Raw genomic sequence first — 57,671 nt, 5'->3', positions numbered from 1 at the left:
GGGATTTTTCGTGCGGAAAAACCCGCTATCGTCGGCGAACCGGAAATGCCGGCAACCATCGCGGATGTCGCGCAGGAGACCGGCGCGCTGTTGCGGCGTCGCGGCGTTGACTGGCGTTATGAGGTGACAGCGACCCAGTGGGCGTTTACCGATGGCGACGGCACGCTTGCCGGACTGCCGTTGCCGCAGGTTCCCCAGCCGAATGCCGCCACCGCTCTGGCCGCGCTGCGCGCCAGCAGGTTGAACATTGACGAGCAGGCGATTCGCGACGGTATTGCGCAGGCTACCTTGCCGGGACGTTTTCAAATCGTGAGTGAGTCGCCGCGCGTTATCTTTGATGTCGCCCATAATCCCCACGCGGCGGAATACCTGACGGGTCGTCTGAAAATGTTGCCGAAACGCGGGCGCGTGCTTGCGGTGATTGGTATGCTGCATGATAAAGATATCGCCGGCACGTTAGCCTGGTTGAAAAGCGTGGTTGACGACTGGTATTGTGCTCCGTTAGAGGGGCCGCGCGGCGCGACGGCGGAACAACTTCTGGAACATCTGGGGAAAGGGAATGTCTATGATAGCGTCGCGCAGGCATGGCAGGCCGCTATCGACGCGGCGCAGCCAGAAGATACCGTGCTGGTGTGCGGATCGTTCCACACCGTCGCACATGTTATGGAAGTGATAGACGCGGGGAGAATCGGTGGCGAGTAAGTTTCAGAATCGTTTAGTCGGCACGATTGTGTTAGTCGCGCTGGGGGTTATTGTGCTTCCCGGTCTGCTGGACGGACAGAAAAAGCATTATCAGGATGAATTTGCTGCGATTCCACTGGTACCGAAGCCTGGCGACCGCGATGAGCCGGATATGATGCCTGCCGCAACGCAGGCGCTGCCGACACAGCCGCCGGAAGGGGCGGCTGAAGAGGTGCGGGCGGGAGATGCGGCAGCGCCATCTCTGGACCCGTCGCGCATGGCGTCTAACAATGTCGAGCTTGATCCGATACCGGCGGAGACGCCTAAACCGAAGCCGGTTGAAAAGCCGAAGCCGCAGCCTAAACCGCAACAGCCGGTTGTCGCCGCTTCCACGCCGACGCCCGCGCCGCAACCAGTCGCCGACGATAAACCTGCGCCGACCGGCAAAGCCTATGTCGTACAGTTGGGCGCGCTGAAAAACGCGGATAAAGTCAACGAGATAGTCGGCAAGCTTCGTTCCGCCGGGTTCCGGGTTTATACTTCCCCCTCAACGCCGGTACAGGGTAAAATAACCCGTATTCTCGTCGGGCCGGATGCGTCGAAAGATAAGATGAAAGGATCGCTTGGCGAGCTCAAGCAGATTTCCGGGTTAAGCGGCGTGGTGATGGGATATAGCCCGAACTAAGGCGCGTTTTGCCTGAGCGCGCAGCGTTAAGGCCTACGGTGTTCACCTGGTAATAGCCGAAGTTCTGTAGGCTGGATAAGGCGTTTACGCCGTCATCCGGCAGAAGGAATAAACCTGGTATCCTGCGCTTATCAGGCCGATGGCAGCTCTTCTGGTCGTGCCCGAAGAGATAAAAAGTGTGATGGCGTTGAATATTTTTTCAGCGCCATTTTTATTTACGCGTGGGAAGGAAATCCCTACGCAAACGTTTTCTTTTTCTGTTAGAATGCGCCCCGAACAGGACGACAGGGCGTAAAATCGTGGGACATCTATGGTCTGGATTGATTACGCCATTATCGCGGTGATTGCTTTTTCCTGTCTGGTTAGCCTGATCCGCGGCTTTGTTCGTGAAGCGTTATCGCTGGTGACGTGGGGTTGTGCTTTCTTTGTCGCCAGTCACTACTACACTTACCTGTCTGTCTGGTTTACGGGCTTTGAAGACGAACTGGTTCGTAATGGGATTGCTATCGCGGTACTGTTTATCGCGACGCTTATCGTCGGCGCTATCGTGAATTTTGTGATAGGTCAGCTAGTAGAAAAGACCGGCCTGTCGGGAACTGACCGGGTGTTGGGGATCTGTTTCGGCGCACTGCGAGGCGCGCTGATTGTCGCCGCCATTCTGTTCTTCCTTGATACCTTTACCGGCTTGTCGAAAAGCGAAGACTGGAGCAAATCGCAGCTCATCCCGCAGTTCAGCTTCATCATCAGATGGTTCTTTGACTATCTGCAAAGCTCGTCGAGTTTCTTGCCCAGGACGTAACAGGTTCTGAGATGTGGCTTAACGAGGAAAATGACGTATGTGCGGTATTGTCGGTATCGCCGGTGTTATGCCGGTCAACCAGTCGATTTATGACGCGTTAACAGTGCTCCAGCATCGTGGTCAGGATGCTGCCGGTATCATCACCATTGATGCTAATAACTGCTTCCGCTTGCGTAAGGCAAACGGGCTGGTGAACGATATTTTTGAAGCTCGCCACATGCAGCGTTTGCAGGGCAACATGGGGATCGGCCATGTGCGCTACCCTACCGCAGGCAGCTCCAGCGCTTCCGAAGCGCAACCTTTTTACGTTAACTCGCCGTATGGCATCACGTTGGCCCATAATGGCAACCTGACTAACGCGCACGAGCTACGTAAAAAGCTGTTTGAAGAAAAGCGCCGTCATATCAACACCACCTCCGATTCCGAAATCCTGCTCAATATTTTCGCCAGCGAGCTCGACAACTTCCGTCACTATCCGCTGGAAGCCGACAATATTTTTGCCGCGATTGCCGCGACTAACCGTCAAATCCGCGGCGCCTATGCCTGCGTGGCGATGATTATCGGTCACGGTATGGTGGCTTTTCGCGATCCGCACGGCATTCGCCCGTTAGTGCTGGGCAAGCGTGACGTTGGCGATGGTCGTACGGAGTATATGGTCGCTTCTGAAAGCGTGGCGCTGGATACGCTGGGCTTTGAATTCCTGCGCGATGTCGCGCCGGGCGAAGCTATCTATATTACCGAAAAGGGGCAACTGTTCACGCGCCAGTGCGCGGATAACCCGGTCAGTAACCCCTGTCTGTTTGAGTACGTTTATTTTGCTCGCCCGGACTCCTTTATCGACAAGATCTCCGTCTACAGCGCTCGTGTGAATATGGGCACCAAACTTGGCGAAAAAATCGCTCGTGAATGGGAAGATCTGGACATCGACGTCGTGATCCCTATCCCGGAAACCTCCTGCGATATCGCACTGGAAATTGCCCGTATTCTCGGCAAGCCGTACCGCCAGGGATTTGTCAAAAATCGTTACGTGGGACGTACCTTTATCATGCCGGGCCAACAGCTACGCCGTAAATCCGTGCGCCGTAAGCTCAATGCTAATCGCGCAGAATTCCGCGATAAGAACGTCCTGCTGGTGGATGATTCCATCGTGCGTGGCACCACATCAGAGCAGATCATCGAGATGGCCAGGGAAGCCGGCGCGAAGAAGGTTTATCTGGCGTCCGCCGCGCCGGAAATTCGTTTCCCCAACGTCTATGGCATTGATATGCCGACCGCCAATGAACTGATCGCGCATGGTCGCGAGGTGGATGAGATTCGTCAGATCATCGGCGCAGACGGGCTTATCTTCCAGGATCTGAACGATCTGATCGAAGCCGTGCGCGCGGAAAACCCGGATATCCAGCAGTTTGAATGTTCGGTATTTAACGGGGTATATGTCACCAAAGACGTAGACCAGCAATACCTCGACTTCCTGGATTCATTACGTAATGACGACGCCAAAGCGGTGCTGTTCCAGAACGAAATGGAAAACCTGGAAATGCATAACGAAGGCTAATGGCTTTGCCAGCGGCGCGATGCCGCTGGCCGATGTCAATTACGCACCACGCCGAAGCGAATAGCGTATTTTTGTACTTTGTACTGTAACGTGGTGCGGGATACGTTAAGGCTGCGGGCCGCGGCGGCAATATTCCCCTGATGCGTATCCAGCGCGGTTTCTATTAAATGCCTTTCGTAGTTGGCAACCCGTACCTCCAGCGACCCTTCATACTGCGGATCGGGTGACGAGGGAAGGGGATTTTCCGGCGCGGTTTCCGGTACGCCTAAATTTAACTCGTCCTGTTCAAAAATGATGTGTTTGAGCAGCCCATCTTTTTCCTGCATGATCATGCTGCGTACAATCGCGTTTTCCAGCATCCTGACATTACCCGGCCAGGCGTGATTGAGCAGATCAGCACGCGCCGTCTCGCTTAATCCGTGAATGTCCTGCGGCACGTCATTACGGTATTTATCAATAAAATAATTCGCCAGTAAGGGAATATCTTCCGGGCGGGCGCGCAGCGGCGGTAACGTCAACATTCCGACGCTCAACCGATAAAAAAGATCTGCCCGCAGACGTTCTTGTTGAATTAATTTGACGGGCGCTTCGTTCATGGCGGCAACGATCCTGACATCAGAGTGGAGTTGCTGTTGTCCGCCGAGCCGCCAGAAGGTTTTATCCTGCAAGAATCGCAGCAGCTTACTTTGCATCTCTATCGGCATGGCGTTCAGCTCATCAAGAAAGAGCGTTCCCCCGTTTGCCAGTTCCAGATAGCCCTGGCTATTTTCCGCGCCGGTATAGGCGCCGCGCACGGTGCCGAAAAGCGTACTTTCGATAAGCGTAGGCGGTAGAGCGCCGCAGTTCAGGGCAATGAAGGGTTTATTCGCCCGCTTGCTGCATTGATGTATCAGGCGGGAAAATAGCTCCTTACCCGTTCCCGTCTCCCCGACAATCGTCACCGGAATATTACTGGCGGCCAGCCGTTTGGCTTTGGCGATATTACTGAGCATTTCCGGGTTTTCGGTAATAATGGCATGGTGCTTCTCATGGTGATCGGCATACAGCAGTTGGTTCAGTTCTACCACCTGCTCCTGGAGCCGCCTGACGCCAGACATATTCCTGCCGATTTCGATAACGCCGACCATGCCGCCATCGCTTGCATAGAGCGGCGCGGTGGTGTGCTGATAGTCAACGGCCTGGCCTCGCGCATTGTAATAAATTTGATAATGGCCAATGTATTCCACGCCTTTTTTTAACGATGAAAGCATCGTACTTTGGGTCTCTTTCATGCCCGGATAGACATCCAGCATATGTTTTCCCATTGCCCGTTCAATACTGTAGCCGTCCAGATCCGCGCTTTCCTGATTGTAGTAAACATATTCACCACGCTCATTAATGACGGCCAACGGCTGATGAATCAAATCGAAAAAGCGGGAAAACATCCTGAGCGCCGAGGCCAGTTCCTGATTGGTGGATGCCATACATGCATTCCTCATATCTATTGTTCATGTTGCCATTATAAAAGTGACGAATTTTCGTCGTTGTGATGAATAGCAAACTCAATGACGAAAATGAGAAACAGCTTATTTTTATAAGTAATTGATTATTATGATAAAAAAAATAGTGGCATGCCTTTTGCTTTATCCATGTAAAGAATGCGGATTTTTACCATAAACATTAAGCAGAGGGCGTTATGACTGACTCGATTATGCAGAATTACAACCAGCTACGTGAGCAGGTAATCAACGGCGATCGCCGTTTCCAGCACAAAGACGGTCATTTGTGTTTTGAAGGGGTCGATCTGGACGCTCTGGCGCGCCAGTACCCCACGCCGTTCTATGTGTTTTCTGAGCCGGAGATTATTCGTAACATTCATGAAATCCAGCAGGCATTTGCGGCGCATAAAAATACCAAAACCTTCTTTGCGTCAAAAACCTGCTCGGTCATGGGGGTGTTGAAAGCCATTCGTGACGCCGGAATTTGCGCGGAGGCAAACTCACAATATGAGGTTCGCAAGTGTCTGGAGATAGGCTTTCGCGGCGATCAGATCGTCTTCAACGGCGTGGTGAAAAAGCCTGCCGATCTGGAGTATGCCATCGCCAACGATCTGTATCTTATTAATGTTGATAGCCTGTATGAGCTGGAACATATTGATGCCATCTCTCGCAAGCTGAAGAAAGTCGCCAATGTTTGCGTCCGCGTAGAGCCGAATGTTCCCTCGGCGACGCATGCGGAACTGGTTACCGCTTTCCATGCGAAGTCGGGTCTCGACCTGGAACAGGCGGAAGAAACCTGCCGCCGCATTCTGGCGATGCCTTATGTGCATTTGCGCGGCTTGCATATGCATGTGGGCGATCAGGTGCCGGAGTCAGAGCCTTTCGCAAAAGCGACTAAAGTGCTGGTGGATGAATCCCGTCGCCTGGAAGAGGTGCTCGGTATTAAATTTGATTTGATCAACGTGGGCGGCGGAATTCCGGTTCCCTATAAATATGACGACGAGAATGGCGACCCGTTAAAAGATAATATGTATGCCGGTATTACCGCCCAGGATTTTGCCGATGCGGTCATTCGCGAAGTGCATAAATGGCGTACCGATGTGGAAATATGTATTGAACCGGGACGTAAAGTGACCGGGTCGGCGGCGGTTTTACTGACGGAAGTCTCCTGCGAAAAACGTAAAACAAATTACGATCTTAACGGCAATGTGGAATGCCACGTTGAATGGAAATTTGTCGACGCCGGTTACAGCGTACTTTCTGACAGCCAGCATTTTGACTGGTTCTTTTATGTCTATAACGCCTCTCGCATGACGGCAGCGCACGACGCCTGGATAAAATTAGCCGGGCCGCTGTGTGATGGCGGAGATTATTTCCACATGGGAGTGAAAGGCGAAGAGTTTTTACTGCCGAAGGAGACTCATGTTGGCGATATTGTCGCATTTCTTGATGCCGGGGCATACACCATTGAAAGTCAAACCGTTTATAACAACCGTCCGCGCACGGGCGTGGTGATGATCGATAAAAATGGTGAAACGCGTCTGATTCGTCGGGAAGACAGTTACGAAGATATGGTCAAGTACGACATTTATTAATACTGTTTTGGGCTTCAGTTTTATGCTGAAGCCCGTCGTCAGATGATAAGAAGAGGGCAGTGATGCCTGAATGCATAACAGGAGATGGCCATGAGTAACACGAATTCTGGCTTACTTGGCATCAAAGACATTGTCTTTATGAATGTCATCGCTATTCTGAGTTTGCGGCAAATCCCTAACGTGGCGCCTTACGGGGCATCGGCCATGTTGTTATGGGTGATAGCCGCATTCTGTTTGTTTTTTCCTTTAGCGATGGTATGCGGCGAGCTGTCAACCGGCTGGCCGAAAGATGGCGGGATATTTGTCTGGATTAAAGAGGCATTTGGTAAACGTATTGCATGGATTGTCGTGGTTTGTTTTCTATTTTCCTGCGTACTGTTTTTCCCATTAATGCTGCAATTCGGCTTTACCGCGTTGGGCTATATGATCGGCGGCGGCCTGGCGGAAAATAAAGCGTTTATCGGTATTGGTTCCGCGGTAATTTTCTGGCTATTAACGCTGATGAATATCCGCGGGATGGAATGGACAAAAATTATTAATAGCATCAGCGCCTGGTGCGGCGTATTTATTCCCTCCGCCATCCTCATTTTACTGGCGGTGGTATGGCTATGTACCGGACACCAGATGCAGACGGACTACACTACAGCGAAAAACTGGATTCCGGATCTCGGACACTGGGATACGATCGTTTTCTTATCCAGCATGATGTTTGCGTTTGCCGGACTGGAGGTCGCCCCGATGATTGCCGGGCGTACCCGTAATCCACAGCGTGATTTTCCGCGAGCGATGGCCGTCTCCGCCGCCGTTATCGTCGGGATCTATATGGTCGGCACCTGGGCGCTAAATACGCTTTTACCCGCCGGGAAAACCGACATCGTGGCAGGCGTCATGCAGGCTATGCATGCTGCTGCGGACACGCTGCATATGCCGTGGTTAATTCCTGTTATGGCCATCTGTATGTTTTTTGGCGCTCTCGGGCAGATTAACTCCTGGCTGGTGGGGCCGATTTATATGCTCCAGGAAGCCTCGCGTGAAGATAATCTGCTGGGGGACCGAATCGGCAAATTACATCCGGTGTGGAAAACGCCCGCCTTTGCCTTGACTGTACAGGCGATTATTGTCACGGTCCTGTGTTTTTCGACTTTTATTTCGCCAAGCGTTGCGGCGGCTTACTGGATGTTAACGGCGCTAACGACCATCACCTATTTTATTCCTTACCTGGTGATGTTCCCGGCGTTCTGGCGTTTACGTAAGACTCAGCCGGATACGCCAAGAAGTTTTAAAATTCCGGGCAAGGTTTTACCGGCTATTTTACCCGCGCTGGGCTTTCTTTCTATCGCCTTTGCCGTTGCGCTGTTATTTATTCCGCCTTCTCAAATTGATATGGGCGGATATTTCCAGTACGCCGGGAAAATTATTGGCGGAGCCGTGCTGGCGGTTGTCGTCGCGGAGTACATTTACCATCGGGCGCAGAAACGTAATGCCCGTATAAGCATGGCGGGAGGAAAATAAAATGTATATGCCAGTTCTGGAAATAAATCTACGCAAGCTGGAAGAAAACGCCCGCACGGAAAAAGCTCTGCTGGCAAGTAGCGGTATTGACGTGATGGCTGTCAATAAAGTTTTTGACGGCTGCGTGGAAACTGCGCAGGCGGTGTTCAATGGCGGAATTACCGTTATTGCTGAATCACGAACCTATAATTTGAAAAAAATACGCGAGACAGGATGTACAACCTGCCTGTTACGCAGCCCGTGTCTGAGTGAAATCGAAGATGTGGTGCGCTACGCGGATATTAGTTTAAATAGCGAGCCGGTGGTATTACGGGCATTATCGCAAGAAGCCCAACGCCAGGGGAAAACGCATCAGGTATTACTGATGGTGGATATGGGCGATTTACGCGAGGGTATCTGGTTTGGTGAATATCAACGCATTCTTGAGACCGTGACTCTGATTACTGGTCTGCCCGGTCTGGAATTATATGGACTGGGCACCAACTTTAATTGTTACGGCACCGTGTTGCCAACGGTAAAAAATGGCGAGGATTTTCTGGCGCTGGCCGCCCGGCTGGAAGCCGACAGCGGTATTCCTGTCCGGCGGCTTTCTGCGGGAAACTGCACCAGCTATCACCTGCTGGATAAAGGTATCTGGCCGCAGGGACTGAATCATCTGCGCATCGGCGGACTGCATGAATTCGGCATTGAATATGTGGACATGAAATACCTGAATGAATTTCACCACTCCGCAAAACCGGTCGATAAAGCCTGTTCCGATATGTATATCCTGGAAGCGGAAATCATCGAACTGAACAGTAAACCTACCGTCCCGGTCGGGGAGCTGGGCGTCGATGCCTTTTTGCAAAGTAAAACCTTTGTCGATCGTGGCATACGCCGACGCGCATTGCTGGCGTTTGGTCGCCAGGATGTGCCGTCGGATAACTGTGTGCCATGCGACGACGCTATCACTATCTTAGGGCAAACCAGCGATCATACGCTGGTGGATATTGAAGATTGTCGTCAGTCGCTAAAAGTAGGCGATGTGGTTCGCTTTGAGCTGGATTATACGGGCCTGTTAATGGCCTGCCAGACCAAAGGCGTCGCCTGGAGGTTTACGCGTTAACGCATAACCGCCGCGGCTATGTCGCGGCGGCATCTTTGACCTCACGAAAGACAGGGAGTAACGATGGATACCCTGCAACAATCACCGCCAGCAGAGCCTGAAGGCGGTCTGCGGCGTAACCTGAAGAAACGGCATCTGCTGATGATGTCGCTGGGCGGCACGATTGGCACCGGCTTATTTATCGGCATTGCCGAACCGTTAAGCAGCGTCGGGCCGGCGGGAACCTTACTGGCCTATCTGTTTGCCGGAACCATTATGCTGGCGACGATGATGTGTCTTGGCGAATTATCATGCGCCTTTCCTCACTCCGGTTCATTTCAACATTACGCGCTGATGTTTATGCCGTCACCTTGCTGGAGCTATACCATTGGCTGGCTTTACTGGTTTAGCTGGGTCTTTTCCCTGGCAGCCGACCTCACTGCCGCAGGGTTTATTGCTCACCAGTTTTTCCCCGCGGTTCCGGTATATATGTTCTGCCTGGCGATTCTGCTCATCCTGACGGCCATCAATCTCACCTCCGCAAAAAGTTTTGGCGAATGCGAATACTGGCTTTCGGCCATTAAGGTCTTCGCGATCGTGCTGTTTATCTGCGCGGGCGGGGTCATGATCTACTCGCTAATGGGCCATAGTGACTGGCACCCGACGTTAAAAACAGACGGAATGTGGTTTCCACACGGTTGGGAGCAAATTGTGGTCTGTATGACGATCGTGATTTACTCCTTCCAGGGGGTGGAACTGGTAGGAAATGCGGCAGGGGAGACCGAATCGCCGCACATTATTTTACCGAAAGTGATCCTGGGGATCGGTCTCAGAATCATTTTGTTTTACGGCCTGGCGATTGCGGTGCTGGCGCTGGTCTATCCGCATGCACTGACGCCAAATGGACAAAGTCCCTTTGTATGGGTATTCTCCCACGCGGGCATTCCCGGGGCGGATACGCTGATGACGCTGGTGATCTTTTCCGCCGCGGTTTCTGCCGCTAACTCGGCCATTTACGCCAGTTCGCGTATGCTGTGGTCTATGGCGGGCGATCGCTTTGCGCCAGCCTGCTTTGGTAAAACGAACGGCGGCGGCGTGCCGGTGTATGCTATTTTAATCACGGCCTTGCTGGCGTTGGTGTCGTTGCTGACCCGCTATATTCCCGCACAGCAATTTTATTTATATCTGATCGCCAGTACCGGGCAGGTGGGTTGCCTGGCATGGATAACCATCGGATGGTGCCAGTATCGTTTCCGACAATCGGTGCGTAATGGAACGTACGCCAGCGATTTGCTACGCTATCGATCGCCGCTTTTCCCCTGGACGGCCCGATTTGTCATTATCACCAATTTTGCCATTATGGTCGGCACCTGGTTTAGTGAGCAAGGGGTAGTGATAATGTTGGTTGAGCTGGCTTTTATGATAGGGATTCTTTTGTCATGGTATCTCTTCAGACCCACTTTGAGCCGATTACGTAACACAGTGGGATGAACGGCGCTCGTAAACGGTAAGAGAACATGAAACGACTCATTGTAGGAATTAGCGGCGCCAGCGGAGCGATTTATGGCGTGCGCTTATTACAAATTTTGCGCGATGTCGATAGCGTGGAAACGCATCTGGTGATGAGCCAGGCGGCCCGGCAAACGCTGGCGCTGGAGACCCATTTTTCGCTGCGCGAGGTGCAGGCGCTGGCCGATGTGACGCACGATGCGCGCGACATTGCCGCCAGCATTTCCTCGGGCTCTTACCCGACGGCGGGAATGGTTATCCTGCCCTGTTCGATTAAAACGCTGTCGGGGATTGTCCACAGTTATACTGACGGACTGCTTACCCGCGCGGCGGATGTGATATTAAAAGAGCGGCGACCTCTGGTGCTGTGTGTGCGCGAAACGCCGCTGCATATCGGGCATTTGCGTTTAATGACCCAGGCCGCTGAGATAGGCGCGGTGATTATGCCGCCGGTTCCGGCTTTTTATCATCTTCCTCAGACGTTAGATGATATTATAAATCAAACGGTTAACCGAGTTTTGGACCAGTTTGACATCCCCCTTCCGCACGATCTTTTTGTTCGCTGGCAGGGCGCATAGCGTTGTCTGTTTAGCGTGCATTATTGTCCCTGTTGCCCTGTTTCAGGGCAATTTTGTAACCGCGATCATATCCTCAACATTTAATTCGTTAAAAGCCGCCGAAACGCTGCGGTTCAACCGTCATACCTGCTATCTTCAACATCAGGACAATATTGCAACGTTTTATTAACAAATTTAACGTCGAATCGTTTTGCTGACGTGAAAATGGCATAAGACCTGCATGAAAAAGTCTGCAAACACACAACACCACGTAAAACATAAGAAAATGACGCCACTTGAGGGGTATGTATGAAGAAGACCGTTCTCGCTTTGTCTTTGCTGATAGGTCTGGGCGCGACGGCGGCCAGTTACGCCGCGCTCCCGCAAACGGTTCGTATTGGAACAGATACCACCTACGCGCCTTTCTCATCAAAAGATGCCAAAGGCGAGTTTATTGGCTTTGATATCGATCTCGGTAATGAAATGTGTAAGCGTATGCAGGTGAAATGTACCTGGGTCGCCAGCGACTTTGATGCGCTTATTCCCTCACTAAAAGCGAAAAAAATTGATGCCATTATTTCATCGCTCTCTATCACCGATAAACGCCAGCAAGAAATTGCGTTTTCCGACAAACTTTACGCGGCGGATTCACGCCTGATTGCGGCAAAAGGGTCTCCCATTCAGCCGACGCTGGAATCGCTGAAAGGCAAGCATGTCGGCGTGCTGCAAGGGTCCACGCAAGAGGCTTACGCCAATGATAACTGGCGCACAAAAGGTGTGGATGTGGTGGCTTATGCCAACCAGGATCTTATCTATTCCGATTTAACCGCCGGTCGTCTGGATGCCGCTTTACAGGATGAAGTCGCCGCCAGCGAAGGTTTCCTGAAGCAGCCAGCGGGCAAAGAGTATGCGTTTGCCGGTCCTTCCGTGAAGGATAAAAAATATTTTGGCGACGGGACGGGGGTTGGGCTGCGTAAAGACGATACCGAGCTAAAAGCCGCGTTTGATAAAGCGCTGACCGAACTGCGCCAGGACGGAACTTACGACAAAATGGCCAAAAAGTACTTCGATTTTAATGTCTACGGCGATTGAGGGAAGGGGATAACGCGCCGCGCTGGGGAACTATCACGGTGCAAAATAGATGTTTTGCACCTTTTTGGTGCATAAGCCGTTGCGGAACAGGCGCATAAATGCATACTTAATCGATTTTTATGCAAAATAAACCGGCTGACAAGGTAGAATGCTTTGCCTTGTCGGCCTGATTAATGGCACGATAGTCGCATCGGATCTGTAAAGATCTCCTGGAAAGACAGTCTGTTGAGGATAGTTATGAAAAAACTGGCGTTATCCCTTTCTCTGGTGCTGGCATTTTCCAGCGCTACCGCAGCATTTGCCGCTATTCCACAAAAGATTCGTATCGGTACCGATCCTACATACGCACCGTTTGAATCCAAAAATGCACAAGGTGAATTGGTCGGCTTTGATATCGATCTGGCCAAAGAGCTGTGCAAACGTATCAACACACAGTGTACGTTCGTGGAAAACCCGCTGGATGCGCTGATTCCGTCTTTAAAAGCGAAGAAAATTGATGCCATCATGTCCTCGCTGTCCATCACTGAAAAGCGCCAGCAGGAAATCGCGTTTACCGACAAGCTTTACGCCGCTGATTCCCGTCTGGTGGTGGCGAAGAACTCTGATATTCAGCCGACCGTCGCGTCGCTGAAAGGCAAGCGCGTCGGCGTGCTACAGGGGACGACGCAGGAGACCTTCGGCAATGAGCACTGGGCGCCGAAAGGGATTGAGATCGTCTCTTACCAGGGGCAGGACAACATTTATTCCGATCTGACGGCTGGCCGTATTGATGCGGCGTTCCAGGACGAGGTCGCGGCCAGCGAAGGTTTCCTTAAACAGCCCGTCGGAAAAGACTATAAATTCGGCGGCCCGGCGGTGAAAGATGAGAAGTTATTCGGCGTAGGAACCGGTATGGGGCTGCGCAAAGAGGATAACGAGCTGCGCGAAGCGCTGAATAAAGCCTTTGCTGAAATGCGTGCTGACGGTACTTACGAAAAGCTGGCGAAAAAGTACTTTGATTTTGATGTTTATGGCGGTTAATCACCGTCGGTGCAGATAAAGCCCAAAGAATGTTGACTGTCTGCATTGCCTGATGGCGCTGCGCTTGTCAGGCCTACGGGGAGCATCGTAGGTCGGGCAAGGCACAGCCGCCATCCGGCGTGATGTGAGGCAAAAATGCAAAAGAGGCTTCTTACTTCACCACACACAACAGGACAGGCTGCATGTTGTACGGGTTTTCAGGCGTAATTTTACAGGGCGCGATCGTCACGCTGGAACTGGCGCTCAGTTCCGTGGTGCTGGCCGTGCTTATCGGTCTTGTCGGCGCGGGGGCGAAGCTTTCGCAAAACCGGGTAACGGGGCTTATTTTTGAAGGATACACCACCCTGATTCGCGGGGTGCCGGATCTGGTCTTAATGCTGCTGATATTTTACGGATTGCAAATCGCGCTTAACGTGGTGACCGATTCGCTGGGTATCGACCAGATAGATATTGATCCGATGGTGGCCGGTATTATCACCCTTGGTTTCATCTACGGCGCCTATTTTACCGAAACCTTTCGCGGCGCGTTTATGGCGGTGCCGAAAGGCCATATCGAGGCGGCGACGGCTTTTGGTTTTACCCACGGGCAAACCTTCCGGCGGATTATGTTCCCGGCGATGATGCGTTACGCCCTGCCGGGGATCGGCAATAACTGGCAGGTGATACTCAAAGCGACGGCGCTGGTGTCGCTGCTGGGCCTGGAAGATGTCGTCAAAGCCACGCAGCTTGCCGGTAAAAGCACCTGGGAGCCTTTCTACTTTGCCGTGGTCTGTGGACTTATCTACCTGGTATTTACCACCGTTTCCAATGGTGTGCTGCTCTTACTTGAGCGTCGCTATTCCGTGGGCGTGAAGAGGGCCGATTTGTGATTGAGATCATTCAGGAGTACTGGAAATCCCTGCTGTGGACGGATGGCTATCGTTTTACCGGCGTGGCGATTACGCTGTGGCTGTTAATTTCATCGGTGGTGATGGGCGGTCTTCTGGCGGTGATTCTGGCGGTAGGTCGCGTTTCTAGTAATAAATTCATCCGTTTTCCCATCTGGCTGTTTACGTATATTTTTCGCGGCACGCCGCTGTACGTACAGCTATTGGTGTTCTATTCGGGGATGTATACGCTGGAGATAGTCAAAGGCACCGATCTTCTTAACGCGTTTTTCCGCAGCGGACTGAACTGTACCGTACTGGCGCTGACGCTGAATACCTGCGCGTACACCACGGAAATTTTCGCCGGGGCGATTCGCTCGGTGCCGCACGGTGAAATTGAAGCGGCACGGGCCTATGGCTTCTCGTCATTTAAAATGTATCGCTGCATTATTTTGCCGTCGGCATTACGCATCGCCTTGCCTGCCTACAGCAACGAAGTGATTTTAATGCTGCACTCTACGGCGCTGGCGTTTACCGCGACGGTGCCGGATTTGTTGAAAATCGCCCGCGATATTAACTCAGCGACTTACCAGCCGTTTACCGCGTTTGGCATTGCCGCCGTGTTGTATTTACTCATTTCGTATGTCCTGATAAGCCTGTTCCGTCGGGCGGAAAGACGCTGGTTGCAGCACGTGTCCTCTAAATAATTCGAGTAACATGATGTCAGAAAATAAATTACACGTTATCGATTTGCACAAACGCTACGGCGGTCATGAAGTGCTGAAAGGGGTATCGCTGCAGGCCCGCGCCGGAGATGTGATTAGCATCATCGGCTCGTCCGGCTCCGGTAAAAGCACTTTTTTGCGCTGTATTAACTTCCTCGAAAAACCGAGCGAAGGCGCGATTATCGTGAACGGTCAGAACATTAATCTGGTGCGCGACAAAGACGGGCAGCTCAAAGTGGCGGATAAAAATCAGCTACGCTTGTTGCGTACCCGCCTGACGATGGTGTTTCAGCACTTTAACCTCTGGAGCCACATGACGGTGCTGGAAAATGTGATGGAAGCGCCGATTCAGGTACTGGGATTAAGCAAGCACGACGCGCGCGAGCGGGCGTTGAAATATCTGGCGAAGGTGGGGATTGATGAGCGCGCTCAGGGCAAATATCCCGTTCATCTCTCCGGCGGCCAACAGCAGCGCGTTTCTATTGCGCGCGCGCTGGCGATGGAACCTGACGTTTTACTGTTCGATGAACCCACTTCGGCGCTCGATCCTGAACTGGTCGGCGAAGTGTTGCGCATCATGCAACAACTGGCGGAAGAAGGCAAAACGATGGTGGTGGTCACGCATGAAATGGGCTTCGCTCGCCATGTCTCTTCGCACGTTATTTTTCTGCATCAGGGGAAAATTGAAGAAGAGGGCGATCCGGAGCAGGTGTTCGGCAATCCGCAAAGCCCGCGTTTACAGCAATTCCTGAAAGGCTCGCTGAAATAAAAGAAGCCCGGCGGCGCATCGCTTACCGGGCAGGATACGGCGCTTTGGGAACTAGCGAATCACATCCGCCAGCGCCTCTTCTAAATCATACCAGCGAAATGCGAATCCGGCGGCTTCAAGCCGTTTTGGCAGCGCCCGCTGTCCGCCCAGCACCAGCACTGACGACTCTCCCATCAATAAGCGAATTGCCGTCGCCGGAATGCGAATAATCGCCGGGCGGCGCAGCGCGCGACCCAGCGCATGAGCAAAATGCTCATTATGGACGGGATACGGCGAGACCATATTGAAGGGACCGCGAAGATCGTTATCCAGCAGCCACAGGATGCCGTTGACCATATCGTCGATGTGAATCCAGGCCAGATATTGCCGACCATTACCCACCGGACCGCCGAGTCCGAGGCGAAACGGCGGAACCATTTTCCCCAAAATCCCGCCTTGCGGCGCCAGGACAACGCCGGTACGCAGCAGGCAGACGCGGGTCTGGTCGCTCTGCGCACGACAGGCAATCTGTTCCCAGCGGGCGCAAAGTTTATGCGTAAATTCGTTGTGCGGCGGTTCGTCTTCAGTGACGACAACGTCACCCAGATCGCCGTAATAGCCCGTGGCGGAGCCGGATATCAACACCGAGGGCGGCGTTGCGCTGGCATGAATTAAATCCACCAACTTTTGCGTGATAGCCCAGCGGCTTTGGCACAACCGTTCTTTTTGTTGCGACGTCCAGCGCTTGTCGGCAATCGGTTCGCCCGCCAGATTGATGATGGCATCAATCTCATTGAGGTGCTCACGTTCCGCCAGCCCTTTCCATAATGTCACTCTGGAATCGAGAATCTGACGCGCGTTATCGGGATTGCGCGTAACGACCGTCACCTGATGCCCCAGTGTTAACAGCCGGGGAATGAGATGACGCCCTATCAGGCCCGTACCGCCGGTAATCAGAATCTGCATATGACCTCCAGAGTAGGGAGGATTTCCTCTTCCCTAATGTCAGGTTTTTAATACGAATAAGGGTGCCGGACGCAGGTTTTTTCCGTGTATATACCTCTACATCATACATGATGTATGCTACCGCGTTACGCTTTCGTACTGTTACAGTGCAGTTGCGCTTGTAACAGTGCGCGCGCTGTCGCAGGACGCGTGCGAATGCGTTCAAACCAGTTATACACCGCCGGGTAGGTATCAAGATCGATTCGCTGACGCTGATGTGCGTTAACCCACGGCCAACTGGCGATATCCGCAATACTGTAATGGTCGCCGCCCAGCCACGGGGAGGTTTCCAGGCGTTTATTCAGGACGTTGTATAAGCGTTGCGTTTCAACCTGATAGCGTTCAATCGCATAGGGGATGGCCTGCGGCGCAAAATGGTTAAAGTGATGATTCTGGCCCAGCATCGGCCCTAACCCGCCGACCTGCCAGAACAGCCATTGCAGCGTGGTATGGCGTTCACGCAGCTCCCCGCTAAGCAGTTTGCCGCTTTTTTCCGCCAGGTAGAGAAGAATTTCACCGGATTCAAAAAGACTAAGCGGTTGACCGCCGTCTGCCGGGGCGTGATCGACGATGGCAGGAATTTTATTATTGGGAGAGATAGCCAAAAAATCAGGGCGAAACTGATTGCCCTTGCTGATATCTACTTTTAGCAAACGATACGCCAGCTCCGCCTCTTCCAGAAACAGCGTTATTTTATGCCCGTTGGGCGTGGGGGCGTAGTAAAGGTCAATCATTTTGGCTCCTGCATGTGCGTAAAGAGTCTGGGCTGAATTAAGTATAGAAAGCCTCCTGATGTGTGTGAGTTTTCATCAGGTGACAGCAGGCGAAAGACGCTATATTTTGGGAAGAAACTTAATACGCCCTCAAGAGGACATTATGAGTAAGCCTGTTATTGTGCTGTGGTCGGATGCGAACTTTTTCTCTCCCTACGTCTTGTCCGCCTGGGTGGCATTACAAGAAAAAGGGCTTTCCTTTACTCTGAAAACCCGCGATCTGGACCAGGGAGAACATCTGCAACCTGGCTGGCGGGGATATGCGCTGACGCAGCGCGTACCGGTGCTTGAGGCCGACAATTTTGAGTTGAGCGAGTCGTCCGCTATTGCGGAATACCTGGAGGAGCGTTTCGCGCCGCCGCAGTGGGAGCGTATCTACCCGCACGATTTACAAAAACGCGCCCGCGCGCGACAGATTCAGGCGTGGCTACGCAGCGATTTACTACCGCTTCGCGAAGAACGGCCTACCGACGTGGTGTTTGCCGGGGCGAAAAAAGCGCCGCTAAGCGAGGCTGGAAAAGCCAGCGCGGCAAAACTGTTTGCGACGGCTGAAGCGCTATTGGGGCAAGGGACGCAAAATTTATTTGGTGAATGGTGCATTGCCGATACCGATCTGGCATTGATGATCAATCGTCTGGCGCTGCATGGCGATGACGTGCCGACGTCGCTGGCGGCGTATGCGACATTCCAGTGGCAGCGTGCTTCCGTACAGCGTTTTATTGCGCTTTCCTCGAAGCGTTCAGGCTGAAAATCTATTCATATTCCAGTATCATAACGCCGTTTTTCACAACGAGGAGTGAGCGATGAAACTGATGTTCGCATCGGACATTCATGGTTCTTTACCCGCCACGGAACGCGTGCTTGAGCGGTTCGCGCAAAGCGGCGCGCGTTGGCTGGTGATATTAGGCGATGTCCTTAACCACGGGCCGCGAAATGCGCTGCCTGAAGGCTATGCGCCCGCCCAGGTCGCCGAACGCCTGAACGCGGTGGCGACGCAAATCATTGCCGTGCGCGGCAACTGCGATAGCGAAGTGGATCAGATGCTGCTGCATTTCCCGATAACTGCGCCGTGGCAGCAAATATTGACGCAAGAGAGGCGGCTATTTTTAACGCATGGGCACCTCTTCGGGCCGACGAATCCGCCCGCTCTGCATACTGGCGATGTGTTGGTTTATGGTCATACGCATCTGCCAGTGGCGCAACAGCAGGAAGGGCTGTATCACTTTAATCCTGGGTCAGTGAGCATTCCGAAAGGCGGGTATGCGGCAAGCTACGGTATTCTGGATGATAATGTGTTGAGCGTAATCGCACTCAATGATCAAAGTATCATTGCGCAGGTTGCAATTAACTCGTAATTTACCTCACAAACGTAAATGCGCCGTAAGAGCGCCAGAAATAAGAAGGTTTCCTGATGGTGGAACAGCGTCGTTTGGCAAGTACGGAATGGGTGGATATTGTGAATGAAGACAATGAAGTCATTGCACAGTCCAGCCGGGAACAGATGCGTGCGCAACGCTTACGGCATCGTGCGACGTATATCGTCGTTCATGATGGTATGGGTAAAATTCTGGTGCAGCGTCGTACCGAAACAAAAGATTTTTTGCCCGGTATGTTAGATGCTACCGCAGGCGGCGTGGTCCAGGCTGATGAGCAGCTACTGGAATCTGCCCGCCGCGAAGCGGAAGAAGAGTTGGGTATTGCAGGCGTGCCGTTTGCCGAACACGGTCTGTTTTACTTTGAAGACCAACATTGCCGGGTTTGGGGCGCGCTGTTTAGCTGCGTTTCCCACGGGCCTTTCGCGCTTCAGGAAGATGAAGTCAGCGAAGTGTGTTGGCTGACTCCGGAGGAGATCACCGCGCGCTGTGATGAGTTTACGCCGGACTCGCTCAAAGCGCTGGCGCTGTGGATGACCCGCAACGCCAAAAACGAAGCTGCGCTTCAGGAGAAACCGGAAGAGACGGAATAAGCGTTTTAGCAGCTTTCCCGCATACATAAACTGGAGGCGATGGATTTTCGATCGCTCCAGTTTCCCTGATTTAACCTTTCCAACAGCGCCCGTCCGGCTTCACTGCCAATCTTACGGTGCGGTACGGCCATGGTGGTTAACGGCGGCTGGCAGACCCGGCTGACATCGCTATCGCCAAACCCGACCACCGCTAAATCGTCCGGAACTTTGATCCGCCGTCGTTGGCACTCGTATAACGCGCCGCAGGCCAGCTCATCCGATACGCATACCAGCGCGTCCAGCTCCGGCCACGCCAGTAAAAACTCCGGCAGTTGCGACGCGCCGGTAGAAAAATTGGGCGGCAAGGCGGCATTAATCACCCGGTTTGGCGACATATGGTGGCGAAGCATCGCTTTGTACCAGCCGTGCAGATGTTGCTGAAAAATCCACTGCTCCTGATTGGCGCATAGCAGCCCGATATTCTGATAACCGCGCTGAATCAGCATTTCCGTCAGCTCATACATTGCTGCAACGTTATCAATACCGATATTCATATCAATAGGATCGCTGCGAATCGCGCCCATCTCCATCACCGGGATAGAGGCATTTTTCAGCCACTGGCGCACGGTAGTGCTATGTTCGACGCTAAGCAGAATCGCCGCGGCAATGTTGGAGGCCAGCAGCGTTTCGAGCAGCTTCTCCTCTTGTTCCACGCGATGCTGCGATTCCGCCAGCATAATCTGGTAGCCAGCGGGCTGTAAAATTTGTTGCAGCCCGGCGAACATTTCAGAACACCCCGCTTCCGCAAGGTTCGGTACGACCATTGCGATGGTGTGCGAGGAGGCAGACGCCAGCGCGCTGGCGGCGAGATTAGGCATATAGCCCAGCTCATGCACTGCCGCTTCGATTTTTTCCCGGAGTTTATCAGAGACCTGTTCCGGCGTGCGTAAGGCTCGTGATACGGTCATCGTGCCTACACCGGCAAGTTGGGCTACATCGGCGATAGTCACTTTACCGGTACTGCGCCGTTTACGGGGTATCGACATACAAATTCCTGCGTCATTACAACATGTTGAGATGCTTTTTTATTGTCGTTCTTTGCTTCGCATGACTGGCAGTATACGCCTTAAATCCGCTTTTTTGCTGTGATTTCACACCATGATTTTAATTTGATAGCGCTATCACAATTCTGAGTAATAGTCGCTGGTAGCGCTATCTTTGTGATAACGATCGCAGCTAATATCGAATGGCTTGAATAAAGTTTGTTCATAATTTCATACACCGTGGGGGCGAATAACATGCTGGGGACCTGGTTATCTGACGCAACCATCACGCTACAGGAGAGCGTGGAAACGTGGCCGCAGGCGCTGGAAATTTGCGGCAAACCCCTGCTGGACGCAGGTGTTATCGCACCGGAATACATTACGGCGATTGTTCAGCAGCACCAAAAGCTTGGGCCGTATTATGTATTAGCGCCAGGGTTAGCGATGCCGCATGCGAGGCCGGAAGAGGGGGCGAAAGGGTTAGGTTTATCGTTACTGAAACTACAGCGCGGCGTTTCATTTGGCGCAGACGAATTCGATCCGGTTGACATCATTATTATGCTGGCGGCGCCTGATAAGCACAGTCATATCGAAATGATATCGGCGCTGGCGGAATTATTTTCCAGTGATGTAGATATGGAAAAATTACATCAGGCAAAAAACCTGGAGGACATTAAAACGATTATTGACCGTTTCTGATTTTATTCCATTTTCTTGCGGTAAATAACATTACGCCCGTGCGTGATGCAGACCAACTCTACTTTTAAAAGGTGACAATAATGAAAATCATGGCAATTTGCGGTTCCGGCCTGGGTAGTAGTTTTATGGTAGAAATGAACATTAAAAAAGTATTAAAGAAACTCAATATTGACGCCGAGGTGGAACACTCCGATCTCTCATCGGCCACGCCCGGGGCTGCCGATCTTTTTGTAATGGCCAAAGATATCGCGGCCAGCGCCAGCGTACCGGAAAGCCAACTGGTGGTGATCAATAACATCATCGACATCAACGAACTGGAAACGCAGCTGCGCGCATGGTTCGCTAAACAATAATTATTGCTGGCGAGGTGGATATGTTTATCCTTGAAACGCTGAATTTTGTTGTTGATATTTTAAAAGTGCCCTCGGTGCTTGTAGGGTTAATTGCGCTGATTGGTCTGGTGGCGCAGAAAAAAGCGTTTTCCGATGTGGTGAAAGGCACGATTAAAACCATTTTAGGTTTTATTGTGCTTGGCGGTGGCGCAACCGTACTGGTGGGTTCATTAAATCCGCTAGGGGGTATGTTTGAACACGCTTTTAATATTCAGGGCATTATTCCTAATAATGAAGCGATAGTCTCAATCGCGCTGGAGAAATATGGCGCGTCCACGGCGTTAATTATGGCATTTGGTATGGTGGCCAATATTGTCGTGGCGCGCTTTACGCGTCTTAAATATATCTTTTTGACCGGGCATCACACCTTTTACATGGCCTGTATGATTGGCGTAATCCTGACCGTGGCGGGGTTTGAGGGCGTAGGGCTGGTCTTCACTGGATCGCTAATCCTGGGGCTGGTGATGGCCTTCTTCCCGGCGTTGGCCCAACGTTATATGAGGCGGATTACCGGTACCGATGACATTGCGTTTGGTCACTTCGGTACCCTGGGATATGTGCTTTCCGGCTGGATTGGCAGCCTGTGTGGTAAAGGCTCCCGCTCCACGGAAGAGATGAACCTGCCGAAAAACCTCAGTTTTTTACGCGACAGTTCTATCTCGATTTCGCTGACCATGATGATTATCTATCTGATCATGGCAGTCAGCGCAGGGCGTGAGTATGTCGAAGCGACGTTTAGCGGCGGGCAAAACTATCTGGTGTACGCCATCATCATGGCAATCACCTTCGCCGCTGGCGTATTCATCATTCTGCAAGGCGTCCGTCTGATTCTGGCGGAAATTGTTCCGGCCTTTACCGGATTTTCAGAAAAACTGGTACCAAACGCGCGTCCGGCGCTGGACTGCCCGGTGGTGTATCCCTATGCCCCTAACGCGGTACTGATTGGCTTCCTGTTCAGTTTTCTCGGCGGGCTGGTGGGGCTGTTCCTGCTGGGACAGATGAAGCTTGTGTTGATCCTGCCAGGCGTTGTGCCGCACTTCTTTACCGGCGCGACCGCAGGCGTCTTTGGCAATGCCACCGGCGGTCGCCGCGGGGCGATGATCGGCGCATTTGCTAATGGTCTATTAATCACTTTCCTGCCAGTGCTGTTACTGCCGGTTCTCGGCGCGATCGGCTTCGCCAATACCACGTTCTCGGATGCTGACTTTGGCGTAATCGGTATTTTGCTGGGCAACCTGGCGCGTTATCTGTCGCCGATGGCTATCACGGGGCTGGTGGTAGCGCTATTCGCGCTACTGGTGGCGTACAACGTGTTGGCCAAAAACAAAAAAGCGAATGCCGAAGTGCAGGAAAATAGCGGAGCGAAAGAATGAACGTAACCGAAATCACCCAACTGGCGCGCGACATTCGCGTCGCCACGCTCAAATCCTTAAACCATCTTGGCTTTGGTCACTATGGCGGCAGCATGTCGGTAGTGGAAACTCTGGCGGTTCTGTACGGCGCGGTGATGAAAATCGACCCTGCCGACCCGGACTGGCCGGAGCGCGATTACTTCGTGCTGTCGAAAGGCCATGCGGGCCCCGCGTTGTACAGTACCCTGGCGATTAAAGGCTATTTCCCGCTCGAAGAGCTGAATACGCTTAACCAGAACGGCACCCGTCTTCCCAGCCATCCGGATCGGCTAAAAACGCGCGGCGTGGACGCCACGACCGGCTCACTGGGACAGGGCATCTCTATTGCGGGCGGAATGGCGCTGTCGCATAAACTGGCGCGGCGACCCAACCGGGTATTTTGCATTGTCGGCGATGGCGAGCTCAATGAAGGGCAGTGCTGGGAGGCGTTTCAGTTTATTGCCCACCACCGCCTGAATAATCTGACCGTTTTCATTGACTGGAATAAACAGCAGCTTGACGGCGAACTGGAGGAGATTATCAATCCATTCGATCTGGAAGGGAAATTCCGCGCGTTTGGTTTCGATGTCGTCACCGTCAAAGGCGATGATATCGCCGGACTACTGGCGGTGGTTCAGCCTGTGCCGCCCGCCGATGCCCGGCCACGGGTAGTGATCCTTGACAGCATTAAAGGGCAGGGGGTGCCATGCCTGGAGCAGTTAACGAATTCTCACCACTTACGCCTGACGGATGGCATGAAGCAGACGCTCAATGAGGCCATTCATCAACTGGAGGTCATGCATGATTAAGCTTGCGCCCGCAGGGCTTAAAGACGATATCGAAATGCGCAAAGTTTACGCCGGTTTTGTCGCCGGGCAGATTGAGGCCGGAAGCCCAATTATTGCGCTTGAGGCTGATTTAATGAGCTCAATGGCGATGGACAGCGTGGCGCGTGACTACCCGCAGCATGTCATTAACTGCGGTATTATGGAGGCGAATGTGATTGGCACTGCGGCGGGGCTGGCGCTGACCGGTCGCAAACCGTTTGTGCATACCTTTACCGCTTTTGCCAGCCGTCGCTGTTTTGATCAGCTCTTTATGGCGCTGGATTATCAGCGTAACAACGTCAAAGTGATCGCCTCCGATGCCGGAGTGACAGCGTGCCATAACGGCGGCACCCATATGTCTTTTGAAGATATGGGGATTGTTCGCGGGCTGGCGCACTCCGTAGTACTGGAGGTGACGGATGCGGTGATGTTCGCGGATATTTTACGCCAGCTAATGGACCTGGACGGTTTTTACTGGCTGCGTACCATCCGTAAGCAGGCGACGAGTATCTATGCGCCAGGCTCTACCTTTACCATTGGCAAGGGCAACGTACTGCGTGAGGGCGATGATATTACGCTTATCGCCAACGGCATTATGGTGGCGGAGGCGCTGGAGGCGGCGCGCCAACTGGAGCAGGAAGGCGTGAGCGCCGCGGTCATTGATATGTTCACCTTAAAGCCTATCGATCGCATGTTGGTGAAAAACTACGCGGAAAAAACGCGGCGTATCGTCACGTGTGAAAACCACAGCATCCATAATGGACTGGGGTCAGCGGTGGCGGAAGTGCTGGTGGAAAACTGCCCGGTGCCGATGCGCCGTGTTGGCGTCAAAGAGCGTTATGGGCAGGTAGGAACGCAGGATTTCTTACAACAAGAGTACGGACTCACCGCCGAAGCGATTGTAGAAGCCGCGAAATCACTGCTTTAATCATGGAGATATTGCCGGATGGCGCTGGTGCTCATCCGGCATTTTGGATCAATGATATCCCATCATCTGCGCGCCAATGACGACCACGCTGGACATAATAAACAATAGTCCCAGCAGCGACGCCCCCACTTTCAGCCAGTTGCGAAAATCGACCCGGCACACGCCCAGCGTGGCCATCAGCGAGGCCGATGTCGGATAGATAATATGGCTGAAGCCATCGCCAAACTGGAAGGCCAGAACAGTCACCTGACGGTTAACGCCGACCAGATCGCCGAGCGGCGCCAGTAATGGCATGGTTAACGCCGCCTGGCCCGAACCGGACGTGACAAAGAAATTAAATACCGCCTGGAAGAGCAGCATAAACCAGGCGGCGATAGCATTATTAAGCCCGCTGATGCCATGCGCGATACTGTTAAGCAACGTATTGAGCACGCTGGGTTCCCCGGCTTCGCCGTTGCCGACCAGCAGCAGAATGCCTTTGGCAAAACCCACCAGCAAGGCGGGCGCGATCATCATCCTCGCCCCTTCGGTGAATGAGGACGCCATCACGTTGACCGTCATACCGTTGAGGCGGAAGATAACGCCGATGAGGCCGATCACCACGCCCATGGTGAAAAACTGGCTGGCGATCTCCGGAATAAACCAGGCGTGGACAATCACGCCCCAGACGACCCAAATCATTACGCCGGTCAGGACCAGTAGTACCAGCCAGTCACCAAAGGTGAAAGGGCGCTGGACGACTTCATCCTGCTGTTCGCGGAAATAGCGATCGGATTCGTGGACGCGGGAAAGCAGCGGATTCTTTTTCACGCGTGAGGCGTAGACCAGCGTAAAAACCAACCCAATCAGCGTGGCGACAACCCAGACCACAATACGCAGCCCGGAGCCGGAAAGTACCGGCACGCCGGCAATCCCCTGGGCGACGACTACGCAGAAAGGGTTCATCCACGAACTGGCAAAGCCAATTTGGGTGGCGATATAGGTCACCAGGACGGTGGTAATGCTGTCATAGCCCAGCCTGACCATCAGCGGGGCTATGATAATTGCAAAGGCGACCGCCTCTTCGCCCATGCCAAATACGGCGCCCCCTAACGAAAAGAGGACAAATAGCACCGGAATAAACAGGACTTCGTTGCCCCGCGTGTGGCGAATAAGCGCCAGAATGCCGTTATCCACGGTGCCGGTACGCATCACGATGCCGAATGCGCCGCCAATCACCAACATAAACATAATGATGCCGACGGCAGTGCCGAATTTCGATCCGGATGTTAACCCTTCAAACGGAAAATTCATCAGCCCTGGTCTTTCATCGCCGGTAGTGAAAAATTGTACGCGATGATACTGCGCTTCCCCGGCCTCATTGGTCACAATGCGAAAAGAGTGCGGGTCGACGACTTTGCGGGTTTTTGTCTGACCATCGACCTGATACTGCACTTCCTGGCTATCAAACATCCCAACGGGGACGACCCAGGTGGCGATACTGGTTAAAATGGCGACAAAAAAGATGATGACCAGCGTATCGGGCATTGCCCATTTTCTGGCTGTTTTTGATTCTGTAACGACAGACATGACAGACTATCCCTGTTGCAAAGCAAAGAGGCTAAGTATGAGAAGAAGGGAATAGTTATTCATTGATGCAGCGCAGTTAAGCAAAAAATTCCGCTTTGCAGGGTAAATAGCAGAATGCCGGATGGCGATGCTAACGCGTCTTATCCGGCCTACAACGGTATTTCACCTGTAGGCCGGACAAGGCGTTTACGCCGCCATCCGGCATTGGCTTTTACTGTTACTGCTGCTGCTGAGAAGCCTGAATTGCCGTCAGGGCGATGGTGTAGACGATATCGTCTACCAGCGCGCCACGGGACAGGTCGTTCACCGGCTTGCGCATACCCTGCAGCATCGGCCCGATGGAGATCAGGTCGGCAGAACGCTGTACCGCTTTGTAGGTGGTGTTACCGGTGTTCAGATCCGGGAAAATGAACACGGTAGCGCGACCCGCAACCGGCGAGTTCGGCGCTTTGGATTTCGCTACGTCAGCCATGACCGCGGCGTCGTACTGCAACGGACCGTCGATCATCAGGTCAGGACGTTTTTCCTGCGCCAGACGCGTCGCTTCACGTACTTTCTCTACGTCGCTGCCCGCGCCAGAGGTGCCGGTGGAGTAGGAGAGCATTGCCACACGCGGTTCGATGCCGAAGGCAATGGCGGAATCCGCAGACTGAATCGCGATTTCTGCCAGCTGCTCTGCAGTCGGGTCTGGGTTGATTGCGCAGTCGCCGTAAACGTAAACCTGCTCCGGCAGTAGCATAAAGAACACAGAAGAGACCAGGGAGCTACCCGGCGCCGTTTTAATAAGCTGCAGCGGCGGACGGATGGTGTTGGCGGTGGTATGAACCGCGCCGGAAACCAGGCCGTCGACTTCGTCTTGCTCCAGCATCAGCGTGCCGAGCACCACGTTGTCTTCCAGCTGTTCGCGGGCAACCGGTTCGGTCATGCCTTTGCTCTTACGCAGCTCGACCAGGCGAGCGACATAGCTTTCACGCACCACTTCCGGATCGACGATTTCAATACCTGCGCCCAGCTCAACGCCCTGAGATGCCGCGACGCGGTTGATTTCATCCGGGTTGCCCAGCAGAACGCAAGTGGCGATGCCGCGTTCAGCGCAGATTGCCGCCGCTTTGACGGTACGCGGTTCGTCGCCTTCCGGCAGCACTACGCGTTTACCGGCTTTACGCGCCAGCTCAGTCAGTTGGTAGCGGAACGCCGGCGGAGAGAGACGACGGCTACGCTCGGAAGTGGCGGTCAGCGACTCGATCCACTCAGCGTTAACGTAGTTCGCGACGTATTCCTGAACTTTCTCGATGCGCTCATGGTCATCAACCGGGACTTCCAGATTGAAGCTTTGCAGGCTCAGCGAAGTCTGCCAGGTGTTGGTGTTCACCATAAAGACCGGCAGACCGGTGGCGAATGCGCGTTCGCACAGTTTAGAAATGCGTGCGTCCATTTCATAGCCGCCGGTCAGCAACAGGGCGCCGATTTCTACGCCGTTCATCGCGGCCAGGCAAGCTGCGACCAGTACGTCCGGACGGTCAGCGGAGGTCACTAACAACGAGCCTGCGCGGAAATGTTCCAGCATATGCGGAATACTACGCGCGCAGAAAGTGACGGATTTAACTCGGCGGGTTTTGATATCGCCTTCGTTAATGATGGTGGCGTTCAGGTGACGCGCCATATCGATAGCGCGGGTCGCAATCAGGTCGAAGCTCCACGGCACCGCGCCCAGAACCGGCAGCGGGCTGGATTCCTGCAGTTTAGCAGGATCGATTTTGATCACCTGCGCTTTGGAAGAGTCGTCAAAAATCTCCGACAGATCCGGGCGAGTACGGCCTTGTTCATCAACCGGCGCATTCAGTTTGTTGATGATAACGCCGGTGATGTTGGTGTTTTTCGCGCCGCCGAAGCTGCTGCGCGTCAGTTCGATACGTTCGTTCAGCTGTTCTGGCGTGTCGGTCCCCTGAGACATGACAAAAACGATTTCCGCATTCAGCGTTTTCGCGATTTCATAGTTCAGAGACTGAGCGAACTGATGTTTACGGGTCGGAACCAGACCTTCAACCAGCACCACTTCCGCGTCTTTGGTATTCGCATGGTAGTTCGCGATGATCTCTTCCATCAGCACGTCTTTCTGGTTGCTGGAAAGCAGAGATTCAACGTGGCTCATCTTCAGCGGTTCAGCCGCCGGCAGGGTAGAGTTCGCGCGAACGATAGTGGTGGTCTGGTCAGGCGCATCGCCGCCAGCGCGAGGCTGGGCGATAGGCTTAAAGACGCTCAGACGAACGCCTTTGCGTTCCATAGCACGGATGACGCCGAGGCTGACGCTGGTCAGGCCGACGCTGGTTCCGGTAGGGATCAGCATAATAATACGGGACACGGTTTATCCTCTTTCGTTACCGTCTTTTGGGGACGGGTTACAAAACAGCACCGCCAGCGAGGCTGGCGGTGTGAAATCAGGCAGTCAGACGGCTCGCGTCCTGCGCGATAACCAGTTCTTCGTTGGTTGGGATCACCACCGCCGGACGGGTACCTTCTTTGTTGATGAAACCAGATTTGCCGAAGCGGGCCGCCAGGTTACGTTCGTGGTCGACTTCAAAGCCCAGTACGCCCAGTTTACCCAGAGACAGTTCGCGAACCATCGCGGCGTTTTCACCGATACCGCCGGTGAACACGACTGCATCCAGACGACCGTCCATCAGAGCGGTGTAAGAACCGATGTATTTCGCCAGGCGGTGGCAGTAAACGTCCATCGCACGTTTAGCGTCTTCTTTGGTGGCGTAGTTGTCTTCAACATAACGGCAGTCGCTGGTCACTTCAGTCAGACCCAGCAGACCGGACTCTTTGGTCAGCATTTTGTTGATCTGATCCACGCTCATGCCCAGAGTGTCGTGCAGGTGGAAGATAATCGCAGGGTCGATATCGCCGGAACGGGTACCCATGACCAGGCCTTCCAGCGGGGTCAGACCCATGGAGGTATCCACGCATTTACCGTTACGGATAGCGGAAACAGAACCGCCGTTGCCCAGGTGGCAGGTGATAATGTTCAGTTCTTCTACCGGCTTGTTCAGCATTTTTGCCGCTTCCTGAGTTACATAGAAGTGGCTGGTGCCGTGTGCGCCATAGCGACGAACGCCGTGTTCTTTATACAGGCTGTACGGCAGGGCATACAGGTAAGATTCTTCCGGCATGGTCTGATGGAAGGCGGTGTCGAATACTGCAACGTTTTTATCTTTCAGCTGCGGGAAAGATTTCAGCGCTTCGGCGATACCAATCAGGTGAGCCGGGTTATGCAGCGGTGCGAAAGAGGCGGAATCTTTGATGCCCTGAATGACGGACTCATCAATGACTACGGAGCTGGTATACTTCTCGCCGCCGTGTACGATACGGTGACCAATTGCAGTTAACTGCGCAGACAGTTCTGGTTTTTGTGCCAGAATAGTGTTAACGATAAAGTTCAGCGCTTCACTGTGAGCGGCGCCTGCACCTAAAGCCGCTTCTTGTTTACTGCCGTCCATTTTCCATTTGATGCGTGCTTCTGGCAGATGGAAACATTCGGCTAAACCAGAAAGGTATTCATCACCATTAACTGCATCAATAATTGCAAATTTCAGTGAAGAACTACCGCAGTTCAGAACCAGTACTAACTTACTCGACATGGAAGTACCTATTTATGATACGTGGCTAAAAAAACGTCAGTGAGCCATAGAGCGTAGCGCATGATAGCCCTGACATTTATGATTAACATCATGCGCAGGAGTTTTTTTGGGCATGATGGAAGAAATACCTTTGAGTCTATGCCATTTTGCGTATTTTTCAGCCAATGGCATACTATGTGTAATATTGACGACTCAATGATTTTAAACTACCGGCCTTTGACAGGCCGACACAGGATACCTGATAGTGGGTATCGAAGACAAAATGTTTTGAACGTTGTCCCTCGCAGTTGTTGTTTTGCACAAATTTTTTAAATTTTATATGTGAAGTTGAGGTAGGCCATGTCGACACCGGATAATCGCTCCGTAAATTTTTTTAGCTTATTTCGCCGGGGGCAGCACTACGCGAAGACGTGGCCGATGGAAAAACGGTTGGCGCCCGTTTTCGTCGAAAACCGCGTCATTCGTATGACGCGCTATGCCATACGATTTATGCCGCCTGTCGCCGTTTTTACATTATGCTGGCAGATAGCGCTGGGCGGTCAGTTAGGTCCGGCCGTGGCGACCGCCCTGTTCGCCCTGAGCTTGCCTATGCAGGGATTATGGTGGTTAGGGAAACGTTCTGTGACGCCATTGCCGCCTTCAATCCTTAACTGGTTTTACGAAGTTCGCGGTAAATTGCAGGAGGCTGGACAAGCGCTGGCGCCGGTAGAAGGAAAGCCGGATTACCAGGCATTAGCTGACACGCTTAAGCGCGCCTTCAAACAACTGGATAAAACTTTCCTGGATGATTTGTAATTGACCCCGGATTACGCATATAAAAGAAGGCATACCAATGCCTTCTTTTTTTCATCGCTATAGCGTGATACAGGAGTTCAAAATGGAAATGACCAACGCGCAACGTCTGATTTTGTCTAACCAGTACAAAATGATGACGATGCTCGATCCCACCAACGCCGAGCGTTACCGTCGCTTACAAACAATTATTGAACGCGGCTACGGCCTGCAGATGCGCGAGCTGGATCGCGAGTTTGGCGAGCTGACGGAAGAGACCTGTCGTACCATCATCGATATTATGGAGATGTACCATGCGCTGCACGTCTCCTGGACCAACCTCAAAGATACGCAAGCCATCGACGAACGTCGCGTCACCTTCCTGGGGTTTGACGCCGCGACGGAAGCGCGTTACCTCGGCTATGTCCGTTTTATGGTGAATATAGAAGGACGCTACACTCACTTTGACGCCGGGACGCACGGCTTTAATGCCCAGACGCCGATGTGGGAAAAATACCAGCGGATGTTGAATGTCTGGCATGCCTGCCCGCGTCAGTACCACCTGAGCGCGAATGAAATCAATCAAATCATTAATGCCTGAGGAGGCTCGCGTGCAGTGTAAAGGTTTTCTGTTTGATCTGGATGGAACGTTGGTTGACTCATTACCTGCCGTCGAACGCGCGTGGTGTAGCTGGGCCGATCGTTTTAACCTTGCTCATGATGAGGTGCTGGGCTTTATTCATGGCAAACAGGCGATCACCTCGTTGCGGCATTTTATGGCGGGTAAATCGGAGGCGGAAATTGCCGCTGAGTTTACGCGCCTGGAGCAAATAGAAGCCACTGAAACCGCAGGGATCACCGCGTTGCCGGGGACAGTCGATTTACTCAATCACCTGAATAAAGCGGGCATTCCGTGGGCTATCGTCACCTCCGGTTCAATGCCGGTCGCGCGTGCGCGCCATCAGGTCGCGGGCCTTCCAGCGCCAGAGGTGTTTGTCACCGCCGAACGAGTCAAACGCGGCAAACCGGAGCCGGATGCGTATTTGCTGGGCGCACAACTGCTTGGCCTGGCCCCTCAGGAGTGCGTCGTAGTAGAAGATGCCCCGGCTGGCGTGCTGTCCGGGCTGGCTGCGGGCTGCCACGTCATTGCGGTCAATGCGCCGGCCGACACGCCGCGTCTGGCGGATGTTGATTTTGCGTTGGATAGCCTGACGCAATTATCGGTCGCTAAACAACCAAACGGCGATGTGGTGGTGTTAAGAAAGACCTGATCATGATATCGCCCCGCTTTGGCGGGGCATATTTATGGCAGAATCGCGTTATCTTCTCATCTGACAAGGATATGTTGTGAACGGTGAATTGATTTGGGTTCTCTCTTTACTGGCGATTGCCGTCGTGTTGTTTGCGACGGGCAAAGTACGTATGGATGCGGTGGCTTTATTCGTCATTGTTGCTTTTGTCCTTAGCGGTACCTTGACCCTTCCGGAAGCCTTCTCCGGCTTTAGCGATCCGAATGTCATTCTTATCGCCGCCTTATTTATTATTGGCGACGGCCTCGTGCGCACCGGCGTTGCGACGGTGGTCGGTACCTGGCTGGTTAAAATGGCGGGCAGCAGTGAAATCAAAATGCTGGTTTTACTGATGATCACCGTCGCCGGACTTGGCGCTTTCATGAGTTCAACCGGCGTGGTGGCGATCTTTATCCCCGTTGTTCTTAGCGTTTCTATGCATATGCAAACCTCGCCTTCGCGCCTGATGATGCCGCTGAGTTTTGCCGGGCTTATCAGCGGAATGATGACGCTGGTGGCGACGCCGCCGAACCTGGTGGTTAACAGTGAACTGCTGCGTGAAGGCCTGCACGGGTTCAACTTTTTTAGCGTGACGCCGCTGGGGATAGTGGTGTTGGCGCTCGGCATTGTTTATATGCTGGTGATGCGCTTCATGCTAAAAGGCGATGCGCCCGGACAACAGGCCGGTAAGCGGCGCACTTTCCGCGATCTTATCCGCGAGTACCGTCTGACGGGGCGCGCTCGCCGTCTGGCGATTCGCCCCGGTTCGCCAATGGTGGGACAGCGGCTGGACGACCTTAAACTGCGCGAACGTTACGGCGCCAATGTCATCGGCGTTGAACGCTGGCGGCGCTTTCGGCGGGTTATCGTCAATGTGAACGGCGTATCGGAGTTTCGCGCTCGCGACGTTCTGCTGATTGATATGTCGGCGGCGGAGGTTGACCTCAGAGAGTTCTGCGCCGAGCAACTGCTGGAACCGATGGTATTGCGTGGAGAATATTTTTCCGATCAGGCGTTGGATGTCGGGATGGCGGAAATTTCGCTTATTCCGGAGTCTGAACTGATTGGCAAGTCGGTGCGTGAAATCGCTTTCCGTACACGTTACGGGCTGAATGTGGTCGGCCTGAAACGCGACGGCGTCGCGCTGGAAGGGTCGCTGGCCGATGAGCCGTTATTGATGGGCGATATCATTCTGGTCGTGGGGAACTGGAAGTTAATCAGCCTGCTGGGGCAAAAAGGCCGCGACTTTGTGGTGCTGAATATGCCGGTCGAGGTCAGCGAAGCCTCTCCTGCGCACAGCCAGGCGCCGCACGCCATTTTCTGCCTGGTATTGATGGTGGCGCTGATGTTGACCGATGAAATTCCCAACCCGATCGCGGCGATTATCGCCTGCCTGCTGATGGGAAAATTTCGCTGTATTGATGCTGAAAGCGCATATAAAGCGATCCACTGGCCGAGCATTATCTTGATTGTGGGTATGATGCCGTTTGCGCAGGCGTTGCAAAAAACCGGCGGCGTCTCTCTGGTCGTGCAAGGGTTAATGAATATCGGCGGCGGCTATGGGCCGTATATGATGCTGGGATGCCTGTTCGTGCTGTGCGCCGTCATAGGACTGTTCATTTCTAACACGGCAACGGCGGTGCTGATGGCGCCGATTGCGCTGGCGGCGGCGAAATCGATGGGGGTGTCGCCCTATCCGTTTGCGATGGCGGTGGCGATGGCGGCATCCGCCGCCTTTATGACGCCGGTTTCATCGCCGGTCAATACTCTGGTTCTGGGGCCGGGAAACTATAGCTTTAGCGATTTTGTGAAGCTTGGCGTGCCGTTCACGCTTATTGTGATGGCGGTTTGTATTGTGATGATTCCGATGTTGTTTCCGTTTTAACCCAGGCTGGAAAAGGCCTGATGGCGCTGCGCTTATCAGGCCTACGGATATCACGCTACGTCCAGGCCGGATAAGACGTTGACGTCGCCATCCGGCACAACCGTTTAAAGCGGTGAATCCTGGCTTATCTCGTCAAGAGAGAGATGGAAACTTGGTACGAACACCGCCATAAAATAGTCCATCTCCTGGCTGCGACGTAATTCCAGCGTTTTTTCCAGCCGCGTTTTTGCCAGGCCAAACTCATTGTTTCCCGCTGAGAGCTCCTCCAGGCATTTCAGGTAGGCGCAAAGCGCATCGGCCTGTTTTACGATTGCCTGTTCTTCTTCGCTCCAGGCATTCTCATCAATAAGCGGTGCGAAAATATCGCGTAATTCATCCGGCGCCATATCAACCAGCTTTTGCTGGGCGATTTTTTCGATCGCTTTATATTCCTGGGCTATCTGGGAATTAAAATATTTTACCGGCGTCGGCAGATCGCCGGTCAGTACTTCCGAGGCATCATGATACATCGCCAGAAGCGCGATGCGTTCAGCATTGAGCTGACCGCCAAATTTACGGTTTTTTATCGCCGCCAACGCATGGGCGACCATCGCCACCTGCAGACTATGTTCGGAGACGTTTTCTGTACGCACGTTACGCATCAGCGGCCAGCGGTTAATCAACTTCATGCGGGAGAGATGGGCGAAAAAATGGCTCTGCTTCATAGATTACCTTTTGTTTTCACTGCGGCAGACTTCATTGTGCGGGGAGGGGGATGAAGATGCAATTCAGGCTACCGAAGTAGCCTGAATTTAAGATTATTGATGGTAACCTGAGAGGAAACGCCCAAAGCGGTTGATGGCCATCTCCAGGTCATCTTCACGCGGTAGCGTCACAATGCGGAAGTGATCCGGCCACGGCCAGTTAAAGGCGGTACCTTGCACCAGCAGCACCTTTTCCTGTAGCAGGAAGTCCAGCACCATCTTCTGGTCGTCGTGAATATTAAAACGTTTAGCGTCGATCCTGGGGAACATGTACAACGCGCCGCGCGGTTTTACGCAGGAAACGCCGGGAATATCGTTAATCAACTCCCAGGCGCGGTTACGCTGTTCATACAGTCGACCGCCCGGCAGAATAAATTCGCTAATGCTTTGATAGCCGCCGAGCGCGGTCTGAATAGCATGTTGCGCCGGGACGTTGGCGCACAGGCGCATTGAGGCTAACATCTCCAGCCCTTCAATATAGCCCTTCGCATGTTTTTTCGGCCCGTTCAGCACCATCCAGCCCTGGCGGAAGCCGGCGACGCGATAGGTTTTAGACAACCCATTAAAGGTGATGGTCAGCAGATCAGGTGCCAGTGCGGCGATAGAGTGATGCTCGGCATCGTCATAGAGAATCTTGTCATAAATTTCATCGGCGAAGATGATGAGATTATGCTCGCGCGCAATGTTGACAATTTCCATCAACAATTCTTTAGAATAGACGGCGCCAGTAGGGTTGTTTGGATTAATAATGACAATACCACGCGTACGTGGGGTGATTTTGGCGCGGATATCGTCAAGGTCCGGGAACCAGTCGGAAGATTCATCGCAAAGATAATGTACCGCCTTGCCGCTGGAGAGCGATACCGCTGCTGTCCATAACGGATAATCGGGCGCGGGAACCAGCATTTCATCGCCACTGTTAAGCAACGCCTGCATCGCCTGAACGATCAGCTCGGAAACGCCGTTACCGATATAGATATCTTCCACGGTTACATCGCGCATTCCACGGGCCTGATAATGCTGCATAATCGCTTTACGGGCGGAATAAAGCCCTTTCGAGTCGCAATATCCTTGCGCCGTCGGCAAATTACGAATGACATCGACCAGAATTTCGTCCGGCGCTTCGAATCCGAAGGGGGCGGGGTTGCCGATATTCAGTTTAAGAACTTTATTACCTTCTTCCTCAAGGCGTTTCGCTTCTTTCAGAACGGGGCCACGAATGTCATAACAGACATTTTCGAGTTTGCTGGATTTTTCAATGGGGGACATGAATCTTGACCTTTTAGCTGTTATTGCCACTCCCTGCCGTGGAAGTCAGCACGAAACAATGTACTCCCACGACGGTGAGTTTTGAAGAGTGAACAGAAGAAGATTTTGTTTATTTTTAACGCGCTTTCGTACTGTTTAAAACTTCATAAAATCATTTGGTTAGATGCATTTTCTATTTTTGTCTTTATGTATAGTGTTTTGTTCTGTGTGATTGCTGGTAATGTGGTTTTTTATGTTGTCAGAAATTATCTGTTTTATGAGAGATAAGCATTCATCATTAGTGTCGCGCTGGCTATTTCGGAAATACTGAGTATTAAAGGTAAAATGAGAAGGTTAGACCTTTCCGGCGGCGGGGGGTGTGAAACTATTGTTAAGTATAATTAATGAATGGTAGAAATCTTAATTAATTATTATTTAATATTTAAAAAGCATTTACTAAAGTCGTAATAATATCTTTCTGGTCCGATTAGTATAACATATCCCAGGTTAAGATTATTCGTAATAATACTTATAAATATAGCGGTTTTAGGTTAAGATAATGATCCGAAACGGGGGCGTAGTCTGCGTTGTCTGCTAATTATCATGACGCGATTTTATACATAACCTATTGTTCAATATATTGTTTTTGTATCTGTGCGTCTCGGTAAACTATTTGACGCTGTTACAAGATTTACACGTCCATCATTAGCAGAAATCTGTAGACGCCTAAAGGTATGACACATTCTCTTTGATATATCCCGATCAGTTGCATTTGGTATTATATCAGTAAGTAAGAGAAGTGTTTTGGTCGTATTTTCAATTACATTCTAACATTTACCTGGGTAACCAGGCGGTACTGCGAAGGATGCACATTACAAATGGAATTGCTTGTTTCTGAATGCACAGCATTAACCAGGTCAGCCCGATATGACCCGCCAGTAAGTGAAAAATTATGATAAATGCAAATCGTCCGATAATTAACCTCGATCTCGATCTGCTGAGAACGTTCGTGGCCGTTGCCGATCTGAACACCTTCGCCGCGGCGGCGGCGGCGGTATGTCGTACTCAGTCTGCGGTCAGTCAGCAAATGCAGCGTCTTGAGCAACTCGTGGGAAAGGAATTGTTCGCCCGCCATGGTCGTAACAAGCTTTTGACCGAACACGGTATCCAGCTTCTGGGGTACGCCAGAAAAATCCTGCGTTTTAATGATGAGGCGTGTTCATCATTAATGTTCAGTAATCTTCAGGGAGTGTTAACAATTGGCGCTTCTGATGAATCAGCTGATACTATCCTGCCTTTTTTGCTTAGCCGAATCAGCTCGGTTTATCCGAAACTCGCGCTTGATGTACGGGTAAAACGCAACGCCTATATGGTGGACATGGTTAAATCGCAGGAAGTAGATTTGGTGGTGACGACTAACCAACCTCATTCGCTGGACTGTCTGAATTTGCGGACCTCGCCCACCCATTGGTATTGTGCGGCTGAGTATGTTTTGCAAAGGGGAGAGCCCGTACCATTGGTCCTGCTGGACGATCCCAGCCCATTCCGCGATATGGTGCTGGAGACGCTAAATGCAGCGGGTATTCCCTGGCGGCTGGCCTATGTGGCGTCTACTTTACCGGCGGTACGCGCGGCCGTTAAAGCCGGTCTTGGCGTAACGGCTCGACCTGTCGAAATGATGAGTCCCGACCTTCGCGTGCTGGGCGCCGCAGACGGATTACCGCCTTTGCCGGATACGGAATATCTGTTGTGCCGCGATCCCAATAGCCAGAACGAGCTGGCGATGGTGATTTTCCATGCGATGGAAAGCTATCAAAACCCATGGCATTACAACCAGTTTTCTGCAGAGGGCGGAGATGATCCGCTGATGGTGGAAGGGGGTTTTGAGTAGCTCGCAGGCAAAAGGCGCTAAGTCGTAAATGTAAAAAAGAGCCGCTGGCGATGAAAAAACGCTCAGTGGCTCTTTTTTTGTGCCCATCTGTACGCGCTTAACCGCACAAATTGTAAAAGTTGCGGTAAATCAGCCAGTAGCAATTCGCAGGTTAATGTGGGTAAAAAATAACCAGAACATCCATTTTATGAATTTGCATGTTAAAAAACTAGAGAAATTGTTGCTGTTTTAGGGGGTGAATTAACAAAAGCGTGTCACAGATCAAGAAAATACTCCCATTTAGGGGGAGGCATCTTCACAAATTCCTGTCAAAATAGGTGTGTGTTATTTCTTTTGCTTCACAACGGACACGATTCAACAACATAAAATCCCCCCTGGCCGAAGAGTCATTTTCTCCAGGATGGCACTTAATGTTAATGGTGATGAATTGATGTAAATTAATGTGAAGGAACTTTTGTTAAAGTTGACAAAAGGTTATAGAAAGGAGTAAAAAACCACATCAATTAGCTGTTTTTATCATTTTCTACAGTAATTGTAGGGTTTTTTTTATTCCTCCCCATGAATCGATGTGGCGCCCATCTGCCGTAAAGAGCAGAGAAACTGGCGCTACTTTTGATGAGTAAGCAATGAGTATGTCAACATCCACTGAAGTCATCGCTCATCACTGGGCATTCGCTATCTTTCTTATCGTTGCCATTGGCCTGTGCTGCCTGATGCTGGTAGGCGGTTGGTTTTTGGGCGGTCGCGCACGCGCGAGGCACAAGAACGTTCCGTTTGAATCAGGTATCGACTCGGTCGGCACCGCCCGCTTACGCCTGTCTGCCAAGTTTTACCTGGTAGCCATGTTCTTCGTTATCTTCGACGTTGAAGCGCTGTATCTGTTCGCATGGTCAACTTCTATCCGCGAAAGCGGCTGGGTTGGCTTTGTGGAAGCTGCAATTTTTATTTTTGTGTTACTGGCTGGTCTGGTTTATCTGGCGCGTATTGGCGCGTTGGACTGGACGCCCGCGCGTTCACGCCGCGAGCGTATGAACCCGGAAACGAACAGTATCGCTAATCGTCAACGCTAACCGCGAGGCATTAAGATGGATTATACGCTCACCCGCATAGATCCTAACGGTGAGAATGACCGTTACCCCCTGCAAAAACAGGAGATCGTAACCGACCCCCTGGAGCAGGAAGTTAACAAAAACGTGTTCATGGGCAAACTGCATGACATGGTTAACTGGGGCCGTAAAAACTCAATTTGGCCCTACAACTTCGGCCTTTCTTGCTGCTATGTAGAGATGGTGACCTCTTTTACCGCAGTGCATGACGTTGCCCGTTTCGGCGCGGAAGTGCTGCGTGCGTCGCCACGTCAGGCTGACCTGATGGTGGTGGCCGGTACCTGCTTTACCAAAATGGCCCCGGTTATTCAGCGTCTGTATGACCAAATGCTGGAGCCAAAATGGGTCATTTCTATGGGCGCCTGCGCCAACTCCGGCGGCATGTACGATATTTATTCGGTAGTGCAGGGCGTTGATAAGTTCATCCCGGTGGATGTGTATATCCCTGGCTGTCCGCCGCGTCCGGAAGCGTATATGCAGGCGTTGATGCTGCTGCAAGAATCGATTGGCAAAGAGCGCCGTCCGCTCTCATGGGTGGTGGGCGATCAGGGCGTGTATCGCGCCAATATGCAGCCAGAACGCGAACGTAAACGCGGCGAGCGTATTGCCGTCACGAACCTGCGTACCCCGGACGAGATTTAATTTGCGCCTGTCGGCAGCAGCACTTCACTTCGCTAACCACTATTTTAATAGCGCGAAGCACTGCCGACCACCACGGACCATTTGCAATGGTGAACAATATGACCGACTTAACCGCGCAAGACGCTGCATGGAGTACCCGCGATCATCTTGATGATCCGGTTATCGGCGAACTGCGCAACCGTTTTGGGCCGGATGCCTTTACCGTTCAGGCGACCCGCACCGGTATCCCCGTTGTTTGGGTCAAGCGTGAACAACTACTGGAGGTTGGCGATTTCTTAAAGAAACTGCCGAAACCTTACGTCATGCTGTTTGACTTACACGGCATGGATGAACGCCTGCGTACGCACCGTGACGGGTTACCCGCCGCGGATTTTTCCGTTTTCTACCACCTGATTTCCATTGAGCGTAATCGCGATATCATGCTCAAGGTGGCGTTGTCTGAAAACGACCTGCGCGTGCCGACCTTCACTAAACTTTTCCCTAACGCCAACTGGTACGAGCGTGAGACCTGGGAGATGTTTGGTATTGATATCGAAGGCCACCCGCACCTGACGCGCATCATGATGCCGCAAACCTGGGAAGGCCATCCGCTGCGTAAAGATTATCCGGCGCGCGCGACCGAATTCGACCCGTTTGAGCTGACCAAAGCCAAGCAGGATCTGGAGATGGAAGCGCTGACCTTTAAGCCGGAAGACTGGGGGATGAAGCGCGGGACTGACAACGAGGACTTTATGTTCCTCAACCTCGGCCCGAACCACCCGTCTGCGCACGGTGCGTTTCGTATTATCCTGCAACTTGACGGTGAAGAAATCGTCGACTGCGTGCCGGATATCGGCTATCACCACCGCGGCGCCGAAAAAATGGGCGAGCGCCAGTCCTGGCATAGCTACATTCCCTATACCGACCGTATCGAATACCTCGGTGGTTGCGTCAATGAAATGCCGTACGTGCTGGCGGTAGAAAAGTTGGCAGGGATCACCGTCCCGGATCGGGTGAACGTCATCCGCGTGATGCTCTCCGAACTGTTCCGCATTAACAGTCATCTGCTGTACATCTCGACCTTTATTCAGGACGTCGGCGCGATGACGCCGGTCTTCTTTGCCTTTACCGACCGGCAGAAAATTTATGACCTGGTGGAAGCCATTACCGGTTTCCGTATGCACCCGGCCTGGTTCCGTATCGGCGGCGTCGCGCACGACTTGCCGCGCGGTTGGGATCGCCTGCTGCGAGAGTTCCTTGAGTGGATGCCGAAGCGTCTGGATTCTTACGAGAAAGCCGCGCTGCGTAACACCATTCTGAAAGGGCGTTCGCAGGGCGTTGCCGCTTACGGCGCGAAAGAGGCGCTGGAGTGGGGCACCACCGGCGCAGGGCTGCGCGCGACCGGGATCGACTTCGACGTACGTAAATGGCGTCCATACTCTGGCTACGAAAACTTTGACTTTGAAGTGCCGGTGGGCGGCGGCGTTTCCGACTGCTATACCCGCGTGATGCTGAAAGTGGAAGAGCTGCGCCAGAGTCTGCGCATTCTTCAGCAGTGCCTCGATAACATGCCGGAAGGCCCGTTCAAAGCGGATCACCCGCTGACCACGCCGCCGCCGAAAGAGCGCACGCTGCAACATATCGAAACCCTGATCACCCACTTCCTGCAGGTCTCCTGGGGCCCGGTGATGCCGGCGCAGGAGTCCTTCCAGATGGTGGAAGCGACGAAGGGGATTAACAGTTACTACCTGACCAGCGACGGCAGCACTATGAGCTACCGTACCCGCGTGCGCACGCCGAGCTTTGCGCACCTGCAGCAGATTCCCTCGGCGATCCGCGGTAGCCTGGTCTCCGACCTGATTGTCTATCTGGGTAGTATCGATTTTGTTATGTCAGATGTGGACCGCTAATTATGCACGAGAATCAACAACCACAAACCGAGGCTTTTGAGCTGAGTGCGGCAGAGCGTGAAGCGATAGAGCACGAGAAGCACCACTACGAAGACCCGCGTGCGGCGTCCATTGAAGCGCTGAAAATCGTTCAAAAGCAGCGTGGCTGGGTGCCGGACGGCGCGATCTACGCTATTGCCGATGTGCTGGGTATTCCGGCGAGCGACGTCGAAGGCGTCGCCACATTCTACAGCCAGATCTTCCGTCAGCCGGTCGGTCGCCACGTGATTCGCTACTGCGACAGCGTGGTGTGCCATATCACCGGCTATCAGGGGATTCAGGCCGCGCTGGAAAAAAATCTCAACATCAAACCGGGGCAGACGACCTTTGATGGTCGCTTTACGCTGCTGCCGACCTGCTGCCTGGGGAATTGCGATAAAGGGCCGAACATGATGATTGATGAGGATACTCACAGCCATCTGACCCCGGAAGCCATTCCTGAACTACTGGAGCGGTATAAATGAAAAACGTTATCCGTACTCCCGAAACCCATCCGCTGACCTGGCGTCTGCGCGATGACAAACAGCCGGTCTGGCTGGATGAATATCGTAGCAAAAACGGCTACGAAGGCGCGCGTAAGGCGCTGACCGGCCTGTCTCCGGATGAAATCGTCAGCCAGGTAAAAGACGCCGGTCTGAAAGGGCGCGGCGGCGCGGGCTTTTCCACCGGTCTCAAGTGGAGCCTGATGCCGAAAGATGAATCCATGAACATCCGTTACCTGCTGTGTAACGCCGATGAAATGGAACCGGGCACCTATAAAGACCGTCTGCTGATGGAACAGCTGCCGCACCTGCTGGTGGAAGGCATGCTGATCTCCGCGTTCGCGCTGAAAGCGTATCGTGGTTACATCTTCCTGCGCGGCGAATATATCGAAGCGGCTGTACATCTGCGCCGTGCGATTGCCGAAGCAACCGAGGCCGGGCTGCTTGGCAAAAATATCATGGGCACCGGGTTCGACTTTGAACTGTTTGTCCACACCGGGGCAGGGCGTTACATCTGTGGTGAAGAAACGGCGCTGATTAACTCCCTCGAAGGCCGCCGCGCGAACCCGCGCTCCAAGCCGCCTTTCCCGGCGACCTCCGGCGTATGGGGCAAGCCGACCTGTGTGAATAACGTCGAAACGTTGTGTAACGTCCCGGCAATCCTCGCCAACGGCGTGGAGTGGTACCAGAACATCTCGAAAAGCAAAGATGCGGGTACCAAGCTGATGGGCTTCTCGGGCCGCGTGAAGAATCCGGGCCTGTGGGAATTACCGTTCGGCACCACCGCGCGCGAGATCCTCGAAGACTACGCGGGCGGTATGCGCGATGGCCTGAAATTCAAAGCCTGGCAGCCGGGCGGGGCGGGAACCGACTTCCTGACCGAGGCGCATCTTGACCTGCCGATGGAGTTCGAAAGCATCGGTAAAGCAGGCAGCCGTCTGGGCACCGCGCTGGCGATGGCGGTAGACCACGAAATCGGCATGGTATCGCTGGTGCGTAACCTGGAAGAGTTCTTTGCCCGCGAATCCTGTGGCTGGTGTACGCCATGCCGCGACGGGCTGCCGTGGAGCGTGAAAATTCTGCGCGCGCTGGAGCGTGGCGAAGGCCAGCCGGGGGATATCGAGACACTTGAGCAACTGTGTCGTTTCCTCGGACCGGGTAAAACCTTCTGCGCGCATGCGCCGGGCGCGGTTGAGCCACTGCAAAGCGCAATTAAGTATTTCCGCGAAGAATTCGAAGCTGGCATCAAGCAGCCGTTCAGCAATACCCATTTAATCAATGGTATTCAGCCGAACCTGCTCAAAGAGCGCTGGTGAGTTAACGATTTTTAATTTGGAAGCATGCTAATGGCTACGATTCATGTAGACGGCAAAGAATACGAGGTCAACGGCGCGGACAACCTGCTACAGGCATGTCTGTCCCTCGGCCTTGATATTCCGTATTTTTGCTGGCACCCGGCGCTGGGAAGCGTCGGTGCTTGCCGCCAGTGTGCGGTGAAGCAATACCAAAACGCGGAAGATACGCGTGGTCGCCTGGTGATGTCCTGTATGACGCCAGCCACCGACGGTACCTTTATCTCTATTGACGACGAAGAAGCGAAACAGTTCCGTGAAAGCGTGGTGGAGTGGCTGATGACTAACCACCCGCACGACTGTCCGGTCTGTGAAGAGGGCGGTAACTGCCATCTTCAGGATATGACCGTGATGACGGGTCACAGTTTCCGTCGCTATCGTTTCACCAAACGTACCCACCGCAACCAGGATCTGGGGCCGTTCATCTCTCACGAAATGAACCGTTGCATCGCCTGCTACCGTTGTGTGCGTTACTACAAAGATTATGCCGACGGCACCGATCTGGGCGTCTATGGCGCGCATGACAACGTCTACTTCGGGCGTCCGGAAGACGGTACGCTGGAAAGCGAATTCTCCGGTAACCTGGTCGAGATTTGCCCGACCGGCGTCTTCACCGATAAAACGCACTCCGAGCGTTACAACCGTAAATGGGACATGCAGTTTGCGCCGAGCATCTGCCAGCAGTGTTCCATCGGCTGTAACATCAGCCCGGGCGAGCGCTATGGCGAATTACGCCGTATCGAAAACCGTTACAACGGTACCGTTAACCACTACTTCCTCTGCGACCGCGGTCGTTTCGGCTATGGCTATGTGAACCTGAAAGACCGTCCGCGTCAGCCGGTTCAGCGCCGCGGCGATGACTTTATTACTCTCAACGCCGAGCAGGCGATGCAGGGCGCGGCGGATATTCTGCGCCAGTCGAAGAAAGTGATCGGTATCGGTTCGCCACGCGCCAGCATTGAGAGCAACTTTGCGCTGCGTGAGCTGGTTGGTGCGGAAAACTTCTACACCGGTATCGCGCGCGGCGAGCAGGAGCGTCTGCAACTGGCGCTGAAGGTGCTGCGTGAAGGCGGAATTTACACCCCGGCGCTGCGGGAAATCGAATCTTATGACGCGGTACTGGTCTTGGGTGAGGATGTCACTCAGACCGGCGCGCGCGTTGCGCTGGCGGTACGTCAGGCGGTGAAGGGTAAAGCGCGTGAAATGGCGGCGGCGCAGAAAGTGGCCGACTGGCAGATTGCGGCCATCCTTAACATCGGCCAGCGTGCCAAACATCCGCTGTTCGTGACCAACGTGGACGACACCCGTCTGGATGATATCGCCGCCTGGACCTATCGCGCGCCGGTGGAAGATCAGGCGCGCCTGGGCTTTGCGATTGCTCATGCGCTGGACAATACAGCACCTGCGGTTGACGGTATCGACAGCGACTTACAAAACAAAATTGATGTCATTGTGCAGGCGTTGGCCGGCGCGAAAAAACCGCTGATTATCTCCGGCACTAACGCCGGTAGCAGTGAGGTGATTCAGGCGGCCGCCAACGTGGCGAAAGCGCTGAAAGGCCGTGGCGCCGACGTCGGTATTACTATGATTGCTCGTTCCGTGAACAGCATGGGGCTGGGTATGATGGGCGGCGGTTCGCTTGATGATGCGTTGGGCGAGCTGGAAACCGGCAGTGCGGACGCGGTGGTGGTGCTGGAAAACGATCTCCACCGTCATGCAAGCGCTACGCGCGTGAACGCTGCGCTCGCCAAAGCGCCGCTGGTGATGGTGGTTGACCATCAGCGCACGGCGATTATGGAAAACGCGCATCTGGTGCTTTCCGCGGCAAGCTTCGCCGAAAGCGATGGTACGGTCATCAACAACGAAGGCCGCGCGCAGCGCTTCTTCCAGGTTTATGATCCGGCCTACTACGATAACAAGACGATTATGCTGGAAAGCTGGCGCTGGCTGCATTCACTGCACAGCACCGTCGAAAACCGCGAAGTGGACTGGACTCAGCTTGACCACGTGATCGACGCGGTCATTGCCGCCATGCCGCAATTTGCCGGTATTAAAGACGCCGCGCCGGATGCGACCTTCCGCATTCGTGGGCAGAAGCTGGCGCGCGAACCGCATCGTTACAGCGGTCGTACCGCAATGCGCGCCAATATCAGCGTGCACGAACCACGTCAGCCGCAGGATAAAGACACCATGTTCGCCTTCTCAATGGAAGGGAATAACCAACCGACTGCCCCGCGATCTGAAATTCCGTTCGCCTGGGCGCCGGGCTGGAACTCCCCGCAGGCGTGGAACAAATTCCAGGATGAAGTGGGCGGCAAACTGCGTCACGGCGATCCGGGCGTGCGTTTGATTGAAGCGACTGAGGGCGGTCTGGATTATTTCACTACCGTGCCGGCAAGCTTCCAGGCGCAGGACGGTCAGTGGCGTATTGCGCCGTATTACCACCTGTTTGGCAGCGACGAATTGTCTCAGCGTTCTCCGGTCTTCCAGAGCCGTATGCCGCAGCCGTATATCAAACTTAACCCGGCGGATGCCGCGAAGTTGGGTGTCAATGCCGGGACGCGCGTCTCCTTTAGCTACGATGGCAATACGGTGACGCTGCCGGTTGAAATCTCTGAAGGGTTAGCGGCAGGGCAGGTAGGGCTGCCGATGGGTATGCCTGGCATCGCGCCGGTTCTGGCTGGCGCGCGTCTTGAGGATCTGCGGGAGGCGCAACAATGAGTTGGATTACACCGGATCTGATTGAGATCCTGCTGAGCATTCTCAAAGCGGTGGTGATTCTGCTGGTGGTCGTCACCTGCGGGGCCTTCATGAGCTTTGGCGAACGTCGTCTGCTGGGTCTGTTCCAGAACCGTTATGGACCAAACCGCGTTGGCTGGGGCGGCTCGCTCCAGCTGGTCGCGGACATGATCAAGATGTTCTTTAAAGAAGACTGGATCCCGAAATTCTCGGATCGCGTCATCTTTACCCTGGCGCCGATGATCGCGTTTACTTCGCTGCTGCTCTCCTTCGCCATTGTGCCGGTTAGCCCTAACTGGGTGGTGGCCGATTTAAACATCGGGATTTTGTTCTTCCTGATGATGGCCGGTCTGGCGGTTTACGCGGTGCTGTTCGCCGGTTGGTCGAGCAACAACAAATACTCGCTGCTCGGCGCGATGCGCGCGTCTGCCCAGACGGTGAGCTACGAAGTGTTCCTTGGTCTTTCCCTGATGGGCGTGGTGGCGCAGGCCGGTTCATTTAATATGACCGATATCGTCAATAACCAGGCGCATCTGTGGAACGTGATTCCGCAATTCTTTGGGTTTGTTACTTTCGCCATCGCGGGCGTAGCGGTCTGTCACCGTCACCCGTTTGACCAGCCGGAAGCCGAGCAGGAACTGGCGGACGGTTACCACATCGAATATTCCGGGATGAAATTCGGTCTGTTCTTTGTGGGGGAGTACATCGGCATCGTCACCGTTTCCGCGCTGATGGTAACGTTGTTCTTCGGTGGCTGGCATGGCCCGTTCTTACCGCCATTCGTCTGGTTCGCGCTGAAAACCGCGTTCTTCATGATGATGTTCATTTTGATTCGTGCGTCGTTACCGCGTCCGCGTTATGACCAGGTAATGTCCTTCGGCTGGAAAGTTTGCCTGCCGCTGACGCTCATCAACTTGCTGGTAACGGCGGCTGTCATTCTGTGGCAGGCGCAATAAGGGACACAAAGACCATGACCTTAAAAGAATTATTAGTAGGTTTCGGCACTCAGGTACGCAGTATCTGGATGATCGGCCTGCATGCGTTCGCCAAACGCGAAACGCGGATGTATCCGGAAGAGCCGGTCTATTTACCGCCCCGTTACCGTGGCCGTATCGTGCTCACGCGCGACCCGGACGGTGAAGAGCGCTGCGTTGCCTGTAACCTGTGTGCGGTAGCCTGTCCGGTAGGCTGTATCTCTCTGCAAAAAGCGGAGACCAAAGATGGCCGCTGGTATCCGGAATTTTTCCGCATTAACTTCTCACGCTGCATCTTCTGCGGCCTGTGCGAAGAAGCGTGCCCGACCACGGCGATTCAGTTGACCCCGGACTTCGAACTGGGCGAATACAAACGTCAGGATCTGGTGTACGAAAAAGAGGATCTGCTGATTTCCGGTCCGGGCAAATACCCGGAATATAACTTCTACCGGATGGCGGGTATGGCAATCGACGGCAAAGATAAAGGCGAAGCAGAGAACGAAGCCAAGCCTATCGACGTCAAGAGCCTGTTACCGTAAGGAGAGGGCAATGGAATTCGCTTTTTATATCTGTGGCCTGATAGCCATCCTCGCGACCCTGCGAGTGATCACCCATACCAATCCGGTACACGCGCTGTTGTATCTGGTGATATCGCTACTGGCGATTTCCGGGGTGTTCTTTTCGCTGGGCGCTTATTTTGCCGGTGCGCTGGAAATTATCGTCTACGCAGGCGCCATCATGGTGCTGTTTGTGTTCGTGGTGATGATGCTCAACCTCGGCGGCAGCGAAATCGAACAGGAACGCCAGTGGCTGAAGCCGCAGGTGTGGATTGGTCCGGCGGTTTTGTCGGCCATTATGCTGGCGGTCATTGTGTACGCCATTCTGGGCGTTAACGACCAGGGCATCGACGGCACGCCGATTAGCGCGAAAGCGGTGGGCATCACGCTGTTCGGGCCTTATGTTCTGGCGGTCGAACTGGCGTCTATGCTGCTGCTGGCAGGCCTGGTGGTGGCGTTCCACGTCGGTCGTGAAGAGCGTGCGGGCGAAGTGCTAAGCAACCGCGCCGATGACCGCGCGAAAAGAAAAACGGAGGAGCGCGCATGATCCCCTTAACACACGGACTGATCCTCGCTGCGATTTTATTCGTCCTGGGTTTAACTGGTCTGGTTATCCGCCGCAATCTGCTGTTTATGCTGATCGGGCTGGAAATCATGATTAACGCCTCCGCGCTGGCCTTTGTGGTCGCCGGGAGCTACTGGGGCCAGACCGATGGTCAGGTGATGTACATTCTCGCCATCAGCCTTGCGGCTGCGGAAGCGAGTATTGGACTTGCGCTGTTGCTGCAACTCCATCGCCGTCGCCAGAACCTGAACATCGATTCAGTAAGTGAGATGCGTGGATGAACATGCTTGCCTTAACCATTATTCTGCCATTGATTGGCTTTGTACTGCTGGCGTTCTCTCGCGGACGCTGGTCGGAAAATCTCTCCGCGACCATTGGCGTGGGCTCCGTTGGTCTGGCGGCGTTGGTGACAGCGTTTGTCGGGATGGATTTCTTCGCCAACGGCAAACAGGCGTTCAGCCAGCCGCTGTGGGCGTGGATGTCGGTCGGTAACTTCAACATCGGTTTTAACCTGGTGCTGGACGGCCTGTCGCTGACCATGCTCTCTGTGGTCACCGGCGTCGGCTTCCTGATCCACATGTTCGCGTCCTGGTACATGCGTGGAGAAGAGGGTTACTCCCGCTTCTTCGCTTATACCAACCTGTTTATCGCCAGCATGGTTGTTCTGGTGCTGTCCGATAACCTGCTGTTGATGTACCTCGGCTGGGAAGGCGTGGGCCTGTGCTCTTATCTGTTGATCGGCTTCTATTACAGCGATCCGAAGAATGGCGCAGCGGCAATGAAAGCCTTCGTGGTGACCCGTGTCGGTGACGTATTCCTCGCCTTCGCGCTGTTCATCCTCTACAACGAACTGGGCACGCTGAACTTCCGCGAAATGGTCGAGCTGGCGCCAGCGCACTTTGCTGACGGCAACAACATGCTGATGTGGGCGACGCTGATGCTGCTGGGCGGCGCGGTCGGTAAATCTGCGCAGCTACCGTTGCAGACCTGGCTTGCCGACGCGATGGCCGGTCCGACGCCGGTCTCCGCGCTGATCCACGCCGCGACGATGGTTACCGCCGGTGTCTACCTGATCGCTCGTACCCATGGTCTGTTCCTGATGACCCCGGAAATTCTGCATCTGGTGGGCATTATCGGGGCGATTACGCTGGTCATGGCGGGTTTCGCCGCGCTGGTGCAGACCGACATCAAACGCGTGCTGGCCTATTCCACCATGAGCCAGATTGGCTACATGTTCCTGGCGCTGGGCGTACAGGCGTGGGATGCAGCGATTTTCCACCTGATGACGCACGCCTTCTTTAAAGCGCTGCTGTTCCTGGCCTCCGGCTCGGTGATTCTGGCCTGTCATCACGAACAGAACATCTTTAAGATGGGCGGTCTGCGTAAGTCCATTCCGCTGGTGTATGCCTGCTTCCTGGTGGGGGGCGCGGCGCTGTCGGCGCTGCCGCTGGTCACTGCCGGCTTCTTCAGTAAGGATGAGATCCTGGCTGGCGCGATGGCGAACGGCCATATCAATCTGATGGTGGCGGGTCTGGTCGGCGCGTTCATGACCTCGCTGTACACCTTCCGGATGATTTTCATCGTATTCCACGGGAAAGAACAAATTCATGCTCATGCAGGGAAGGGGATTACCCATCATCTGCCGCTGATTGTCCTGATGATCCTGTCTACCTTTGTTGGCGCGCTGATTGTACCGCCATTGCAGGGGGTGCTGCCGCAGACAACTGAACTGGCGCATGGTCGCGTCATGACGCTGGAAATTACCTCTGGCGTAGTGGCGATTGCCGGCATCCTGATTGCCGCATGGCTGTGGCTGGGTAAACGCACGCTGGTGACGTCGATCGCCAACAGCGCGCCGGGCCGTCTGCTGGGGACCTGGTGGTATAACGCCTGGGGCTTTGACTGGCTGTACGACAAAGTATTCGTCAAGCCATTCCTCGGTATCGCCTGGCTGCTGAAGCGCGACCCGCTTAATGCGTTGATGAACATTCCGGCTATCCTTTCCCGTTTTGCAGGCAAAGGCCTGGTACTAAGCGAGAACGGTTATTTGCGCTGGTATGTGGCATCCATGAGCATCGGCGCGGTTGTGGTGCTGGCGCTGTTGATGGTACTGCGTTGATCGTAAAGTGAATTTTATCCAAATTCGTTGAAAATCAGGCCTCTGTCAGAGGCCTTAAAAAGGAATAAAAATCGCCATGTTACTACCCTGGCTAATATTGATTCCCTTTATCGGCGGCTTTCTGTGCTGGCAGACCGAACGCTTTGGCGTGAAGGTGCCGCGTTGGATAGCGCTGATTACCATGGGGCTGACGCTGGCGCTCGGTCTGCAATTGTGGTTGCAGGGCGGCTACTCACTGACGCAATCCGCCGGTATTCCGCAGTGGCAATCTGAATTTGTCCTGCCGTGGATCCCGCGTTTTGGCATCTCTATCCATCTGGCGCTCGACGGACTGTCGCTGCTAATGGTGGTGCTGACCGGCCTGCTCGGCGTTCTGGCGGTGCTTTGCTCCTGGCGAGAAATCGAAAAATATCAGGGCTTCTTCCACCTGAACCTGATGTGGATCTTAGGCGGCGTTATCGGCGTGTTCCTGGCCATCGACATGTTCCTGTTCTTCTTCTTCTGGGAAATGATGCTGGTGCCGATGTACTTCCTGATAGCGCTGTGGGGCCACAAAGCTTCTGACGGGAAAACGCGTATCACGGCGGCGACCAAGTTCTTCATCTACACCCAGGCGAGTGGTCTGGTGATGTTGATTGCCATCCTGGCGCTGGTCTTTGTGCACTATAAAGCGACCGGCGTGTGGACCTTCAACTATGAAGAGCTGCTGAACACGCCGATGTCCCACGGTGTGGAATATCTGCTGATGCTGGGCTTCTTCATCGCCTTCGCGGTGAAAATGCCGGTGGTGCCGCTGCATGGCTGGCTGCCGGATGCGCACTCCCAGGCGCCGACCGCCGGTTCCGTCGACCTGGCCGGTATCTTGCTGAAAACCGCCGCTTACGGTCTGCTGCGTTTCTCCCTGCCATTGTTCCCGAACGCGTCGGCGGAGTTTGCGCCTATCGCCATGTGGCTGGGCGTTATCGGCATTTTCTACGGCGCGTGGATGGCCTTTACCCAATACGACATCAAACGGCTGATTGCCTATACCTCCGTTTCCCACATGGGCTTCGTGCTGATCGCTATCTACACCGGCAGTCAGCTGGCGTACCAGGGCGCGGTGATTCAGATGATTGCGCATGGTTTGTCCGCAGCCGGTCTGTTCATTCTGTGTGGCCAGTTATACGAACGTCTGCATACGCGTGACATGCGTATGATGGGCGGCCTGTGGGGCAAAATGAAATGGTTGCCTGCGCTGTCCATGTTCTTTGCGGTGGCGACGCTCGGTATGCCGGGCACCGGTAACTTTGTCGGCGAATTTATGATTCTGTTCGGCAGCTACCAGGTGGTGCCGATGATTACCGTGATCTCCACCTTTGGGCTGGTATTCGCCTCTGTATACTCGCTGGCGATGCTGCATCGCGCTTACTTCGGTAAAGCGAAGAGCCAGATTGCCAGCCAGGAACTGCCAGGGATGTCGCTGCGCGAGCTGTTTATCATTCTGTTGCTGGTGGTGCTTCTGGTACTGCTTGGCTTCTATCCGCAGCCGATTCTGGATACCTCGCATTCTGCGATGAGCAACATCCAGCAGTGGTTTGTTAATTCCGTTACTACTACAAGGCCGTAAATCGCCATGACAATAACTCCACAACACCTGATTGCGCTGCTACCGCTGCTGATCGTCGGCTTGACGGTGGTGGTTGTGATGCTCTCCATTGCGTGGCGACGCAATCACTTCCTCAATGCCACGCTGTCGGTCATTGGGCTTAACGCTGCTCTGGTTTCGCTTTGGTTTGTCGGCCAGGCCGGGGCAATGGACGTCACGCCGCTGATGCGCGTTGACGGCTTTGCGATGCTCTACACCGGGCTGGTGCTGCTGGCGAGCCTCGCCACCTGTACCTTTGCCTACCCGTGGCTGGAAGGCTATAACGATAACCAGGAAGAGTTCTACCTGCTGGTGTTAATCGCCAGCCTGGGCGGAATTCTGCTGGCGAACGCTAACCATCTGGCGGCGCTGTTCCTTGGTATTGAACTGATCTCGCTGCCGCTGTTCGGCCTGATTGGTTATGCTTTCCGCCAGAAACGCTCGCTGGAAGCCAGTATCAAATACACCATCCTCTCCGCCGCCGCCTCGTCTTTCCTGCTGTTCGGGATGGCGCTGGTCTATGCGCAGTCCGGCAACCTGTCTTTCGAAGCGCTCGGTAAGAGCCTCGGCGATGGTATGCTGCACGAGCCGTTGCTGCTGGCGGGCTTTGGCCTGATGATTGTCGGTCTGGGCTTTAAACTTTCTCTGGTGCCGTTCCACCTGTGGACGCCAGACGTTTACCAGGGCGCGCCTGCGCCGGTTTCCACCTTCCTGGCGACGGCGAGCAAAATCGCTATCTTCGGCGTGGTGATGCGTCTGTTCCTCTATGCGCCGGTAGGCGACAGCGAAGCGGTACGCGTGGTGCTGGGCATTATCGCCTTTGCCTCTATCATCTTCGGTAACCTGATGGCGCTGAGCCAGACCAACATCAAACGTCTGCTCGGTTACTCTTCTATTTCTCACCTCGGCTATCTGCTGGTAGCGCTGATTGCCCTGCAGAGCGGCGAGATGTCGATGGAAGCGGTAGGCGTTTACCTGGCCGGTTATCTGTTCAGCAGCCTCGGCGCGTTTGGCGTGGTCAGCCTGATGTCCAGCCCGTTCCGCGGCCCGGATGCGGATTCTCTGTACTCTTACCGTGGTCTGTTCTGGCACCGTCCGGTTCTTGCCGCAGTGATGACGGTGATGATGCTGTCGCTGGCAGGTATCCCGATGACGCTGGGCTTTATCGGCAAATTCTACGTGCTGGCGGTCGGCGTTCAGGCCAGCTTGTGGTGGCTGGTCGCCGCCGTGGTAGTGGGTTCCGCGATTGGTTTGTACTACTACCTGCGCGTTGCGGTGAGTCTCTACCTGCACGCGCCGCAGCAACCGGGACGCGACGCGCCGACAAACTGGCAGTACAGCGCAGGCGGTATCGTGGTGCTGATCTCCGCGTTGCTGGTGTTGGTACTGGGCGTCTGGCCGCAGCCGCTGATTAGCCTTGTGCAACTGGCGATGCCGCTGATGTAATGCCGCGTTGATGATGTCAATAACCGCCGATTTATCGGCGGTTGAGACTGATGACCAACACCGGAGCCTCTAAATGTTGGATTGCATCCAACTTATGAAAACCTGTGACGCATAGAGACCATAGACTCGTTGGGTGAGGCGTAGCCGAAACCCAACACTTTTCCAACGAACACAGAACCAGATGCCGGATAAGGCGTAGCCGCCATCCGGCATCAACGTTGTATTCCCCTTTGTCAGCCATCCGACAGAGCCGCCAGGCGCTATTATATTCACACCTCCTCTATATTCCCCCTGAATAATAGATCGAAGCGATAAAATTCAAAACCAGTCGGCTTTGTTAATATAATTCGCAGTAATGTTATTTTAATTTATTTAATTTACATGAATCCAAGCGGTAGAATTACTAATTATTACCGCAACCTCTAAGTGCATATAATCGTTAAATAAATTTATTTACACACCATGTCATGCTAATGTTCATTTATAAAATTTAATAAAATGACAAATTCCGATTTATTATGTCGTAAACGTTACTCCGATATAGCCGGGTTTTGTGCTGCTCCACGGAGGTAAACAAAAAGGACAAAAAGAAAATAAGGACATAGTAAGTGAACAAAACCTACAATATTATATGGAACGCCGCCCGCGGCATGTATATTGTCACCTCCGAACTGGCGCGCAGCGGTAGCCGCGCTATCGTCAGCGTCAGCGCCTCGTGCGCGGTAACTCTGCTGGTGATGGATGCTGCCCCCGCCGTCGCAGAGGAAACGCGAGTTTCCATTCCCTCCCAGACCACCACCTACACCCTGTCAGGCGCTACGCCGTTCGTCGTGGAAACGGGCAATACCGTCGCCACCGACATAGCGACCAGCGCCGCCATCGTCGGCGATAACAGCAACGACTGGGATCTGCTGATTGAAAGCGGCGCTGTCGTGGGGAGCAGTCTGACCGACAGCCAGGCGATGAACCTGGATTCGTCAACGGGCGCCACCAGCGTACATAACCAGGGGACGATCACCGGTTCCAACGAGGATGGAACGATAATGCTTCAAAATGGCGGCAGCGTGATCAACGACGCCCGGATCGAAAACAACGCAACGTATGAGCATGATCCTCAGGATATCCCCCAGGAATATGCCGGCGTTTATATGCTCAATGGCGGCAGTTACGTCAGCAGCGAAAGCGGGGTGCTGGAAGGCGTTTCCGGGGTGATCGTCCAGAGCGGCGAGGCCCACATCACCAACGGCGGGATGATTAACTCCGATGGCTCCTGGCGCTCTTATGGCGTCGAGTTTCGCGACGGTACTTACGGTACGATTGTCAATACCGGCACCATTATCACCACGGCCAGCGATGGTTCAGGCAAGATCGAGGATGCGGCGATTTATGTCCACACCCTGAATGATATGGCGGTGAGTGGTTCTGTTTCTGTTGATAATAGCGGCCTTATGCAGTCTGATTTTATTACCGTTGCGCTCTATTACGGCTCTCATTTTGAAGTGGTCAACCGTGTCGGCGGGGTGATCACTGCGGGAAACAGCAGCCTCGTCGGCATCAAGTCCACCGCCATGGAACTTAAAGTGGGCGTCGACAACCTCGTCACCAATGACGGCACGATTTCCGCATATGGCACCGCCAATACTTACGGCATCCATTATGGCGAAAGTACCTCCGGCGGCGTTATCACCAATACCGGCTCCATTACCACCACGGGCGGCGGCGCGGGAGACGCCAGCGTCTATGTCCACGGCAACGGCGACGGCACCGTCGTCAACAACAGCGGAACCATGAGTTCCACCGTCTATGGTGTCTATCTCGACTCGGCACGTTCCAAAGGCCATACGCTCAATAACCAGGCTGGGGGCGTAATCTCGGCCAACACGGCGGTGGCGGTTAATGGCAACGGCAATACCATCACCAACCAGGGGAAGATGACCGGCGTAAGCGACGGCCTCCTTATCAGCGGCAATAACAATATCGTCACCACCTCAGGCGGTGAAATTTCAGGCAAAAATGGTATCCGCGTCAGTAAAGGCAGCGGCAACCAGATCACGGCCAAAAGTGGAAGTAAGATCACCACCACCAGCACCGGCATCAGTATCGCTGGCGGCAATAACCAGATAACGACCGAAAGCGGAAGCGCTATCGTCGCCAAAGACAACGGCATTCTGATTAACAGCGGCGCCAACAACGTCACCAATGGCGGCAGCATCACGGCGACCGGCTCCAGTATCTCTTACGGCATCCAGTACAATAGCGGCGCCAGCGGCACTATCACCAACACCGGCACCATTACCACAACGGGTAAAGGCGCCGGGGACGCGAGCGTCTATGCCCACGGCGGCGCCGTCACGATTAACAACAGCGGCACGATGGACTCCTCGGTATTCGGCGTCTACGTCACCACGGGCCACACGCTCAATAACCTGGCCGGCGGCTCCATCTCGGCAAATACCGCCGTTCAGTTCCACGGCAACAATAATAAGCTCGCCAATGCGGGAGCAATCCTGGGCGACACCAATGGCGTAACCATTAACGGCTCCGGCAACACCCTGACCAGTCAGGGGAAAATAACCGGCGGAATCAACGCCATTCTCATCAACAGCGGCAGCAAGAACAACACCCTCACCCTCAATACCGGTACGGAGATATCCGGCAGCATTACCGACGACAACAACAGCGCCAGCGCCAACAATAATCTGATTCTGGACGGAGAGGGTTCGCTGGGCAGCAGCATCAGCGGCCTGAACAGCGTGACCAGCAGCGGCGACTGGACGCTGTCGGGCGCGACGATGAACCTCTCGGGAACAACCAACAGCGCGCTTTGGGTAAAATCCGGCACGCTGATAGTGAACGGCGCGATGACCGCCAAAGGCGCGACCGTCGATAGCGGCACGACGTTACAGATTGGCAACGGAGGCACGCTGGGCGCGTTTAACGGCGACATCGTTGATAATGGCACGCTGACGTTTAACCGCAGCGATGCTGCCGCCTACGGCAGCGTCATCAGCGGCAGCGGCAACGTGGTAAAACAGGGCGGCGGCGAGCTGACGCTCAGTAACAACAACAGCTACAGCGGCGGCACCACCATAGCAGAGGGAACGCTGACTGCCACCGCTGGCGGCGCGCTGGGCAGCGGCAATATCGACAACCGCGCTTATCTCAAACTGGACGCGGCAAGCGCCAGCGATCCCTTTATCGTCGCGGATCTCACCACCCACAGCGGCGCCACCGTTGAAATCGGCGCGGGCAGCACGCTACAGGCCAATACCCTGACCCAGCAGGACGGCAGCACGCTGACGGCCGATTTGACGGAGACCAGCGGCCCCGCCATCCGCGCAAAAAACGTGAATCTGGACGGTACGCTGAATGTCGCCTCGCCCGCCAGTCAGGAGCCGATACGCAGCACCGACGATCTGATCTCCCTGGCGCTTATCGAATCGGACAACGCCATTAGCGGCGATTTTGACGACATCACTATCAACGGCAACGCCATGAACCCGGACGCGTTCATTACCGTCGTGGGGCAGAAAAACGTCAATGACACACACTATGATCTGGTCGAGACGTTGACGTGGTATGCCGATCGCGACAACGCCGCCATCGACGCCCACGGCACCTTCAACCTGGCGGATGCCGACGACAGCTTTACGGTCAACACGGTGCTGGAAAATGTTGACGCCAACAGCGGCTGGAACGGCCAGTCGCTTACCAAAACCGGCGCAGGCACGCTGATCCTGAATGCGGAAAACACCTATACCGGCGGCACCACCATCAGCGACGGCACGCTGATTGCCAACAACGTTGAGGCGCTGGGTACCGGCAACGTCACCGACAACGCCACGCTGGAGTTGAACACCGGCGGTGACTTTAACAACAACATCAGCGGCAGCGGCCAGGTGGTGAAATCCGGCGATAAGACGCTCACACTCTCCGGCGCCAATTCTTATACCGGCGGCACCACCATCAGCGGCGGCACGCTGGTCGCCAGCAACGTTGACGCGCTGGGCAGTGGCGACGTTACCGACAACGCCACGCTGGAGCTGAACACCGGCGGTGATTTTGACAACGCCATCGGCGGTACGGGCAGCGTGGTGAAATCCGGCGATAAAACGCTCACACTCTCCGGCGCCAATTCTTATACCGGCGGCACCACCATCAGCGGCGGCACGCTGGTCGCCAGCAACGTTG

51 protein-coding genes (1 of these 51 running past the window's edge) are annotated in these 57,671 nt (G+C 53.9%); 42 read left to right on the top strand and 9 right to left on the bottom strand.

Going from position 1 to position 57,671, the window contains the following annotated elements; genetic code table 11:
- The 4 genes from folC to purF form a co-directional block, all read left to right on the top strand.
- On the top strand, positions 1-702 hold the 3' portion of the coding sequence (gene folC, locus NA986_RS15350) for a bifunctional tetrahydrofolate synthase/dihydrofolate synthase (protein WP_023216017.1). The gene continues 567 nt to the left of window position 1, outside the view; 702 of the gene's 1,269 nt are visible here — the last part of the coding sequence; its start codon lies beyond the left edge, outside the window; it ends in the stop codon at positions 700-702.
- Positions 692-1,366, top strand: a complete 675-nt coding sequence (gene dedD / locus NA986_RS15345; protein ID WP_000157031.1) for a cell division protein DedD — start codon at positions 692-694, stop codon at positions 1,364-1,366. Before folC ends, dedD begins: the two co-directional genes overlap by 11 nt.
- A gap of 310 nt (positions 1,367-1,676) precedes the next feature.
- Positions 1,677-2,165 (top strand): colicin V production protein, encoded by a 489-nt coding sequence (cvpA, locus tag NA986_RS15340; RefSeq protein ID WP_000262102.1) that lies wholly within the window; start codon positions 1,677-1,679, stop codon positions 2,163-2,165.
- A gap of 37 nt (positions 2,166-2,202) precedes the next feature.
- A complete protein-coding gene (gene purF, locus NA986_RS15335) occupies positions 2,203-3,720 on the top strand; it encodes an amidophosphoribosyltransferase (RefSeq protein ID WP_000334205.1) in 1,518 nt (505 codons plus the stop codon).
- A gap of 35 nt (positions 3,721-3,755) precedes the next feature.
- Here the strand turns inward: purF and NA986_RS15330 are convergent, their stop codons facing one another.
- Entirely contained in the window at positions 3,756-5,183 is a 1,428-nt protein-coding gene (locus NA986_RS15330) for a sigma-54 interaction domain-containing protein (protein ID WP_000168925.1), read from the bottom strand.
- Positions 5,184-5,395: 212 nt separating this feature from the next.
- On the opposite strand from NA986_RS15330, the gene NA986_RS15325 reads away from it, so the two are divergent.
- From NA986_RS15325 to hisP, 10 genes are all read left to right on the top strand, one after another.
- Positions 5,396-6,793 (top strand): diaminopimelate decarboxylase family protein, encoded by a 1,398-nt coding sequence (locus NA986_RS15325; RefSeq protein ID WP_000132306.1) that lies wholly within the window; start codon positions 5,396-5,398, stop codon positions 6,791-6,793.
- Between the two features lie 90 nt (positions 6,794-6,883).
- A complete protein-coding gene (locus NA986_RS15320; protein WP_070793981.1) occupies positions 6,884-8,305 on the top strand; it encodes an APC family permease in 1,422 nt (473 codons plus the stop codon).
- Position 8,306: 1 nt separating this feature from the next.
- On the top strand, positions 8,307-9,410 hold the full coding sequence (locus NA986_RS15315) for an alanine/ornithine racemase family PLP-dependent enzyme (protein ID WP_000281907.1): 1,104 nt from the start codon (positions 8,307-8,309) through the stop codon (positions 9,408-9,410).
- A gap of 63 nt (positions 9,411-9,473) precedes the next feature.
- Complete coding sequence (locus NA986_RS15310) at positions 9,474-10,880, top strand: amino acid permease (RefSeq protein ID WP_001528328.1); 1,407 nt, start codon at positions 9,474-9,476, stop codon at positions 10,878-10,880.
- Positions 10,881-10,906: 26 nt separating this feature from the next.
- Positions 10,907-11,476, top strand: coding sequence for a UbiX family flavin prenyltransferase (locus NA986_RS15305; protein ID WP_000825680.1), 570 nt, complete (start codon positions 10,907-10,909; stop codon positions 11,474-11,476).
- Between the two features lie 288 nt (positions 11,477-11,764).
- Positions 11,765-12,547 carry a lysine/arginine/ornithine ABC transporter substrate-binding protein ArgT gene (argT, locus tag NA986_RS15300; RefSeq protein WP_000754423.1) on the top strand — a complete coding sequence of 261 codons (783 nt, stop codon included), beginning with the start codon at positions 11,765-11,767 and terminating at the stop codon, positions 12,545-12,547.
- A gap of 237 nt (positions 12,548-12,784) precedes the next feature.
- Positions 12,785-13,567, top strand: coding sequence for a histidine ABC transporter substrate-binding protein HisJ (gene hisJ, locus NA986_RS15295; RefSeq protein WP_000731868.1), 783 nt, complete (start codon positions 12,785-12,787; stop codon positions 13,565-13,567).
- A gap of 182 nt (positions 13,568-13,749) precedes the next feature.
- Positions 13,750-14,436, top strand: a complete 687-nt coding sequence (locus NA986_RS15290) for a histidine ABC transporter permease HisQ (protein WP_000965498.1) — start codon at positions 13,750-13,752, stop codon at positions 14,434-14,436.
- A complete protein-coding gene (gene hisM / locus NA986_RS15285) occupies positions 14,433-15,140 on the top strand; it encodes a histidine ABC transporter permease HisM (protein WP_000569771.1) in 708 nt (235 codons plus the stop codon). The genes NA986_RS15290 and hisM overlap by 4 nt, the downstream gene beginning before the upstream one ends.
- A 13-nt stretch (positions 15,141-15,153) precedes the next feature.
- Positions 15,154-15,927: a histidine ABC transporter ATP-binding protein HisP gene (gene hisP, locus NA986_RS15280; protein ID WP_001293591.1), complete on the top strand. Its 774-nt coding sequence runs from the start codon at positions 15,154-15,156 to the stop codon at positions 15,925-15,927.
- Positions 15,928-15,978: 51 nt separating this feature from the next.
- Here the strand turns inward: hisP and NA986_RS15275 are convergent, their stop codons facing one another.
- Together NA986_RS15275 and yfcG are read right to left on the bottom strand one after the other, a co-directional pair.
- Positions 15,979-16,872, bottom strand: a complete 894-nt coding sequence (locus tag NA986_RS15275; RefSeq protein ID WP_001166274.1) for a TIGR01777 family oxidoreductase — start codon at positions 16,870-16,872, stop codon at positions 15,979-15,981.
- A 125-nt stretch (positions 16,873-16,997) separates the two neighbouring features.
- Positions 16,998-17,645, bottom strand: a complete 648-nt coding sequence (gene yfcG / locus NA986_RS15270; protein WP_000566563.1) for a GSH-dependent disulfide bond oxidoreductase — start codon at positions 17,643-17,645, stop codon at positions 16,998-17,000.
- 142 nt (positions 17,646-17,787) lie between these two features.
- Between yfcG and yfcF the strand changes: the two genes are divergently transcribed.
- From yfcF to yfcD, 3 genes are read left to right on the top strand one after another with little or no spacing between them, the layout of a single operon-like run.
- The gene (yfcF, locus tag NA986_RS15265; protein WP_000043012.1) at positions 17,788-18,432 is read left to right on the top strand and encodes a glutathione transferase; all 645 of its coding nucleotides are present in this window, start codon (positions 17,788-17,790) and stop codon (positions 18,430-18,432) included.
- Positions 18,433-18,487: 55 nt separating this feature from the next.
- Entirely contained in the window at positions 18,488-19,039 is a 552-nt protein-coding gene (gene yfcE, locus NA986_RS15260) for a phosphodiesterase (protein ID WP_000772461.1), read from the top strand.
- Between the two features lie 56 nt (positions 19,040-19,095).
- The gene (gene yfcD / locus NA986_RS15255) at positions 19,096-19,650 is read left to right on the top strand and encodes an NUDIX hydrolase YfcD (protein WP_000230215.1); all 555 of its coding nucleotides are present in this window, start codon (positions 19,096-19,098) and stop codon (positions 19,648-19,650) included.
- Between the two features lie 5 nt (positions 19,651-19,655).
- Here the strand turns inward: yfcD and NA986_RS15250 are convergent, their stop codons facing one another.
- Positions 19,656-20,675, bottom strand: a complete 1,020-nt coding sequence (locus tag NA986_RS15250; protein ID WP_000026949.1) for a LacI family DNA-binding transcriptional regulator — start codon at positions 20,673-20,675, stop codon at positions 19,656-19,658.
- A 252-nt stretch (positions 20,676-20,927) separates the two neighbouring features.
- Between NA986_RS15250 and NA986_RS15245 the strand changes: the two genes are divergently transcribed.
- From NA986_RS15245 to NA986_RS15225, 5 genes are all read left to right on the top strand, one after another.
- Entirely contained in the window at positions 20,928-21,371 is a 444-nt protein-coding gene (locus tag NA986_RS15245; protein ID WP_000901810.1) for a PTS sugar transporter subunit IIA, read from the top strand.
- An 80-nt stretch (positions 21,372-21,451) separates the two neighbouring features.
- On the top strand, positions 21,452-21,724 hold the full coding sequence (locus tag NA986_RS15240; RefSeq protein ID WP_000699818.1) for a PTS sugar transporter subunit IIB: 273 nt from the start codon (positions 21,452-21,454) through the stop codon (positions 21,722-21,724).
- A gap of 20 nt (positions 21,725-21,744) precedes the next feature.
- Entirely contained in the window at positions 21,745-23,136 is a 1,392-nt protein-coding gene (locus NA986_RS15235; RefSeq protein WP_001518515.1) for a PTS ascorbate transporter subunit IIC, read from the top strand.
- Entirely contained in the window at positions 23,133-23,963 is an 831-nt protein-coding gene (locus NA986_RS15230) for a transketolase (protein WP_001103257.1), read from the top strand. Before NA986_RS15235 ends, NA986_RS15230 begins: the two co-directional genes overlap by 4 nt.
- Positions 23,956-24,909 carry a transketolase family protein gene (locus NA986_RS15225; RefSeq protein WP_000593035.1) on the top strand — a complete coding sequence of 318 codons (954 nt, stop codon included), beginning with the start codon at positions 23,956-23,958 and terminating at the stop codon, positions 24,907-24,909. The genes NA986_RS15230 and NA986_RS15225 overlap by 8 nt, the downstream gene beginning before the upstream one ends.
- A gap of 48 nt (positions 24,910-24,957) precedes the next feature.
- Here the strand turns inward: NA986_RS15225 and yfcC are convergent, their stop codons facing one another.
- From yfcC to ackA, 3 genes are all read right to left on the bottom strand, one after another.
- Positions 24,958-26,478 (bottom strand): putative basic amino acid antiporter YfcC, encoded by a 1,521-nt coding sequence (yfcC, locus tag NA986_RS15220; RefSeq protein ID WP_021000557.1) that lies wholly within the window; start codon positions 26,476-26,478, stop codon positions 24,958-24,960.
- A 217-nt stretch (positions 26,479-26,695) separates the two neighbouring features.
- Positions 26,696-28,840, bottom strand: coding sequence for a phosphate acetyltransferase (gene pta, locus NA986_RS15215; RefSeq protein WP_000086692.1), 2,145 nt, complete (start codon positions 28,838-28,840; stop codon positions 26,696-26,698).
- A 76-nt stretch (positions 28,841-28,916) separates the two neighbouring features.
- A complete protein-coding gene (gene ackA, locus NA986_RS15210; RefSeq protein WP_000095689.1) occupies positions 28,917-30,119 on the bottom strand; it encodes an acetate kinase in 1,203 nt (400 codons plus the stop codon).
- Positions 30,120-30,458: 339 nt separating this feature from the next.
- Between ackA and yfbV the strand changes: the two genes are divergently transcribed.
- From yfbV to NA986_RS15190, 4 genes are all read left to right on the top strand, one after another.
- A complete protein-coding gene (yfbV, locus tag NA986_RS15205; RefSeq protein ID WP_000106617.1) occupies positions 30,459-30,914 on the top strand; it encodes a terminus macrodomain insulation protein YfbV in 456 nt (151 codons plus the stop codon).
- An 82-nt stretch (positions 30,915-30,996) separates the two neighbouring features.
- The gene (locus NA986_RS15200; protein WP_000426135.1) at positions 30,997-31,491 is read left to right on the top strand and encodes a YfbU family protein; all 495 of its coding nucleotides are present in this window, start codon (positions 30,997-30,999) and stop codon (positions 31,489-31,491) included.
- Entirely contained in the window at positions 31,484-32,161 is a 678-nt protein-coding gene (locus NA986_RS15195; RefSeq protein ID WP_077957224.1) for a sugar phosphatase, read from the top strand. Before NA986_RS15200 ends, NA986_RS15195 begins: the two co-directional genes overlap by 8 nt.
- Before the next feature lie 76 nt (positions 32,162-32,237).
- The gene (locus tag NA986_RS15190; protein WP_001012857.1) at positions 32,238-34,064 is read left to right on the top strand and encodes an SLC13 family permease; all 1,827 of its coding nucleotides are present in this window, start codon (positions 32,238-32,240) and stop codon (positions 34,062-34,064) included.
- A gap of 104 nt (positions 34,065-34,168) precedes the next feature.
- On the opposite strand, the gene yfbR is transcribed toward NA986_RS15190, so the two are convergent.
- Positions 34,169-34,768 carry a 5'-deoxynucleotidase gene (yfbR, locus tag NA986_RS15185; RefSeq protein ID WP_000813882.1) on the bottom strand — a complete coding sequence of 200 codons (600 nt, stop codon included), beginning with the start codon at positions 34,766-34,768 and terminating at the stop codon, positions 34,169-34,171.
- A 93-nt stretch (positions 34,769-34,861) separates the two neighbouring features.
- On the bottom strand, positions 34,862-36,076 hold the full coding sequence (gene alaA / locus NA986_RS15180; RefSeq protein WP_000074540.1) for an alanine transaminase AlaA: 1,215 nt from the start codon (positions 36,074-36,076) through the stop codon (positions 34,862-34,864).
- A 931-nt stretch (positions 36,077-37,007) separates the two neighbouring features.
- Between alaA and lrhA the strand changes: the two genes are divergently transcribed.
- From lrhA to NA986_RS15100, 16 genes are all read left to right on the top strand, one after another.
- A complete protein-coding gene (gene lrhA / locus NA986_RS15175) occupies positions 37,008-37,946 on the top strand; it encodes a transcriptional regulator LrhA (RefSeq protein ID WP_000606288.1) in 939 nt (312 codons plus the stop codon).
- 79 nt (positions 37,947-38,025) lie between these two features.
- On the top strand, positions 38,026-38,178 hold the full coding sequence (locus NA986_RS15170) for an STM2329 family putative cytoplasmic protein (RefSeq protein ID WP_001650173.1): 153 nt from the start codon (positions 38,026-38,028) through the stop codon (positions 38,176-38,178).
- Positions 38,179-38,572: 394 nt separating this feature from the next.
- Complete coding sequence (nuoA, locus tag NA986_RS15165) at positions 38,573-39,016, top strand: NADH-quinone oxidoreductase subunit NuoA (RefSeq protein WP_000062993.1); 444 nt, start codon at positions 38,573-38,575, stop codon at positions 39,014-39,016.
- Positions 39,017-39,031: 15 nt separating this feature from the next.
- Complete coding sequence (gene nuoB / locus NA986_RS15160; protein ID WP_000386728.1) at positions 39,032-39,694, top strand: NADH-quinone oxidoreductase subunit NuoB; 663 nt, start codon at positions 39,032-39,034, stop codon at positions 39,692-39,694.
- Between the two features lie 86 nt (positions 39,695-39,780).
- Positions 39,781-41,583: an NADH-quinone oxidoreductase subunit C/D gene (gene nuoC, locus NA986_RS15155; RefSeq protein WP_000247855.1), complete on the top strand. Its 1,803-nt coding sequence runs from the start codon at positions 39,781-39,783 to the stop codon at positions 41,581-41,583.
- A 2-nt stretch (positions 41,584-41,585) separates the two neighbouring features.
- Positions 41,586-42,086: an NADH-quinone oxidoreductase subunit NuoE gene (gene nuoE / locus NA986_RS15150; RefSeq protein WP_000545038.1), complete on the top strand. Its 501-nt coding sequence runs from the start codon at positions 41,586-41,588 to the stop codon at positions 42,084-42,086.
- Positions 42,083-43,420 (top strand): NADH-quinone oxidoreductase subunit NuoF, encoded by a 1,338-nt coding sequence (gene nuoF / locus NA986_RS15145; RefSeq protein WP_000800048.1) that lies wholly within the window; start codon positions 42,083-42,085, stop codon positions 43,418-43,420. Before nuoE ends, nuoF begins: the two co-directional genes overlap by 4 nt.
- Before the next feature lie 30 nt (positions 43,421-43,450).
- The gene (gene nuoG / locus NA986_RS15140; protein WP_001518099.1) at positions 43,451-46,177 is read left to right on the top strand and encodes an NADH-quinone oxidoreductase subunit NuoG; all 2,727 of its coding nucleotides are present in this window, start codon (positions 43,451-43,453) and stop codon (positions 46,175-46,177) included.
- Complete coding sequence (gene nuoH / locus NA986_RS15135) at positions 46,174-47,151, top strand: NADH-quinone oxidoreductase subunit NuoH (RefSeq protein ID WP_000118515.1); 978 nt, start codon at positions 46,174-46,176, stop codon at positions 47,149-47,151. The genes nuoG and nuoH overlap by 4 nt, the downstream gene beginning before the upstream one ends.
- A gap of 14 nt (positions 47,152-47,165) precedes the next feature.
- Positions 47,166-47,708, top strand: a complete 543-nt coding sequence (nuoI, locus tag NA986_RS15130; RefSeq protein WP_000172747.1) for an NADH-quinone oxidoreductase subunit NuoI — start codon at positions 47,166-47,168, stop codon at positions 47,706-47,708.
- Between the two features lie 10 nt (positions 47,709-47,718).
- Positions 47,719-48,273, top strand: a complete 555-nt coding sequence (gene nuoJ, locus NA986_RS15125) for an NADH-quinone oxidoreductase subunit J (RefSeq protein WP_000393522.1) — start codon at positions 47,719-47,721, stop codon at positions 48,271-48,273.
- Complete coding sequence (gene nuoK, locus NA986_RS15120) at positions 48,270-48,572, top strand: NADH-quinone oxidoreductase subunit NuoK (RefSeq protein WP_000612687.1); 303 nt, start codon at positions 48,270-48,272, stop codon at positions 48,570-48,572. The genes nuoJ and nuoK overlap by 4 nt, the downstream gene beginning before the upstream one ends.
- The gene (gene nuoL, locus NA986_RS15115) at positions 48,569-50,410 is read left to right on the top strand and encodes an NADH-quinone oxidoreductase subunit L (protein ID WP_198889146.1); all 1,842 of its coding nucleotides are present in this window, start codon (positions 48,569-48,571) and stop codon (positions 50,408-50,410) included. The genes nuoK and nuoL overlap by 4 nt, the downstream gene beginning before the upstream one ends.
- Before the next feature lie 76 nt (positions 50,411-50,486).
- Complete coding sequence (gene nuoM, locus NA986_RS15110) at positions 50,487-52,016, top strand: NADH-quinone oxidoreductase subunit M (protein WP_023138690.1); 1,530 nt, start codon at positions 50,487-50,489, stop codon at positions 52,014-52,016.
- Positions 52,017-52,022: 6 nt separating this feature from the next.
- Complete coding sequence (gene nuoN, locus NA986_RS15105; protein ID WP_000156667.1) at positions 52,023-53,480, top strand: NADH-quinone oxidoreductase subunit NuoN; 1,458 nt, start codon at positions 52,023-52,025, stop codon at positions 53,478-53,480.
- Between the two features lie 608 nt (positions 53,481-54,088).
- A partial coding sequence (locus NA986_RS15100; protein WP_240890600.1) for an autotransporter-associated beta strand repeat-containing protein occupies positions 54,089-57,671 on the top strand: 3,583 nt, incomplete at its 3' end.

The sequence above is a fragment of the Salmonella sp. NW177 genome (assembly GCF_051811585.1).
Classification (GTDB): Bacteria; Pseudomonadota; Gammaproteobacteria; order Enterobacterales; family Enterobacteriaceae; genus Salmonella; species Salmonella enterica.
This window is presented reverse-complemented; position numbering and strand designations above follow the sequence as displayed.

What these genes read in the sequence shown, in the direction of transcription:
- yfcE (WP_000772461.1), top strand. Translation starts at nt 18,488, where the DNA reads ATGAAACTGATGTTCGCATCGGACATTCATGGTTCTTTACCCGCCACG.
- NA986_RS15310 (WP_001528328.1), top strand. Translation starts at nt 9,474, where the DNA reads ATGGATACCCTGCAACAATCACCGCCAGCAGAGCCTGAAGGCGGTCTG.
- NA986_RS15320 (WP_070793981.1), top strand. Translation starts at nt 6,884, where the DNA reads ATGAGTAACACGAATTCTGGCTTACTTGGCATCAAAGACATTGTCTTT.
- nuoN (WP_000156667.1), top strand. Translation starts at nt 52,023, where the DNA reads ATGACAATAACTCCACAACACCTGATTGCGCTGCTACCGCTGCTGATC.
- argT (WP_000754423.1), top strand. Translation starts at nt 11,765, where the DNA reads ATGAAGAAGACCGTTCTCGCTTTGTCTTTGCTGATAGGTCTGGGCGCG.
- purF (WP_000334205.1), top strand. Translation starts at nt 2,203, where the DNA reads ATGTGCGGTATTGTCGGTATCGCCGGTGTTATGCCGGTCAACCAGTCG.
- NA986_RS15200 (WP_000426135.1), top strand. Translation starts at nt 30,997, where the DNA reads ATGGAAATGACCAACGCGCAACGTCTGATTTTGTCTAACCAGTACAAA.
- yfcG (WP_000566563.1), bottom strand. Translation starts at nt 17,645, where the DNA reads ATGATTGACCTTTACTACGCCCCCACGCCCAACGGGCATAAAATAACG.
- nuoA (WP_000062993.1), top strand. Translation starts at nt 38,573, where the DNA reads ATGAGTATGTCAACATCCACTGAAGTCATCGCTCATCACTGGGCATTC.
- NA986_RS15250 (WP_000026949.1), bottom strand. Translation starts at nt 20,675, where the DNA reads ATGTCGATACCCCGTAAACGGCGCAGTACCGGTAAAGTGACTATCGCC.
- NA986_RS15275 (WP_001166274.1), bottom strand. Translation starts at nt 16,872, where the DNA reads ATGCAGATTCTGATTACCGGCGGTACGGGCCTGATAGGGCGTCATCTC.
- NA986_RS15195 (WP_077957224.1), top strand. Translation starts at nt 31,484, where the DNA reads ATGCCTGAGGAGGCTCGCGTGCAGTGTAAAGGTTTTCTGTTTGATCTG.
- nuoJ (WP_000393522.1), top strand. Translation starts at nt 47,719, where the DNA reads ATGGAATTCGCTTTTTATATCTGTGGCCTGATAGCCATCCTCGCGACC.
- lrhA (WP_000606288.1), top strand. Translation starts at nt 37,008, where the DNA reads ATGATAAATGCAAATCGTCCGATAATTAACCTCGATCTCGATCTGCTG.
- nuoF (WP_000800048.1), top strand. Translation starts at nt 42,083, where the DNA reads ATGAAAAACGTTATCCGTACTCCCGAAACCCATCCGCTGACCTGGCGT.
- yfbV (WP_000106617.1), top strand. Translation starts at nt 30,459, where the DNA reads ATGTCGACACCGGATAATCGCTCCGTAAATTTTTTTAGCTTATTTCGC.
- hisJ (WP_000731868.1), top strand. Translation starts at nt 12,785, where the DNA reads ATGAAAAAACTGGCGTTATCCCTTTCTCTGGTGCTGGCATTTTCCAGC.
- NA986_RS15290 (WP_000965498.1), top strand. Translation starts at nt 13,750, where the DNA reads ATGTTGTACGGGTTTTCAGGCGTAATTTTACAGGGCGCGATCGTCACG.
- nuoC (WP_000247855.1), top strand. Translation starts at nt 39,781, where the DNA reads ATGGTGAACAATATGACCGACTTAACCGCGCAAGACGCTGCATGGAGT.
- nuoM (WP_023138690.1), top strand. Translation starts at nt 50,487, where the DNA reads ATGTTACTACCCTGGCTAATATTGATTCCCTTTATCGGCGGCTTTCTG.
- ackA (WP_000095689.1), bottom strand. Translation starts at nt 30,119, where the DNA reads ATGTCGAGTAAGTTAGTACTGGTTCTGAACTGCGGTAGTTCTTCACTG.
- NA986_RS15225 (WP_000593035.1), top strand. Translation starts at nt 23,956, where the DNA reads ATGATTAAGCTTGCGCCCGCAGGGCTTAAAGACGATATCGAAATGCGC.
- nuoK (WP_000612687.1), top strand. Translation starts at nt 48,270, where the DNA reads ATGATCCCCTTAACACACGGACTGATCCTCGCTGCGATTTTATTCGTC.
- NA986_RS15235 (WP_001518515.1), top strand. Translation starts at nt 21,745, where the DNA reads ATGTTTATCCTTGAAACGCTGAATTTTGTTGTTGATATTTTAAAAGTG.
- cvpA (WP_000262102.1), top strand. Translation starts at nt 1,677, where the DNA reads ATGGTCTGGATTGATTACGCCATTATCGCGGTGATTGCTTTTTCCTGT.
- nuoE (WP_000545038.1), top strand. Translation starts at nt 41,586, where the DNA reads ATGCACGAGAATCAACAACCACAAACCGAGGCTTTTGAGCTGAGTGCG.
- nuoG (WP_001518099.1), top strand. Translation starts at nt 43,451, where the DNA reads ATGGCTACGATTCATGTAGACGGCAAAGAATACGAGGTCAACGGCGCG.
- NA986_RS15315 (WP_000281907.1), top strand. Translation starts at nt 8,307, where the DNA reads ATGTATATGCCAGTTCTGGAAATAAATCTACGCAAGCTGGAAGAAAAC.
- yfbR (WP_000813882.1), bottom strand. Translation starts at nt 34,768, where the DNA reads ATGAAGCAGAGCCATTTTTTCGCCCATCTCTCCCGCATGAAGTTGATT.
- nuoB (WP_000386728.1), top strand. Translation starts at nt 39,032, where the DNA reads ATGGATTATACGCTCACCCGCATAGATCCTAACGGTGAGAATGACCGT.
- NA986_RS15330 (WP_000168925.1), bottom strand. Translation starts at nt 5,183, where the DNA reads ATGGCATCCACCAATCAGGAACTGGCCTCGGCGCTCAGGATGTTTTCC.
- yfcF (WP_000043012.1), top strand. Translation starts at nt 17,788, where the DNA reads ATGAGTAAGCCTGTTATTGTGCTGTGGTCGGATGCGAACTTTTTCTCT.
- nuoH (WP_000118515.1), top strand. Translation starts at nt 46,174, where the DNA reads ATGAGTTGGATTACACCGGATCTGATTGAGATCCTGCTGAGCATTCTC.
- nuoI (WP_000172747.1), top strand. Translation starts at nt 47,166, where the DNA reads ATGACCTTAAAAGAATTATTAGTAGGTTTCGGCACTCAGGTACGCAGT.
- NA986_RS15305 (WP_000825680.1), top strand. Translation starts at nt 10,907, where the DNA reads ATGAAACGACTCATTGTAGGAATTAGCGGCGCCAGCGGAGCGATTTAT.
- NA986_RS15245 (WP_000901810.1), top strand. Translation starts at nt 20,928, where the DNA reads ATGCTGGGGACCTGGTTATCTGACGCAACCATCACGCTACAGGAGAGC.
- NA986_RS15230 (WP_001103257.1), top strand. Translation starts at nt 23,133, where the DNA reads ATGAACGTAACCGAAATCACCCAACTGGCGCGCGACATTCGCGTCGCC.
- yfcD (WP_000230215.1), top strand. Translation starts at nt 19,096, where the DNA reads ATGGTGGAACAGCGTCGTTTGGCAAGTACGGAATGGGTGGATATTGTG.
- NA986_RS15240 (WP_000699818.1), top strand. Translation starts at nt 21,452, where the DNA reads ATGAAAATCATGGCAATTTGCGGTTCCGGCCTGGGTAGTAGTTTTATG.
- hisP (WP_001293591.1), top strand. Translation starts at nt 15,154, where the DNA reads ATGTCAGAAAATAAATTACACGTTATCGATTTGCACAAACGCTACGGC.
- alaA (WP_000074540.1), bottom strand. Translation starts at nt 36,076, where the DNA reads ATGTCCCCCATTGAAAAATCCAGCAAACTCGAAAATGTCTGTTATGAC.
- nuoL (WP_198889146.1), top strand. Translation starts at nt 48,569, where the DNA reads ATGAACATGCTTGCCTTAACCATTATTCTGCCATTGATTGGCTTTGTA.
- NA986_RS15325 (WP_000132306.1), top strand. Translation starts at nt 5,396, where the DNA reads ATGACTGACTCGATTATGCAGAATTACAACCAGCTACGTGAGCAGGTA.
- yfcC (WP_021000557.1), bottom strand. Translation starts at nt 26,478, where the DNA reads ATGTCTGTCGTTACAGAATCAAAAACAGCCAGAAAATGGGCAATGCCC.